Annotated in this window: 39 protein-coding genes and 1 other RNA gene; 14 read left to right on the top strand and 26 right to left on the bottom strand. The window is 64.9% G+C overall.

The genetic code is table 11. The features are described from left to right. Positions 1 to 29: 29 nt before the first annotated feature. Positions 30 to 394, bottom strand: a transfer-messenger RNA (tmRNA) gene (gene ssrA / locus HA052_RS21530). Between the two features lie 612 nt (positions 395 to 1006). On the opposite strand from ssrA, the gene HA052_RS21525 reads away from it, so the two are divergent. After that, positions 1007 to 1450, top strand: coding sequence for a hypothetical protein (locus HA052_RS21525; protein ID WP_141111181.1), 444 nt, complete (start codon positions 1007 to 1009; stop codon positions 1448 to 1450). Between the two features lie 306 nt (positions 1451 to 1756). On the opposite strand, the gene HA052_RS21520 is transcribed toward HA052_RS21525, so the two are convergent. From HA052_RS21520 to HA052_RS21505, 4 genes are all read right to left on the bottom strand, one after another. Continuing rightward, positions 1757 to 2857 carry a response regulator gene (locus HA052_RS21520; RefSeq protein WP_166453522.1) on the bottom strand — a complete coding sequence of 367 codons (1101 nt, stop codon included), beginning with the start codon at positions 2855 to 2857 and terminating at the stop codon, positions 1757 to 1759. Then, positions 2854 to 5952 carry a response regulator gene (locus HA052_RS21515; protein WP_166453521.1) on the bottom strand — a complete coding sequence of 1033 codons (3099 nt, stop codon included), beginning with the start codon at positions 5950 to 5952 and terminating at the stop codon, positions 2854 to 2856. The genes HA052_RS21520 and HA052_RS21515 overlap by 4 nt, the downstream gene beginning before the upstream one ends. Before the next feature lie 240 nt (positions 5953 to 6192). Further along, complete coding sequence (locus tag HA052_RS21510; RefSeq protein ID WP_166453520.1) at positions 6193 to 7506, bottom strand: amidohydrolase family protein; 1314 nt, start codon at positions 7504 to 7506, stop codon at positions 6193 to 6195. A gap of 18 nt (positions 7507 to 7524) precedes the next feature. Further along, positions 7525 to 8313 carry a uracil-DNA glycosylase family protein gene (locus HA052_RS21505; RefSeq protein ID WP_166453519.1) on the bottom strand — a complete coding sequence of 263 codons (789 nt, stop codon included), beginning with the start codon at positions 8311 to 8313 and terminating at the stop codon, positions 7525 to 7527. Positions 8314 to 8508: 195 nt separating this feature from the next. Between HA052_RS21505 and HA052_RS21500 the strand changes: the two genes are divergently transcribed. The 4 genes from HA052_RS21500 (at position 8509) to HA052_RS21485 (ending at position 11442) form a co-directional block, all read left to right on the top strand. After that, a complete protein-coding gene (locus HA052_RS21500; RefSeq protein ID WP_166453518.1) occupies positions 8509 to 10071 on the top strand; it encodes an alkaline phosphatase D family protein in 1563 nt (520 codons plus the stop codon). A gap of 99 nt (positions 10072 to 10170) precedes the next feature. Beyond that, positions 10171 to 10716: a TetR family transcriptional regulator gene (locus HA052_RS21495; RefSeq protein WP_166453517.1), complete on the top strand. Its 546-nt coding sequence runs from the start codon at positions 10171 to 10173 to the stop codon at positions 10714 to 10716. After that, a complete protein-coding gene (locus HA052_RS21490; RefSeq protein ID WP_206118992.1) occupies positions 10701 to 11126 on the top strand; it encodes a DMT family transporter in 426 nt (141 codons plus the stop codon). The genes HA052_RS21495 and HA052_RS21490 overlap by 16 nt, the downstream gene beginning before the upstream one ends. 1 nt (position 11127) lies before the next feature. After that, the gene (locus tag HA052_RS21485; RefSeq protein WP_081548267.1) at positions 11128 to 11442 is read left to right on the top strand and encodes a DMT family transporter; all 315 of its coding nucleotides are present in this window, start codon (positions 11128 to 11130) and stop codon (positions 11440 to 11442) included. Here the strand turns inward: HA052_RS21485 and blaCHC are convergent. Then, complete coding sequence (blaCHC, locus tag HA052_RS21480; protein WP_206118991.1) at positions 11404 to 12615, bottom strand: CHC family extended-spectrum class C beta-lactamase; 1212 nt, start codon at positions 12613 to 12615, stop codon at positions 11404 to 11406. The genes HA052_RS21485 and blaCHC overlap by 39 nt on opposite strands. A 190-nt stretch (positions 12616 to 12805) precedes the next feature. Next, positions 12806 to 13918 carry a D-alanyl-D-alanine-carboxypeptidase/endopeptidase AmpH gene (gene ampH, locus HA052_RS21475; RefSeq protein WP_081548271.1) on the bottom strand — a complete coding sequence of 371 codons (1113 nt, stop codon included), beginning with the start codon at positions 13916 to 13918 and terminating at the stop codon, positions 12806 to 12808. Positions 13919 to 14421: 503 nt separating this feature from the next. On the opposite strand from ampH, the gene HA052_RS21470 reads away from it, so the two are divergent. Next, complete coding sequence (locus tag HA052_RS21470; RefSeq protein ID WP_043631225.1) at positions 14422 to 15123, top strand: hypothetical protein; 702 nt, start codon at positions 14422 to 14424, stop codon at positions 15121 to 15123. A 114-nt stretch (positions 15124 to 15237) separates the two neighbouring features. Here the strand turns inward: HA052_RS21470 and HA052_RS21465 are convergent, their stop codons facing one another. Genes HA052_RS21465 through HA052_RS21450 form a run of 4 tightly spaced genes read right to left on the bottom strand, consistent with a single transcriptional unit; the run spans position 15238 to position 19376 of the window. Then, on the bottom strand, positions 15238 to 16431 hold the full coding sequence (locus tag HA052_RS21465; protein ID WP_166453516.1) for a phenylacetate--CoA ligase family protein: 1194 nt from the start codon (positions 16429 to 16431) through the stop codon (positions 15238 to 15240). Then, entirely contained in the window at positions 16428 to 17354 is a 927-nt protein-coding gene (locus HA052_RS21460; RefSeq protein WP_081548275.1) for a glycosyltransferase family 2 protein, read from the bottom strand. Before HA052_RS21460 ends, HA052_RS21465 begins: the two co-directional genes overlap by 4 nt. Positions 17355 to 17379: 25 nt before the next feature. Further along, positions 17380 to 18564, bottom strand: coding sequence for a hypothetical protein (locus HA052_RS21455; RefSeq protein WP_166453515.1), 1185 nt, complete (start codon positions 18562 to 18564; stop codon positions 17380 to 17382). Beyond that, on the bottom strand, positions 18561 to 19376 hold the full coding sequence (locus tag HA052_RS21450) for a hypothetical protein (protein WP_166453514.1): 816 nt from the start codon (positions 19374 to 19376) through the stop codon (positions 18561 to 18563). The genes HA052_RS21455 and HA052_RS21450 overlap by 4 nt, the downstream gene beginning before the upstream one ends. Here HA052_RS21450 and HA052_RS21445 point away from each other — a divergent pair. Both HA052_RS21445 and HA052_RS21440 read left to right on the top strand, forming a co-directional pair. Further along, complete coding sequence (locus HA052_RS21445) at positions 19359 to 19574, top strand: hypothetical protein (protein WP_166453513.1); 216 nt, start codon at positions 19359 to 19361, stop codon at positions 19572 to 19574. The genes HA052_RS21450 and HA052_RS21445 overlap by 18 nt on opposite strands. Before the next feature lie 31 nt (positions 19575 to 19605). Beyond that, the gene (locus HA052_RS21440) at positions 19606 to 19962 is read left to right on the top strand and encodes a DUF4180 domain-containing protein (RefSeq protein ID WP_166453512.1); all 357 of its coding nucleotides are present in this window, start codon (positions 19606 to 19608) and stop codon (positions 19960 to 19962) included. 83 nt (positions 19963 to 20045) lie between these two features. Here the strand turns inward: HA052_RS21440 and HA052_RS21435 are convergent, their stop codons facing one another. Both HA052_RS21435 and HA052_RS21430 read right to left on the bottom strand, forming a co-directional pair. Then, on the bottom strand, positions 20046 to 20414 hold the full coding sequence (locus HA052_RS21435) for a LecA/PA-IL family lectin (protein ID WP_019100806.1): 369 nt from the start codon (positions 20412 to 20414) through the stop codon (positions 20046 to 20048). A gap of 155 nt (positions 20415 to 20569) precedes the next feature. Next, positions 20570 to 20899: a hypothetical protein gene (locus HA052_RS21430; protein ID WP_166453511.1), complete on the bottom strand. Its 330-nt coding sequence runs from the start codon at positions 20897 to 20899 to the stop codon at positions 20570 to 20572. Positions 20900 to 21061: 162 nt separating this feature from the next. Between HA052_RS21430 and HA052_RS21425 the strand changes: the two genes are divergently transcribed. Together HA052_RS21425 and HA052_RS21420 are read left to right on the top strand one after the other, a co-directional pair. Continuing rightward, a complete protein-coding gene (locus tag HA052_RS21425) occupies positions 21062 to 21433 on the top strand; it encodes a hypothetical protein (protein WP_166453510.1) in 372 nt (123 codons plus the stop codon). Then, entirely contained in the window at positions 21430 to 22050 is a 621-nt protein-coding gene (locus HA052_RS21420) for a CHAP domain-containing protein (protein WP_206118990.1), read from the top strand. The genes HA052_RS21425 and HA052_RS21420 overlap by 4 nt, the downstream gene beginning before the upstream one ends. A 16-nt stretch (positions 22051 to 22066) precedes the next feature. On the opposite strand, the gene HA052_RS21415 is transcribed toward HA052_RS21420, so the two are convergent. From HA052_RS21415 to HA052_RS21405, 3 genes are all read right to left on the bottom strand, one after another. Next, a complete protein-coding gene (locus HA052_RS21415; protein ID WP_240937466.1) occupies positions 22067 to 23152 on the bottom strand; it encodes a chitosanase in 1086 nt (361 codons plus the stop codon). Positions 23153 to 23404: 252 nt separating this feature from the next. Then, positions 23405 to 24616 carry a YopT-type cysteine protease domain-containing protein gene (locus HA052_RS21410; protein WP_166453509.1) on the bottom strand — a complete coding sequence of 404 codons (1212 nt, stop codon included), beginning with the start codon at positions 24614 to 24616 and terminating at the stop codon, positions 23405 to 23407. Between the two features lie 110 nt (positions 24617 to 24726). After that, positions 24727 to 25065: a hypothetical protein gene (locus HA052_RS21405; RefSeq protein WP_166453508.1), complete on the bottom strand. Its 339-nt coding sequence runs from the start codon at positions 25063 to 25065 to the stop codon at positions 24727 to 24729. Here HA052_RS21405 and HA052_RS21400 point away from each other — a divergent pair. Beyond that, complete coding sequence (locus tag HA052_RS21400) at positions 25064 to 25513, top strand: surface-adhesin E family protein (protein WP_166453507.1); 450 nt, start codon at positions 25064 to 25066, stop codon at positions 25511 to 25513. The two genes, HA052_RS21405 and HA052_RS21400, sit on opposite strands and share 2 nt — an antisense overlap. Positions 25514 to 25686: 173 nt before the next feature. Then, positions 25687 to 26784, top strand: coding sequence for an SGNH/GDSL hydrolase family protein (locus HA052_RS21395; RefSeq protein ID WP_240937465.1), 1098 nt, complete (start codon positions 25687 to 25689; stop codon positions 26782 to 26784). Between the two features lie 2 nt (positions 26785 to 26786). Here HA052_RS21395 and HA052_RS21390 read toward each other — a convergent pair whose 3' ends face one another. From HA052_RS21390 to HA052_RS21380, 3 genes are all read right to left on the bottom strand, one after another. Further along, on the bottom strand, positions 26787 to 28208 hold the full coding sequence (locus HA052_RS21390) for a Dyp-type peroxidase (RefSeq protein WP_166453506.1): 1422 nt from the start codon (positions 28206 to 28208) through the stop codon (positions 26787 to 26789). Between the two features lie 59 nt (positions 28209 to 28267). Then, positions 28268 to 28744: a hypothetical protein gene (locus HA052_RS21385; RefSeq protein WP_166453505.1), complete on the bottom strand. Its 477-nt coding sequence runs from the start codon at positions 28742 to 28744 to the stop codon at positions 28268 to 28270. Between the two features lie 161 nt (positions 28745 to 28905). After that, on the bottom strand, positions 28906 to 29847 hold the full coding sequence (locus HA052_RS21380) for a DMT family transporter (protein ID WP_166453504.1): 942 nt from the start codon (positions 29845 to 29847) through the stop codon (positions 28906 to 28908). Between the two features lie 114 nt (positions 29848 to 29961). On the opposite strand from HA052_RS21380, the gene HA052_RS21375 reads away from it, so the two are divergent. Then, positions 29962 to 30870, top strand: a complete 909-nt coding sequence (locus tag HA052_RS21375) for a LysR family transcriptional regulator (RefSeq protein ID WP_166453503.1) — start codon at positions 29962 to 29964, stop codon at positions 30868 to 30870. Positions 30871 to 31046: 176 nt separating this feature from the next. Here HA052_RS21375 and HA052_RS21370 read toward each other — a convergent pair whose 3' ends face one another. The 3 genes from HA052_RS21370 to HA052_RS21360 form a co-directional block, all read right to left on the bottom strand. After that, positions 31047 to 32417 (bottom strand): amidase family protein, encoded by a 1371-nt coding sequence (locus HA052_RS21370; protein WP_166453502.1) that lies wholly within the window; start codon positions 32415 to 32417, stop codon positions 31047 to 31049. Next, positions 32399 to 32614 (bottom strand): hypothetical protein, encoded by a 216-nt coding sequence (locus HA052_RS21365; RefSeq protein WP_166453501.1) that lies wholly within the window; start codon positions 32612 to 32614, stop codon positions 32399 to 32401. Before HA052_RS21365 ends, HA052_RS21370 begins: the two co-directional genes overlap by 19 nt. A 139-nt stretch (positions 32615 to 32753) precedes the next feature. Beyond that, positions 32754 to 33626 (bottom strand): MBL fold metallo-hydrolase, encoded by an 873-nt coding sequence (locus tag HA052_RS21360; protein WP_166453500.1) that lies wholly within the window; start codon positions 33624 to 33626, stop codon positions 32754 to 32756. 140 nt (positions 33627 to 33766) lie between these two features. On the opposite strand from HA052_RS21360, the gene HA052_RS21355 reads away from it, so the two are divergent. After that, positions 33767 to 34654 carry a LysR family transcriptional regulator gene (locus tag HA052_RS21355; RefSeq protein ID WP_166453499.1) on the top strand — a complete coding sequence of 296 codons (888 nt, stop codon included), beginning with the start codon at positions 33767 to 33769 and terminating at the stop codon, positions 34652 to 34654. A gap of 141 nt (positions 34655 to 34795) precedes the next feature. Here HA052_RS21355 and HA052_RS21350 read toward each other — a convergent pair whose 3' ends face one another. The 4 genes from HA052_RS21350 to HA052_RS21335 all read right to left on the bottom strand — a co-directional run. Continuing rightward, complete coding sequence (locus tag HA052_RS21350) at positions 34796 to 37897, bottom strand: non-ribosomal peptide synthetase (RefSeq protein ID WP_166453498.1); 3102 nt, start codon at positions 37895 to 37897, stop codon at positions 34796 to 34798. A gap of 76 nt (positions 37898 to 37973) precedes the next feature. Next, on the bottom strand, positions 37974 to 40706 hold the full coding sequence (locus HA052_RS21345; RefSeq protein WP_166453497.1) for a condensation domain-containing protein: 2733 nt from the start codon (positions 40704 to 40706) through the stop codon (positions 37974 to 37976). 121 nt (positions 40707 to 40827) lie between these two features. Then, positions 40828 to 42432, bottom strand: a complete 1605-nt coding sequence (locus HA052_RS21340) for an MBL fold metallo-hydrolase (protein WP_166453496.1) — start codon at positions 42430 to 42432, stop codon at positions 40828 to 40830. Then, a partial coding sequence (locus HA052_RS21335) for a non-ribosomal peptide synthetase (RefSeq protein WP_166453495.1) occupies positions 42429 to 46541 on the bottom strand: 4113 nt, incomplete at its 5' end. The genes HA052_RS21340 and HA052_RS21335, both read right to left, overlap by 4 nt.

Below are 46541 nucleotides of genomic sequence, written 5' to 3'. Positions count from 1 at the left end.
CGTAAGCAATTGATTTTGCTAAGAATTGGTGGTGGAGGCGGCGGGAATCGAACCCGCGTCCGAAAGTCCTCTACAGTGAGTTCTACATACTTAGTCGTGTCATTTGGATTTAACCGCTGCCACGCCGACGGACAGGCTGGACTTTGGCGAGTTACCTATTGTTTCGCACTATGCCAAGTAACCCGACATAGCACTAGCAGATGTAAAGTGACACTACAGGGTTTTGACGCCCCCGGCCCATCTGCGAACCGTTGTAGTGTCTAGCTAGCCCTTAGGCTGCCAGAGCGTAAGTTTCGTCGTTTGCGACTAAATAAACTCAGTGTTTTACGGGGTGACTGAAATCCCGGTATGCCCTCATCTGCTTCGCAACCCTCGTCGAAACCAGGTCGCCCCCAGATAAGAATTCAGATTATATAGACAATGCGCGCCCAAGGCTAGTTCCGCGGCCTTTTTTGTACGAATTCAACCGCTGTCGGGTCAGGAGCGGACGGCGAGACCGGCGAGAGATGATGCTTGTCATATGACTCTGCTTGAAACAGATTTAGCGTTTTTCTTGAGTAAGCCGGTGCCTTAAGAACGTGTTTACGATCTCGCGAGCAAGAGCGAGACAAGGCGTTGCGGCTGAGAAAGCGGAATGGTCGAGTGGTACATGGGCATTTCGAAGCGGTACTCACCGTGTAACGCTCCACAACGCGCAGCAGATCGTAAACAGGTTCCAAGAGAGGGTGAAGTCAGGCTATCGGAAATCAAGACCGTGGTCTAGATTGGTAGTTTTATTGATGCGCAATGGAGTGGGACGTTCCGGGTTTCTATTATCCTATTTTCATGTATGAAAGGAGCTTTCCGAAAACTTTAGTGTTTAAGCGTTTTCCATCAAGCGCTGAAGACGGGGGGGCAATTTCAAAATAATGGGCTTTTTACGCGTCAATATTTGCAACTTCAGTTGGATTGACTATGTTGACTTCATGACTGGCCGCAAATGCGTACTTCTCAGCGAGGAGGAAATATGATGGATAAAGAGGCGCTCAGGCAGGAAGCCATGAGATGGCGAAACTGGTTTAGCAAAGGTCAGCGGCTTTGGAGCTTCGCCCATCATACGGCCATTTTCGGATCAATTCTTTGCAGCGTGGTGGTGGGGGGCTTGCTGCAGGTGCAAGGCTATGATCTCAAGGGTTATTCCACAGTGCTGACTTCAATCGCCGCCGCCTTGTCCAGCTTGGCTGCCGCCGGGGGCTTTGAGCGAAAGTGGAAAAGCAACCGCTTGAGCCGCAGCCGGGTGGATGGCCTGCTGATCGATATTGAGGCAGGTTCGTACAGCATGTCGGAATTGGCTTGTCAATTGAAGGAAATCATTTCCAAGCACGATCTGGACGTGACTAAAAGAGACAGCATGGAGCCCTTGCTGGTGGAGCATAAAACCAGCAGCACCGTTAAATCCCTGCTTTCCTAAGCGGCGTTCCCGTAAATGAAAAGCGTTGATGGCGGCCATGGCGCTTTGGTTTGAATGCAAAACAGTCCGTGTCGAATAAACGACAAGGACTGTTTTCTTATTGTCGGGCGAATGGCGGTGCGTTTTTGCGAGTTCTTGGAGCCTGTTTACGATCTCGCGAGCTAGAGCTAGAGCTAGAGCTAGAGCTAGAGCGAGACAAGACGAAAACGGCTGAGAAAGCGGAGTGTACACACGGTACATGAGCATTTTGAATGCGGTACTCGTCGTGTAACGTTCCACGACGCGCAGCAGATCGTAAACAGGTTCTTAGTCGGTATAGCGCTCGGCAATGGCGCGGAACGTTTCCGTTATGGTCAGGAAGGCGGCGATGATGTCCGGGTCGAAATGGCTGCCGCAGCCCTCGCGGATGATGGAGACCGCCTGTTCATGGGGGAAGGGAGGCTTGTAGACGCGGCGGGAAATCAAGGCGTCGTATACGTCCGCCACCGCCATTAGGCGGGCGGAGACGGGGATGTCGTCGCCGACAAGGCCCTGAGGGTAGCCGCTGCCGTCCCATTTCTCCTGATGGCTGTAAGCGATCTCCTTGGCGTGACGCAGAAAGCTGCTGGGAGAATTCAACAGTCTCTCCGCCGCGGCGATGGTGTCGCGCCCCAGGGTGGTGTGGGTTTTCATGATTTCGAACTCTTCCGGCGTCAACTTGCCCGGTTTGAGCAGGATATGGTCCGGAATGCCCACCTTGCCGATATCGTGCAAGGGCGCGGATTTGAACAGCTCTTGGATGGTTTCTTCTTCCAGCGCGGCTTGAAAGCGCGGGTGGCCGCGCAATTGAGTGCACAAGGCGAGAACGTAGTTTTGTGTCCGGCGCAGATGGTTGCCCGTTTCATGGTCGCGGGTTTCCGCCAGCGAAGCCAGCGCGAGGATGGTGACGTCCTGGACGACTTGCACTTCGTGGGTGCGGCGTTCCACTTCGCTTTGCAGGAAAGCGGCCTTGTCTTCCAGAAAGTCCGCGGCGGCTTTGAGCCGCAGATGGGTTTTGACCCGGGCCAGCACGATGGGGGGCGAGATGGGTTTGATGATGTAATCCACCGCGCCGGCGTCGAAGCCGGCCTGTTCATTTTCGTTTTCGCCCATCGAGGTGAGAAAGATCACCGGGATCCGCGCGGTGCGCGGATTGGCTTTGACTTGGCGGCAGGTCTCAAAGCCGCCGATGCCGGGCATCATGACATCCAGCAGCAGCAGGTCCGGCAGTGTTTCGCCCTCCAGCAGTTCCAGCGCGCGTTCGCCGCTGTTGGCGATTTGGGTTCGGTAGTGATCTTTGAGCAAACCGTAAAGCAAAGTGAGGTTTTCCGGCGTATCGTCCACGATCAGAACGGTCTGGCGCGGCGAGGCCAGGGCGGAGTCCGTCATCTTATGTCCTCCGGCAAAGGGATGCGCTGGGCGGCCGCGGCGTGGCGCAGCAGCGTCAGAGCGTTGACGAAGTCGAACTGGTTCAGTGCTTTTTCGAAATCGGCGAATTCATTCGGGGCGAGCAGGGCGCGCAGGGCCGGCGCCTGTTGCAGGAAGAGCTCCAGGGCGTCGCCGTCGCTGGCGGCCAGAAGGGCCGCCAACCGCCGCAGCAGCGCCGGATCGGCCGGGGCATCCCCATTCGGCGCGCCGGTGCCGGATAAACGATCCTCCGCCTCCAGGCCGGCGCGTAGCGCCGTCATCACCTGCTCCAACGCTTGTTCCAGCGGGGCCAGACGGACGGCGCCGCGCGCGCGCAAATCCCGCTCCAGCGCGGCGGCGGCATCCTGAAGTTGCACGCAACCCACATTGCCGCTGACGCCTTTTAGCGTATGCACGGTGCGTTCGGCCTGGACGTAGTCGCCGATTTCCAGCGCAGCGGACAGCCGCGCGGCGGCGTCGGCCTCTTCCGCGACGAATTGGCGCAGCAGGTGCAGGTATAGTTCGCGTTTTCCCGCCACGCGTTTCAAGCCGGCCTGTTGATCCAGGCCGGGGATGTCCGGCAGCGCCAGCGCGGACGAGACGGCGTGCCGGAGCTCCGCGCCCGGCGGTATCGGTTTGACCCAGCGCAGCAGGGTTTGGAACATCGCATGCGGGTCAATCGGCTTGGCGATGTAGTCGTCCATGCCGGCGTTCATGCAGTCTTCCCGCTCTTCCGACAGCGCGTCTGCCGTCATTGCCAGCACAGGCAAGGAGGAAAATCGCGGATCGGCCTTGATTTGCCGGGTAGCGGATATGCCGTCCAGCACCGGCATTTGCACATCCATCAGCACTGCGTCGAAGCCCTGCGGCCCCATCGCGGCCAGACGGGCCAGCGCTTCGCCGCCGTGATTGGCCAAAGTCACCAGCGCGCCCGCGTCGCCCAGCAGCTCCACGGCGATTTGTTGATTCACCAGGTTGTCTTCCACCAGCAGCAGGCGTACGCCGTCCAAGCGCGGCAATTCCTCGGTGAGCGCCACCATGCCGTGGTCTCGCTGCGGTCCGAACATCGCCAGTACTACGTCGTATAGAGAAGACAGGCTGACGGGCTTGATCAGGACCGCGTCGCAGCCGCTCAGCTCGCCTTGGGCGCGAACGTCGTCGCGGCCAAAGGCGGTGGCCAGGACCACCTTGATGCTGCGGCTGATGCTGCGAATCTGAGAGATGGTTTCCACCCCGTTCATGCCCGGCATCATCCAGTCCACGAAAACCGCGTCGAAAGGCCGATCCAGATTGGCCTGGGCGATCGCGGCCACGGCCTCCGGCCCGGAGGCGCAGACGTGAGCGAAAAAACCCAGCGACCGCAGTTGGTCGGACAGGATGTCCCGCGCCGACGCGTTGTCGTCCACCACCAGCACGCGCAAGCCCTTGATCTCTCTGGGCAAGCCCTGGCGGCGGGTGTCCACGGCGGAGGACACGCCCAGCCAGGCGTTGAACATGAACAGGCTGCCCCAGCCGGGCGCGGACTCTACTCGGATCGCCCCCCCCATCAGTTCCACCAGCCGCTTGGCGATGGTCAGGCCCAGGCCGGTGCCGCCAAAGCGGCGCGTGGTGGAGCCGTCCGCCTGGCTGAACGGCTGGAATAGCCGCGCAGCTTGTTCCTCGCTCATGCCGATGCCGGTGTCGTGCACGCAAAAACGCAGATGGACCTTGTCGCCCACTTGTTCCAGTCTGCTGATGATGATGGCCACTTGGCCCTTTTCCGTGAACTTGATCGCGTTGTTGCTCAAATTGATCAGCACTTGGCTGAGCCGCAAGGCGTCGCCCACCAGGCCTTTGGGCACGTCCGAGCTCACTTCGAACAGTAATTCCAGAGATTTGTCGGTCGCTTTTTGCGCCACCAGCGAGGATACCGCCTCCAACACATCGTCCAGCCAGAACGGTTCGGCTTCCATTTCCAGCTTGCCGGCTTCCACTTTGGAAAAATCCAGAATGTCGTTGATGATGCCCAGCAGAGAGGTGCCGGCGTTGTGGATTTTGCTGACGTAGTCGCGCTGCTGCCCGGTCAGCTTGGTTTTCAGCGCCAGATAGGACATGCCGATAATGGCGTTCATCGGCGTGCGGATTTCATGGCTCATATTGGCCAGGAACATCGACTTGGCTTGGGTGGCGTCCTCAGCCTGTTGCTTGGCCACGCGCAATTGCCCGGCGGTGTCCGCCAGGCGCGCGTAGAGCAGGCCGTTTTCCAGCAGCAGGATGATCAGCACAAAGCTGGCGGACAGCAGGCCGTAGCCGCGGCCGGCGTAAAAGCCCAGGTCGAAGCGGCTGGCGTTGAGCATGGCGGATAAGGCGATGTCGCACAGCCAGGCTGTCATCACGACCGCCAGCCAGACGTCCAGCAAGGTGCGCTTCCAGCGCCGCAGCAAGAGCAGCAAAGCCAGCGCGCTGAAGCCCCAAACGGCGGACACCACGCCGAACATGATGGGCGTGTAGCGGCTGCCCTGCATGATGGGGGGAAACCAAGGGTGGCCCAGCGTGGCCAGCGCGGTCAGCGCCAGCATCAGCGCCAGCGAGCCCGCGACGCAACCCAGCACCGCAGGCAGCGCGCTGGCAAAGCGCTTTGGGCCGTCGTTGCTTTGAGCCAGCAGTGAGTAAGCCAGCACCATCAGCGGAAAGCCGCCATGCCAGAACATATACATCCAGGCCGTGGTTTGCGGCCCGGCGCCCAGCAGGCCGCCCGGAGCGAACACGCCGGGAAAGGTCAGCGAATGCGCCATCGCCATCAGCGCGGTGAACAAATAGCCCGTCGCCAAGGCCAATAAGGCGCGAGCGCGCAAGATCGCGTATTGGCCGAACAACAGGGCCGCAGTGACCAGATCGCACACCGCCATCGCCGCCTGATACGCGGGAATGAAGGCGGGCACCTTGGGCAGGGGCAGTTTGGCGAAAGGCAGCGCGCAGACGAACACCAGCATAGACACCACGATGGCGGCCAGCGCCATCCGGCGCTGAGCGCGGCTGGGCGGCAGCGTGGATAGAAATTCGAATGCGTCGTTGCCGGAGGCGGGCGTTTGCTGCATGCGTCGAAGCTCCATCAATCAACGGATTTCGTGTTTATGAAGGAATCATATTTTGCTGTTTTATAGCATATGGACTCGCAAGAAGGGATGGAATGTCCGTTGCCTGGCTTCGGGTTTCCAAGCGTCGGATAATAAATCGAAGGAGGCTGCGGAGAGGGATGCGGACGCGTCTCCGAACCGACGTTGCCACGAAGCGCGGAGGGCTTGAACGGCGGATGAGGCAGGGCGCGGCGTGGACGCTCACGGCGCTAGCGGCGCTACGCCGGCGTATACCTTGAGCAGAGCGGCGCGAATGTCGCCCAGCCCTTGCTCGCCCTTGGGCGTCTTGGGGGTTCGTGCACAGAGCCGCTTGGGCGCGCCGTCCACGGTCAGAGCGTCGCAATCGGCGAGGCCGGCCGCCGTCATCGCGTCGTTGTCGCCGTATAGCAACTGGCCGCCCACCAGCACCGCGGCCACGTCGCGCAGCCTGGCGTCCAGCAGCGACTGGCCGGAGGTGGCGGCGCGGCTGGACAGGATGACGACATCGGCCTTCAGGCCGGCGCGCAGCTCGCCGATGTAGTCGTCCAAGGCCAAGGCCTGAGCCGGGTGGCTGGTGATCATGGCCACCCAGTCCCGTTCCCGGATCGCGCCCTGGAACTGCTGCTGATTGACGCGTTCCGCCACGCGCAGTTCGTCGAACAGATTATCGCTGCCGGTGGGGTTCCAATCCACGCCCAGAGAAACCGGCACGCCGTGGCGCAGGGCGAGGTCGACGCGGGTGGTGCGGCCGTACAAGGCCAGATTGCTTTGTGGGGACCAGATCAGCTTACTGCCCGCCATGCCCATCTGACGGAACTCCTCGTCGCCGAAGGCGGTGCCGTGGATGACGGCGGTGCCGGGGGCGAGCAGGCCCTTGGCTTTGAGCGTGGCGAATTCCGCCAGCGCGTCGGCGTCCACGCCTTCGGCGATGTGGATCAGGAAGGTGCTGGTCGCGTTCCAGTCGATTTTGGGCGCGCCGCCGACGTCCAGGATGAAGGTGCGGACGTGCGCGGAGGAGACGGGCAAGCCGGATTGAGGGTTCTCCGCGTTGCGAACCAATCCTTGCAGGCAGCGGCCGGCGGGCGATCCCTGGATGGTGGTGACGCCGCTGATCAGGGCCTTGGCCTCGCCGTATTTCACCATTTCGCAGATCAGGCCGCTTTTCTTCAGTTGATCGTAGGGCCGTTTGAACGCTTTGTAAGAGGCGGCGCGCTGCCATTGCCCGCGGTTTTGGTAGAGCTTGGGCGGCGCCCATTTGGGCAGGGCGTTGTAGGCCACGTGATTGTGGGCGTCGATGAAGCCGGGAAAGACGTAGCCCTCGCTCACTTCCAGCACCGTGGCCCCGGCGGGTTCGACGCAGTCCGCGCCGGCGCAGACGATGCGATCGCCGGCCAGTACCAGCCGGCCGTCGCTCTCTTGTTCCGCCAGCACCAGGCGGCCGCGGATCACCAGGTGTTCGCCGTCGCCCGGCGTCACCGTCACCCCGGCATAGGCCGGAAACAGCGCGGCGCACAGCAGCCATCCCAAGCTTTTCATTCTGTTCTTCCTTCGGCTTCAGCCCAGGTCCGCCTGTGCCGTCCACAGGATGGAGGCGTTGGCGGCCGGGGCTTTCAGTTTGGCCTGACCTTTGATCACCCGCGTGGCCATGTCGCCCTGGCCCAGCCAGGCCGGCATGCCGAAGGGCAGATCCGAGGGTGGAATCCGCGCCAGATCCTGATCGCGAAAGCCCGTGAGCTCGTAAGGCGAGGGGTCCGGCGCGACGCCGGGGTCCGGGCTCAGCAGCGGTGCCAGCGCGGCCAGTGTTTGGTTCCAGGATTTGAGCAGCGCGCTTGGCGCGCGCGCGGTGGGGTGCTGCGGCTGAAACAGCCGCTGCGCGGCTTTGAAGGAGGCGGCGCCGGGCCAATCGTCCAGCACCTTGGCCGCCGCCTTGCCAAAGCCGATCACCGCCTGCAGGCCGGGATGTTTGAGTTGGTCCAGCAGCTGATTGCGCCAGGCCCGCACCGCGGCCTGGTCCATGAAGCCGGCCATCTCCGAGTCGAACTGGCCGTAGATGCTGTACAGGCTGGCGTTGACGATCACGTAGGAGCGGTCCAGGCCCAGCTTGCGCAGAAAACCCTGTACCCGTTGGCCGGCGGTGCCGACCATGGCGCGACGCGCCAGGTTTTCGTCGGCGGACGGGTCCTGTCCCACGATCAGCACCTTGGCGCTGCCGTCCAGGCGGCCTCTGTAGTAGATGGGTCCCCATTCTAAGCGGAATTTGGCCGGGAGAGCCTGGTAGCTGGCCAGCGGAGCGCTCTCGAACAAGGTGGAGAAAGGCGGGGGCGGCCCGGGGTCCCAGAGCATGTGCTTTCCTTTGAACCAGCTGGCGGAGCCCTTGACTATAGGCCGGCTGGGAGGGCCTCGGGGCGGGGTGTTTGAGGTATATGCGATCAAGCGCGTGAATGAAATACGTAATATCCGTTAGCGGGACATTTTGGCGTCATCTTGTCGCGGCAAAATCAGCCTTTCGATCGTTATTGATAAAGCCGGAGAATGTTTATGGATCGCCGCCGTTTTTTGAAAACCTCGCTTGCCGGCGGAGGCTTGTTGTTGGCTGGGCCGGCGCTGGCCGCGCCGGCCGTGGTCACCTCGGACCGGCTGCGCCCGCTGATGAGCTCCGGCATCCAGATCGGCGACGCGGGCGCGGACCGCGCCATCGTCTGGGCGCGTTCGGACCGGACCGCGCGGCTGGTGGTGGAATGGGACCGCAGCGAGCGCTTCACCAGCCCGCGCGAGGTGCGCGGTCCATGGGCGACCGAGGCCGGCGATTTCACCGCGCGGGTGGATCTGAGCGGTTTGCCGGCCGGCGAGCAGTTGTATGTGAGGGCGCGCTTTGAAGACGCGGTCCATCCACGGGCCTGGTCCGAACCGGTGACGGGCCGCTTCCGCACCGTGGCGGAAACAGCGCGCGATCTGCGTTTCGTCTGGTCCGGCGACACCGCCGGACAGGGCTACGGCATCAATCCGGACTGGGGCGGCATGCGCATCTATGAAACCATGCGCAGGCAGCAGCCGGATTTTTTCGTGCATTGCGGCGACACCATCTACGCCGACGGCCCGATGGCGGCGGAAACCGTGGTGGAGGGGGGCAAAATCTGGCGCAATCTGTTGACGCCGGAGGTGAGTAAGGTGGCGGAGACCCTGGATGAATACCGCGGACGCTATCGCTATAACCTGATGGACGCCAATGTGCGGCGTTTTGCCGCCGAGGTGCCGCAAATCTGGCAATGGGACGACCACGAGGTGGTCAACAACTGGTCCGACGGCAAGGATTTGTCCGCCGATCCGCGCTACCGCGAGAAGAATATTGGCGTGCTGCAGGCGCGGGCCACTCGCGCCTTTCTGGAGTACGCGCCGTTGCGGTTTCACGGCAACGGCGAGGACGAGCGGGTGTATCGCCATCTGCCGCAAGGGCCGCTGCTGGATGTCTTCGTGCTGGACATGCGCAGCTATCGCGACGCCAACGGCGCCAATCTGCAGCGGGAGGGAGAGCCGGGCGCGAACTTCATGGGCCGGGCGCAGCTGCAATGGCTGTTGGAAGGCTTGCAGGCTTCCAAGGGCGTTTGGAAGGCGGTGATGGCGGACATGCCGCTGGGCCTGCAGGTGGCCGACGGCAAGAACGCGGACGGCAGCGCGCGCTGGGAGGCGATGGCCAACGGCGACCACGGCCGGCCGCTGGGGCGCGAACTGGAACTGGCCTGGTTGCTGCGCGAGATCAAGCGCCGCGATATCCGCAACGTGGTGTGGTTCACCGCCGACGTGCATTACACCGCCGCCCACCACTATCACCCGGCGCGCGCCGCCTTCGCGGATTTCGATCCGTTCTGGGAGTTTGTTTCCGGCCCGTTGAACGCTGGCACCTTCGGTCCCAATTCGCTGGACATGACCTTCGGCCCCAAGGTGGTGTACCAGAAGGCGCCGGAGACGCAGAACTTGTCGCCCTTGGCAGGCATGCAGTTTTTTGGGCAGGTGGACATAGACGCCCGCAGCCGCGCGATGACGGTAAGGCTGAAGGACGTGGCAGGCCAAACGCTGTTCACCCAAGAGCTGGCGCCGGCTTGAGCGCCTGCGTGAACGCGCGGCCTTGCCCGCCGCGCGATTGACGCCGTTTGTTCGAATTAATAAAATACATACGTATGTATTCAATTGAGGAGAGAACGAGTGGGCAAACCCAGATCGATCGATCGCGATCAAGTGCTGGACGCCGCGGAAGACATCATCGAACGCAGCGGGGCGGCCGCCCTCACCATCGATGCTGTGGCCAAGGCCGTGGGTATTAGCAAGGGCGGCGTCCAATCCTGTTTTGGCGCAAAGCACAATCTGGTCAATGCCATGTTGGAGCGTTGGGGCAAGCACTATGACGCGTGCTTCGAGAAAACGGCGGGCGTCGCTGCCGAACAGCTGTCCAGCGTCGAGCAAGTTAAAACCCATGTCCGCATCACCGCGACGGAAGAGGCCTTGATCGCCCGCGCCGCCTGCCATCTGAGCGCCATGCTGGAGTCCAAGGACCAGAAGGATTGGGTGCGGGCCTGGCATGCCGAACGCCTGGGCAAGCTGGACGTCTCCACCGAGGAGGGCCGCCGCGCGCGTATGGCCTATCTGGCTGTGGAAGGGGCTTTCATGCTGCGTTATTTCGGCCTGGCGGATATGAGCGAGCAGGAGTGGCAAGACGCGTTCCATGACATTGAGCAATGGGCGGGGAGCTGAGCGCTTGCTCGCAGTCTCGCCCTGTTTGCGAGATTTTAGACACGCGCCGAGACGGTTTGCGGAGTTTCACGGTTGAAATGGTGAAGGGCGGTTTAAAGATGCTTAGTTGGGTGTTGTTGTTGCTTGCCAGCGGACTTGAGGTGTTGTGGGCCGCGGGCTTGAAGCGTTCGGACAGCGTATTGGAGTGGTTGGCGACCATCGTCTGCATCGTCGGCAGCTTTGCCCTCCTGGTGCTGGCCACCAAAAGAATGGGCGCGTCGACCGCTTATGTGTTTTTCGTGATCTTTGGCACCGTGGGCACTTATTTGCTGGATGTCGCCCTGTTCGGCAAGCCGCTTAGCCTGGCCGCGATGCTGGCGATCGCGGCGATCTTGTTCTCAGTGGTGCAGCTCAAGCAGGTGAAAGATTGATATGGATGGGTTTTATCTGTTGGCGGCGGGCGTGCTTGAAATCCTGGTGGTGGTGGGTATCCGGGACATTGCGTTGAAGCGCTATGCCAGGGGCTGCGCGCTGTATGCGCTGGGCTTGAGCAGCTCCCTGTTTCTTCTCTATCTGGCGATGAAAACCATAGATATGTCGATTGCCTATGCCGCGTATACCGGGATTGGCGTGGTGGGCACGGTGGTGACCGGCATCTTGTTTTGGGGCGACAAAAAGAGCTACAAGAAGCTTGCCTATCTGTCGCTGCTAGTCGCGTCCATCGTCGTGCTCAAGACCGCCGGCTAGCGCACGCTCATGGTTGGGGCCCGGCGTCAGCCCGTCGTCCAGACGAGCCAGAATGCGGTAGGCTGCGCTCACTCGTTCGGCCAGCGGATAGGACTTGTTTGCCAATAGCACGATGCCCAGCCTCTTTTCCGGGATATAGGCGACGTAAGCCGAAAAGCCGTTGGTGGACCCGGTCTTGTTGATGAAGGCCCGCGCTTGCGGCGGCAGCGGCGGATCCAGGCGCTGCGCCGGCATGCCTTGATAGATGTAGGCGGGGGAATTGCCGCTCAGCAACCGGGGCAGGGCCACCGGATACGGGTATTGTTCCCAGATCAGGCTTTGGGTCAATTCCCCGGCGCGGTAGTAGCCGATATGAGTGTCCTCGAGCGCGGCCTGCAACTTGGGCGCCATGGGCAACAGGCCCATATTGGCGTTGAGGAAGCGGGCCAGGTCTGCCGCGCTGGACTTGACGCCGTAGGCTTCGTCCGCCAACACGGCCGGAGTCAGCCGCGCGGGCCGGTCGTTCTTGTCGTAGCCCTGAGCGTAGTCGCGCATTCTCTGGGAGGGAACGTTGACGAAGCTGCTGTCCATGCCCAGCTTGGCGAAAAGCCTGCCTTCCACCGCCGCCGCGTAGGGCATGCGCATGCTGGCGGCGGCGATCTGGCCCAGGACCCCGATGCCGATATTGGAATAGACCCGCTGGCTGCCCACCGGCTGTTTGGGACGCCAGCGCCGCAGGAATCGCCGCAACTGGCCGGCGTTGTCGACGTCGTCCGGCACGAACAAGGGCAGGCCGGAGGTCTGTGTGCCCAAGTTCAGTAGCGTGACGCGCTCCAGGCCGCCGCCGGCCAGCGCCGGCAGGTGCTGGGTCACGGGGTCGGCCAGCGAGAGCCTGCCTTCGGTCTGGGCGTAGCTGGCCAGCGCGGCGGTGAAGGTTTTGCTGAGCGAGCCGATCTCGAACAGTGTGGCGCGCGTCACCGGCCTATGGCCGACTTTGGATGCGACGCCGTAGTTGTAGACCTGGACGCCGCCGTCGACGGCGAGGCCCACCGCCATGCCGGGTATGCCGTTTTTATGCATCAGCGCGGGGATCTCCGCGTCCACGGCGGCCCGGGGCGAAGGCGCGGCGGCCAGAGCGTGGGCGGATAGCGCGGCGCAGAGCAGCGGCAGGACGCGGCGATTCATTAAGGGCATGGCGATGCCTCCTTGTCGATGAGGATGTGGAAGAGAAAGGGCGGCGCGCCGGGCGCGGCGGAGGTCGGGCTGCTGTCGCCGCCTCTACCGTTCCTGCTCGCCTGGACTGGGGCGTGGAGTTTGTTTACGCGCTAGCGAGCAAGGGCGAGATAAGGCGTTCGCCGACGCGCGGCGGATCGTAAACCGCTTATTAGGAGCGGTTCAGCGCCAGCAGCAATTGATTGACGCCGTCGCTCATGGCCTGGTAGCGCGTCTGTTTGCCGCGGGTCAGCGCCACCCATACCGCCGTCTGCCGTTGTGGATCGATGGCGACATAGCTGAAAAAACCGCCGCCGCCGGCGGTTTTTTGCAGGAAGGGTTGGGCCTTAGGCTGTTCGCGCAAGGCCACCCAGCCCAGGCCCAACGCGTCGGCTTTGCCGGGCACGTCCATGCCGGTAAGGCTGCGCAGATCGGCGCGCTGATAGCGCATCTGGAAGGTTTGCTGATACAGGCGTTTGCGTTGCTCGTTCTGGGGCCGCATCAGGTCTTGCAGCCAGCGTTGCATGTCGGCGGCGGTGGAGTAGACGCCGCCGCTGCCTATGGCCGCGCTGGTATTGACGCAGGGGCTGGTTTCCACGCCGCGCAGCAGACGCGCGCACTGCGCGGGGCTGGGGCTGAAGGTGGTGTCGCGCATGGCCAGCGGCCCGGTGACGGTGTCGCGCAGCAAGGTCGGATAGGGTTTGCCGGCGGCGACTGCCAGCGCGTCGGCTAGATAATCGTAAGCCAGGTTGGAGTATTGGGCGCTCTGCCCCGGCGCAAATCGGCTCTTGGTCTTGGCCAGCCAGCGCCAGCGCTGTTGTTGATTGGGCCAGGCGAACACCGGCGTGTCGCGCGGTTTGACGCCCGGCAGCTCGCGAGGAAAGCCGCTGGTGTGGGTGGCCAGGTGCAGCAAGGTGATGGGCTGGCCGCCCAAGGCCTTGGCCGGCCGGGCGCCGGCCGGGGCGAACTTTTGCAGTGGATCGTCCAGCTTGAGCCGCTGATCCAGCACCATGGCCGCCAGCACTTCGCTGGTCATCAGTTTGCTGAGGCTGGCGATGCGCAGCAGGGAGTTGGCATCCGGCGTCTGACGGCTGCCGGGGCGGGTTTCTCCGTAAAAACGTTGCAGGCTGCCTTGTTTGTCTATCACCACCATCACCATGCCCACCGCCTGGCTGTCTTTGAAGATGCGCTCGGCGTGCTGATTAAGTTGGGCGATGGGCATAGCGGCCTGGCTCGCGGCCGGCAGGGCGGCCAGGGCCAGGCTGAGGAATCCCTTTGTTCTCATTGATAATGCTTCCCTTGGGTGAGGCTGCGCATCGTCGGCGCTGTCGATGGCATGCATTCTATGGGCGGCGGAGGCCGCCGGCATAGCGCGCAATCTGTAACGGCTGTAACTGATTAAGCCGGCCTAGTCCCAAAGTACAGGCGTGTTCGGTTTTTGAGGTGCTATCAATGGCTAGTTGAAGTCCCTATCGCCGCCATTATCGGCCCCGCCTCGTCCGCGCCAAGGCGCCCGCCCCTGATTGACGACTTAGTGGCTGTTTGTTCATCCGCTTCGCCCGCGCCGCTGCGCGGGGGAGGAGAGATTCATGCGCCGTCACGCGACCATCATGTTGAACAAGGGGTAGAACCGCTGGCAAAACCCGCTTGAACGTCCAAGCCTGCAGCCCCGCTGCGGCGCGGAGCGTTGTCGTTTGCGCAGGTTTTGCCAGCTGCTGTTGCCGTATGGAAGACGCCGGCTTCGCGTCGGCGTTGGGGCAGCTGACTTACCTTTCGGAGGAAAGCGTCATGCCATCAGTCAATCAGTTTGCTTATGTGCCCAATACCAGCACCTACAAATTCGCCTATGGCGGGTCCATTCCCAATATGGCGATCGCCAATATGCCCAACGACACCAATTGGGCGCGTTGGACCATGCTCAACGACGGCGAGTACTACCGGATGTATTTCTTCAAGGGCAGCAGCGCGGATACCCTGTATCAGGCCGCGTTCAATCCGGCCACGTCCAAGTACGAGTTCGGCTTCCACTCCATCCCGGAGTTGAAGATCACCGGCGCACCGCCGGACGCGGACGCCAGCAGCGTATCCATGCTCTACGACGGCAGCACCAGCACGTATCGGCTGTATTTGCGGCGTTTGGGCGCGCCCACGGTGCTGTACCAGTTTGGCTTCAACCGTTCCACCAACCACTATGAGTACGGTTACAACTCCATTCCCACCTTGAACGTCACCGGTGCGCCCGGGGATACGGATTTCCACCGTTGGTCGATGTTGTTCGACGGCAGCACCTATCGCTTGTACGCCTTCAAGGTGGGCAGCGTGGACACCTTCTACCAGTTCGGCTACAACCCGCAGACCCAGGCGTATCAATACGGTCACGATTCCATTCCCATCCTGACCCTGGTGGGCACGCCGGCCAACAGCAATCTGACCAGCATGTCGATGTTGTTCGGCCAGGGCGATTACCGCTTCTATTTCCAGACCTTGTGAGCGGAGCGGGCAAGGGCGGCGGACGGCCGGGATGGCGGTCCGCCGGGGGGCCAACTTGTTCGAAGCCCGTGGATGTTGAACAGGTTCTTAGCTCGCGAGATCGTAAACACGTTCTCAGGCTCGCAGGTCCACGATGGGCGGCGTTTTGCTGGTGATGGGGTCCAGCCGCCATTGCTCCCGCGCCGCCGGTCTGAGCGCGAAGGAGCAGGAGTCCGTCGCCAGGCCCAGCAAGGCCGTCAGGCGCGAGCGCAAGGTGGCCTCCGCTGCGGCGTCCAGCGGTGCGGCCAGCAGCAGGGTCAGCCGCTCGCGGCCGGCTGGGTCGCGGTCCAGTTGGATCTGGAAGCCTTCCTCCGCGCCGGCCAGCCTCGCGAAATCGTCCAGTTCGTAAGTGGTTTCATTGAGGCGGAAGGAGCGGCCGTCGCGACCGCGCAATTCCAGCCAGCGTTCTCCGTCGCGCTCCACCCAGCGGCCGATGTCGCCCACGCAGTAGCGAAACACCGGAAAGCGCCGTCGCCAGGCGTTGCTGACCGCAATGCGGCCGTAACCGGCGGCGTCCGGCTGCAGGATCTCCGCCGCCACCCGCGGCAGCACCCGAAACAGGCCGGGGCGACGGCTGGCGTCGCTCCAGGCCCAGATGCCGGTTTCCGCGCCGCCGTACAGAGACCAGACCTGGCCCGCACCCAAGGCGGCGCGCAGCCGCGCCATAGTGGAGGCGTGCAGGGTTTCGCCGGCGTACAGCAGTTGCGGAATCTCCAAGCGCTGGCCCGCGGCCTCCAGATGGGCGGCGAACAGCGCCAGCCGCGACGGGGTGCCCAATACATGGCTGGGGCGGAACTGCCGCGCCGCGGCCAGGATGTCGGCGTCGGCGGCGTGGGCGCTCATCGGCAGGGTGGTGGCCTGGCAGCGCTCCAGCACATCGTCGACAATGGCGGCGGTGCGGTAGAGGTTGGCGTAGCCAAACAGGTTCAGGGCGATGCTGGCGGGGCCGAACACCCCGTCGGCGCGCAACCGGTCCGCCAGCGCCTGCCGCTGGGCCAGGTTTTCCGCGATATCCACCGGGAAGGTCAGCGCCGCCTGGGTGCTGCCGCCGGAGCGCACCAGATAGAGCCCGGAAGCCTCCCGTTCCGGCGCAAACGACGCCAACGCGGCTTGCAGAGCCGCTTTTTCCAGCGGCTGCGCGGCGTCGACGCAGTCTACGCCGCGGTAAAGCGCTTGGTAGAAGGGGTGGGCGCGGGCCAGCTCGAAACACTCTCGCAACAAGGCTTGCTGACGAGCCGACGCGGAAGGCTGGGTTAGCGGCGCGTTCATGCCGGCAACCTCGCCGCATCCGTTTGCGCTAGCCCCAGCTGGATCAGCAGCGGGCGATGGCGGGCCAGGAAGGCGCGCCGCTGCGCCGCGTCCGGCAGCGATTCCTGCGCATAATCCAGCCAGCGCTGCGCCAGCATGCGAGCCAGGCGCAGCTCGTCCGCGTCCTGGCTGCCGGCATAACGCAGCACGGTGGGTGGGGTGGCCAGCAGCCGCCAATCCCGGCACGGCCGGTGGGACAGGCTGTCCGCCAGAATGCGGAAGCGAATCAGCGGAGCGGACAGCACCCCGGCGCGTCCGCCGTGCGCGACGATCTCCTTCAGCACCCGATACCAGAAATCGATGCCCTCGTTCAAGCGCGCGCCGGCCACGTAGCGCTGCGTCAGCAGCCACTGCCGCCGCGCGGCCACATTGCTGGCCCGGCCCATGAAGAAATCAGGGTGGCCGGCGGTGCGCAGCGGGCGCGGAAGCAGGAAGACTTCGTCCTCCAGGGGCTCCCACTCGGCGCGCAGCGCGTCCGCTTGCGGGAAGCGCTCTTCCTGCGGCGAGCTGTCATAGCCCAGCACCGCCAGGTCCAGCCGGTGCTCGTTCATTTTTTGCTCCAGCAAGCGCAGGCAATCCGGACGGTAGCAGTCGTCGGCGTCCAGAAAGCTCACTAGTTCGCCGCCGGCCCGCGCCAGCCCGGCGTTGCGCGCCGCGCCGGGGCCGCTGTTGCGCGGCAGCCGCAGCAGCACGCTGCGGGTATGAGATAAATCCTGAGCGTGGTGGCGCAAGGCCTGCTCCGCCGCCTCCATGCCGTTGTCGGTGCTGGCGTCGTCGACGATGATGATCTCGTCCGGTGCTTTCTCCTGCGCCGCCAGCGAGGCGATGGTTTCGCCGATATAGGCGCGTTTGTTGTACAGCGGAATAATGACGGAATGCCGCATGAAGCCCCCTGTGCGCGAAACCGGTTCAGGCCGCCGCGGCGGCGGAGTACAGCTTGCCGCGACGTTGGTGCAGATTGATGATCAACTCGTCCGAGCCGCGAAACACTCCGGGGCCGTAGCTTTCCGCATCGCGGCACAGCTGCATGCCCACCAGCCGGATGAGCTGCCGGCTTTCCGGGTCTTCGAACTCGCTTTGTTCAATGTAGTTTTGAAACATGTACTGTGGCCATTGCCCCAGCACCAGTTCGCGCCAGGCGGCTTCGCCGCAGGCGGAGCGCACCATCGAGCCCAGACCGCGGCCGCCGCTGCTGGGCTTGGCGATGAAGTCGCCGGGGAGCGCCAACAGGGCTTCGGCCTCTTCCCGCGAAGCCGGCGCGAAGGAGGGAATCAGAAAGGGGCGAAGGGCGGCGTAATCGTCGGCGTCCAGGCAGTCCCGCATGATGTCCTCGCGGTTCAGGACCGCCAGAGAGCGCTTGTCGTGCACCAGGATCAGCGTGCGGATGTCGTTGAAATAAGCGCCGCCGTCCAGCAACTGGTCCAGCACCGCGTCCGGCAACAGCGGCAGTTCGCTACGGTCCATTTCCAGAATGCAGCGGTCCACTGCGCGGCCGTCCAGCCACAGCTTGCCGTTGCGGACGCTGAGCGCTTCCGGCCGGGCGGACAGAAAGTGAACGCCGTCGCGCCGCAGCGTTTCCGCCAGCAGAAAAATCTCGGTGCCGGGCTCGCGGGCGTGTACAAGGGCTACCACGCAGCCGGGCGGGTGCCATTGACGCAGCGTTTGCAAGAAGGCGTCGTCTCCGGCCGCCTGGCCCAGCCAGTGGCTGATCATCCAACCGTTCATTGGATAACGCGCGCCCACCTCGCAGATGCGCGGCAGGCCGCGGCGGTCGTAAATGAAGTCCGGGCGGTAAAAACCCACGCGGTAAGGCCGGCCGTGAGCGTGCAGCAGCAGCGTCTCCATTGCTTTGGGCAACTGATAAAGCGCCCGGATGCGCGGGTCCAGGAAATAGCGGCCGACGATGGCCCGGAACGCGGCGTCCAGCAGCGCGCTCAGACGGCGCAGGCGGCTCAGATAGCCGGCGGACACCTCCACGCGGGCGCGCGCCAGCTGCTCCGGGGCGAACAGCGGCGGCGTGTCCGGCGGCCAGGAGGGCGGCGCGGCGTCGGCCTGGTCCGCCAGCCGCAAGAGCGGCGGTTCGCTTCCGCTCACAACACTTCCGCCGGGACGTCCTGCGCCACCGTTTCCAGTACTGCCGCCTTTTGTTCCAGGTAAGCGCCGACGATGCCGTCCAGGCTGTAGCGTTCCAAGTCCAGCGCCATGGCCCGCGAATAGTGGCGGATAGCGTTCATGGCGTGAAAGAAGTGGTTTTTCTCGGTGGGGCCGCAGTGCACGCTGATCCAGCCCAAGGTGCGGGTGGCGTCGCGCTCGGCGAAGCCCAGGGTTTGCGTCAGCCAGCGGCGGAACAAAGGCAGGATGAACTCCACTTCGCCGTGAGTGTAGATCTCATGCGTCAGCGTGGTCAGCAGCGCAATGGCCAGGTCCGGCTCGCGCAGCGACTGATGGTCCTTCCAGCTCTTGAAGGTCTTGGCGCTGGGGTGGAGGTAGGCATGGGACAGCCACTGGTCATCTCCGACAATGCCCGTGGCCATGTTGTAGTACATCTGGGCGTGCAGAATCTTGTGCGTGACCGCCAAATCCTCGTCCACGATGCGGTTCAAGCAGACCATGGCGGCAAATAAAGCTTCGCGGTCCGCCACCGGTCGGTCGGTGTGAATCAGCAGGGTCATCCGGTTGCTGATGCCGGCCACCGTCATCGCGCTATTGTTGGTCTGGCTCCAGCTTTGAAAAAAACGGCTCAAGGTTTCGGTGCTCTGTCGCCGCGCGGTCAGGCGCGCAAAGCCGGCTTCGATTGTTTCAAAGTGGCGGCCGTGTCGTTCAAAGGCTTGCAGCAGTTCGCGTTTGAGGTGGGAGGCGGGCAAATCCCGCAATACCGGCATGATGATATGGCTGAGATGATTCATGAGCAGGACCCCTTGCTTGCATTGAGTGCGCGCCACGACGGGCCGGGCGGGGAGGCCGCCGGCCCGTTCCTTTTTTCGGTCGGGCAGAAATCAATATGGTTTAAGGATCAGACTGCCGCTATAGGTACTACCACGATATTGAAAATCCGCATGAATGAGCTAACGGTTCTTGTCGCACGAGTCATTGATTTGGCATGATTTATCTTTTCCCGCAAGCGAGGCAGCGAAAATGCAAACTCAAGTGATGACTGTCAAACAGGCAAGGTTGATTGAATGCTGCGCCGGCGTGGAAAGCCTGGATCAGGCCTTGGAACTGGTGGCGCTGTGCGCGGAGCACGACGCGCCGTGCGTGTTGCTGGCGGAGGAAGCTTTGCCGCCGGCCTTTTTTGACTTGAGCAGCCGTTTTGCCGGGGAGTTCATCCAGAAGCTGATCAACTACCGCCTAGCCGTGGCCGGCGTGTTCGCGGACAGCGCCGCCTATGGCGAGAGATTTCGCGAATACCTGAACGAAGCGCGCCGAGGCCTGCAGTTTCGCGTGTTCGATGATAGGGAGGCGGCTCTGGTCTGGCTGGCGGCGCAGTATTGAGAGCGTAGCGGCTCGGACAGTGAAGACGGGGAAGGGACGCGGAGCAGCCCCTTGCGGGGCTGCTTGCGAGCGGAAGAGCGGGATCAGACCGCGTCTTTGCCGATGCTTACCTGGAAGGAACCGGAGTTGTTGCCGTAGGTGTTGGGCACATCGTTGTAGTACAGCGTGATCTGGCCTTGGGCGTTGGCCGGCGCTTTCCAGCGGAACAGGCCGGTGTTCACCGGGATGAAGCCGCTGGCGCCGATCTTCATCACCAGCGCGCCGCAGTAGGCGTCGCCGCAGATCAGGCCCTGATTGGGGTGGCTCTTGTCGCCCTGAGGGCCCCAGTTGGGCTGCGGGCCGTAGCCTGCCCAACCCGACGCGACAATGGTGATCACATCGCCGGGATTGTAAGTGATGGTGGTGGGTTCCCCGTTGGGATTGTTCGCAGCGACAGTACCGGTCCAAGCCATGATGAATCTCCAAAATGAAAGTGAGAGAAAGCAGATTCGACGTCGCGCCGACGGCGCGAGGAATATGCTTATTTCATTAAAGTTGGCGATGGGGGTTTTAGCCGCTGATCTTTCGGCGAGGCCGGCGCTGGGAACTTCTGATAGCTTGCCGGAGCTCAGCGGCCTTTATCCAGTTCGCAGGCCAGGCCGGTGCCGGCGAAGCCGCCGTAAAGTTTCATTTGGTCAGGCTGTTTGCGGGTGATGAAGAAGCTGTCCGGCAGCGGCAAGCCGGTCTTGCCCCGTGGCCAGGTCAGTAGTCCGCGCTCATCCATATAGCCCTGGAAGCGCTGTCCGCCGCGGATCAACTCCACCGTTTGGCTCTGGCGGCTGAAGTGAAAGCGGGTGGCGTCTGCGCAGTGGTAGCTGGCCTGCATCGCTTGCGGCTTGCAGCCGGCCGTCAGGGCCAGCGCCAAGCTGGCGAAGAGGAAACGGGCAGGGAGGGTCATGGGCGGCGTTTGGGCTTAGGTCGGAAGGCCGCCAATATAGCAAGAGCGGCCGGCGACGGCTAGCCGCGCTCCAGGTGAGGCTGGTCCATTCGCGAGGCAACTGTTAACATGCCGATCGATTTTTTGGCCGTCGATCCCGATGGCGGCCGCAAGGAGGCAAGCATGTTTTCGCGAAAGTTGATGCTGACGGTTTTGGGCGCGTTGACGCCGTTTGCCGCGATGGCGGCGGATATCTATATCGGCATGTTGAGCATGAACGAGGGAGCCATGCGCTTGACTCGCTGCAGCATCGGCAAGCCGACCTATCTGCTGCTGAGCCCGGAAGGCCGGCCGTTGGTGGAATGGCCGGGGGTGTCGCCGCAGGCATTGGATGAAAAGGCCAGAACCTCGGCCCGGATCTTGGGCGAGTTTGAGGAGCGGGACGGCAAGCCGGCTTTGCGGGTGGAGGGAATCGATGCGATCCGCTCCGGCGAGTCCTGCCATCTTGACGATTGGCTGGACGAGCAAGCCGCGCCAGAGGCGGAGCCGCGGTGAAACTGAGCAAGGGCAAGGCGGCGCTGACGCTGTTGGCGTTGCTGGGCGGCGTTTACTGGGCGGTCACTCATCTGAATAGCAACTGGGGCCGCGTAGTGGGCGAGCCGGTGGATGCGTTCAACGGCGTCGCTGTGTATTACAACGGCGGCGTGCAGAACGTGGAAGGGCGCAACCTGACGCCGGACGGCTACAACCTGGGCTTGCGCTATCAGTGCGTGGAGTTCGTCAAACGCTATTACTATCAGCGCTTTGGCCACAAAATGCCGGTGGACAAAGGCCATGCCCAGGATTTCTTCCTGTCCCGGCTGGACAACGGCGCGCTTAATCCCGAACGCGGCCTGCTGCAGTACCGCAACGGCGGCGGCGACGCGCCGAGGGAAGAGGATCTTATCGTGTTCGCGCCCTGGGTTTTCAATCGTTATGGGCATGTCGCCATCGTCAGCCGGATCGGGCCGGATTTCATCGAGATTGTGCAGCAGAATCCCGGCCCGTTCGGCGATGCGCGCGAGCGGCTGCCCTTGCTCATGGAGCAGGGCGCGCCGCGGGTGGACCATACGCGGGTGCTGGGCTGGCTGCGCCGCGCGCCGGAGACTTCAGCGCCAGCGGACGAGGCCTGAGGCGCGCGGCAGCCGGCTACTTCATTTTCCAGTTGGTGGCTTTCAATACCGCGACGTCTGCGTCTTTCAGGTCGGTTTCTCCCTGGCTCAGCAGGCCGCTCCACTGTTTGACCCGGTTCTTGCCGTTGGGCGGCTGATTGTATTCATTGGTGTCCACCACCTTGCTGCGCTCGGCGTGGAAACGGGTCATGAAGGTTTTCTCGTCGCCGCCGCCGGAGCGGGACAGCAGCCCCTGCAGCGTGTCGGAGCCGCCGCTGGCGCCCTGGTTCAGCGCGGTGTCCACGAAGGATCCTATCGTCAGCGCGCTGCCGAAGCCGCGCTGGCGCGCCTGTTGCACGCTGTACTGGATGTAGACCTTGTAAAAGGTTTGCCACATCGCTTCGCGCCAGGCCGCGTTGTTTTGCAGCGCGGCTATCTTGCCGCAGAACACCTTCTCGCTGTCGCTGATCTTGAGCACCGGCCCTTGCATGCCGCCGCGCACCCCGGCGCGCGCCAGCCCGCCGGCGATGGAGGGGTTGCCGGCGCCGCTGGCGGCGTCGAACTCCTTGAACAGCGTCGGGCCGTCCGGCCCCTGGTCGCGGGGGCCGCCGGTGGTAGCGCCGAAAATGCCGATGGTGAAGCCGCGCTCGTCGTCGATGTCCTCGCAATAGCCGTAAAACTTGGGCCAGTCCAGAGAGTCCTGCTCCGGCTTGTTCACCAGTTTCATGATGTTGTTCCACTGCTCTCCGTCCAAGCCGGTGTTGGCTTTCAGGAACTTCAGCGTGCTGGGGGAGAAGTTGGCGTCCGGATTGGCCGCCTTGCTCCTGCCTGCCGGCGCGCAACGCGCTCCTACGGTCCAGGGCTGGCCGATTTCCGCCGCGCCGCTGCTGGCGTCCGGCGTATTGCCCTGGGTCCAATAAACCGCGGTGAAGTTGACGCCGTGATGACTGGCCATGCTGCCGGCCGGGTAAGGCGTGGCGGCCTTCCACGGCGCGGCGCAGACCGCAAGCCGCGCCGCCAACCGGGGGGCGCTGCCGGCGGGCGAGGCCTGCGCCCAGGAGGCGCCGGCGCAGGCCAGCCAGCCGGCGCCGGCCAGTGCCAGTATCGAGAGTGTGCGTTTCAAAGCGGTCTCCAGTAGACAGGGAAAGAAGCGGCGATAGTCGGGAAAACGGACAAAATGCCATAGGGATTTTATTGGCGAAAGAGGCGGATACTGGCAAATGGGACTGTCGGTGTGGACGTGTGTAAGTAGATGGGCTTCCTGTCGGTGTTTCCGGCGAATAGTGTGGCGCCGCGCGCAACAAGCCGCCTAAGCCGAGTCACTTTATGCGGCTCTGAGCGCGGGAAATTCAGGTTCTTAGGTTAGGAGCGGCCGCTAGGCCAGCCGCATCACACTGCTGTCCTTGTCCAGCGAGGGATAGGCCAGCGCCAGATAGTCTTGCGCAAAGCCGGCCAGCGCCTCGGCGGACGGCAGCGCGTATTCCCCGCTATTGGGATCGAAAAACCGGAATGTCCGCGCGGCATGGTCAACCCTGGCCGCCACGGCGTGGCCGACGCCTTGGGCTGGCTGGATGCCGATGTTGTACAGGCCGTCGCGCTCCAGCGCGAACTTGAAACCCGGGCTTTCGCTGTGGCTGCGAGGAATCAAACCATAGACGGCGAAGTAATCCGCGACGGCGTCGGCGTTTTGCCACACATAGCTGTTGACCGCCAGTTCCATCACCTCCTCCCGTCCGCCGGCGGTTTCGATGTCGCGGAAAAAGGCTTCGGCATCGCCGGGCCAACTGCGCTGGCTGGCCAGCCACTTCACGGCCAGCGGGAAGCACACGCCTTGCTCGCCTATCGTTGACCCCTGGATGAACTCCGCCTGCCGGAAGGCGCGTGCTTGCGCGCCGCCGTGAGCCCGCGCGCACTGGGCCCAGGCGTCGTTCGATTGGCGCGCCAGCGCGGCAAGCAGGCTTTTGACCTTGCCGGGCTTGGGCGGGGCGGCCAGATCGGTCTTGCGCAGCTTTCTTTCTGCGACGGTGATCTGTTCGGGCCGGCCGGAGGCTTGAATGCCGGACAGCAATTCGGCGTAGTTGGCTGGCGGGCGCTCGAAAACCACTCCCACCATATTGAAGCGGCGCAACAGCGCTGGTGGCATCGTTTGAGGGAAGGGGGCATCTGTCTTGACCTCGGGCGGCTGAGCGATGCCTTGTTTGGCTCGAGTCACCAGGCCTGCGTTTTGCAGCATGCTCAGCTCTTCCCGAATCACGAGGTTTTGCTGCCGCAGCAGGCTGCGCAGCAGCAAACAGGAGGCCCTGTCGCCGGCCGGCGGCGGTGAGACGAATGGTGAGGGGGCTGGCTGGCGCAGGCGCAACAGCGTGGACAAGGTGAGCGGGCGCGAGGCGGGGAGTGCTCCCCGGTCGCGGAGAAAGTCCCTGGCGCGGCGGGTCTGGTCCGGGTGCAGCAGATAGCTGCGGCCGGTGTATAGCACCAGCATGCCGTCCTTGCGCATGCCGATGCGGGTGGGTTCGTTGATATTCTGGAGGCTGGAGAGGTCGTACTGCGGCGCCCGCAACTGGATAGCGGTTTGAATGGTGCTCATGACGTTTTTCTTCCGGCGAGGTGCTGGTTTAGCGCGGCGGCGACTCGGCGCGCAATCGGAAAGGGATGGCGCCGGCCGCCCTGGGGAGCGAACCCAGGTTTGCCGCATGGTTATTTTGGTGGGCGCAGTGTGAAGGCTGAGCTGCGGGAAAGGCTTTCAGAAAACGATTCCGGCACGGGCCGATGGACGGCTGGCTCAAGTGTAAGAAAACGCCCTTGGTCCGCGACCCATTTACCAGCCTTGGCCCAGCGCGGCACCGATTCGCCTTGTCTTGTTTCGACTCCGCGCGCTTGATTCAGAGCGCGAGGGCGCGCGCCCGGCCATTCACACGAAAAAACCAGGGCTGTTATCATGCCCGCCGTCGCTGCATTGCGCGTATTGATTGGAAAAATATTGGGAATCAGAATGTTGAAAGTCATCGTCTGCGTTTTTGTCTTGTGTTCCGCCATGGCCAGCGCCTCCAGCTGGGATTTCACTTATTTCAACCCCAGCGAGGGCGGGCTGTTGATCGATACCGACAGCATCGCGCAATCGCCTCACGGCACCACCAAGTTCTGGACACTGTGCGCGCCCAGATTCGAGGCGGACAAACCGATGGCGGGCTATGCCTACAGCCAGTCTTTGTACGAGATTCATTGTCGGCAGCGCCTGATCGTGATGCCGATGACCGTGGTTTTCGATGTGAAGGGCGAACCGCGCGAAACCGAGTTTGAGCATGCCAAGATGGAGGACATCCAGCCGGACACGCAGGAGGATTTTCTGTGGACCTATATCTGCAAACCGGAAAAACGGCCGGACATGGCGGTGGCGATGCGGCAGGGCATTCAGGGGTTCTTGAGGGAGCAGCGGCGTTACGCCAGCGAACATCTGGCGTTCCAACGGGATAAGAGTCGCTGAGCGGGCCGGGAACGGTTCGAGCCCAGAAATAGCCCTGCGACGTCAGGGCTTTTTTGCGCGCGCGACCGGCGGCGTGATCATTTTAAGCAAGCTTGCGTTCTTGCGTTTAGGCATGCTGCGGCTCATTGAAAACCAATCGATCGCGCCACGGATCACGCACAGGAGCTCACGCCATGCCGATGACTTGCAAACTGGTACCCGGAAAACTGCTAGTGCCCAGGCACTGCGTCCAGCGCGAGGAGGCCCGTCTGGCGGAGGCATCCAGGTTGATCATGAGGTTGCGGCAGTTGCGGCATGATCCCGCCACCTTGTCGCGGGCGGGCTCCGTGGATTCGCTTAGCTTCGACAAGAAGGCGCTGTTCGCGCTGGCGCTGAAAAACCAGGCGGTGCAGGCCAAGACGCCGGCCGCGTCAGCCGGGGAGGGTAAGAGCCTGAACCATATCCAGCGCCTGGTGGTGATAGGCGACAGCCTGTCGGATTCCGAAGGACGCATGCTCAGCAAGAGCCTGGGGGTGATGCCGTCCTCTCGTCAGTACTACGAAGGGCGTTTCACCAATGGCTTCGCCTGGCCGGACTTCCTGGCGTCCAAGGCTTTTCTGGGCAAGCAGGTGGTCAATTACGCCGAGGGCGGCGCGGTGGCCGGCAAGTACTCCAAGTGGAACCCGGCCTTCATGTTCATCTCCCATATGGAGCGCCAGATCAATAAGCACCACTTCCAGTCGGGCGATATGGCGGTGCTGGCCCTGGGCTCCAACGACTACATGACTTTCGGCAAGACCGACGTGGACAAGGTGATCCGGACCTATGAACGGCAGATCGACAAGCTGGTGGCCAAGGGGGTGAAGGACATTCTGGTGGCCGGCGCGCCGGATTTGTCGAAAACCGTGAACGCGCGCAAGCAGCCGCCGGAGGAGGCCGCCAAGCTGAAAGACTTGTCGCAGCGGCATAACCGGCAGTTGAGCCAGGCGGTGGAGGCGCTGCAAGCCCGCTACCGCGACGCCGGGGTGACCATCCGTTTCTTCGATATCGGCGCCAAGCTGGACTATCTGATGTCGCTGGCGGAAACAGTGGATTACGACACCATGCACAATAAGCACGAGGGCTATATCGACCTGCCGCGCGTGTTCGGCTTCGCCGGCGACACGCGGCCGCTGGACAGTTCGCACCGCCACCTGTTCCACGACGAGGTGCACCCCAGCCAGGAGGTGCACCAGATCCTGGCCGCGCACATGACGGACTTTATCCGCGAGCAATACGGCAGGCCGGCCTAGCCTTAAGGCGCGGCCAGGTCCGCCAAGTAGCGCAGGCCGCCGATGCCAGGGAAGAAGCAATACGCGCCGCCGCGGGTGGTGATCATCCGCGAGAAGCCCTTCAGCACGGTGTTGTTCTTGCCCATGCGGCCGGGCGCGGCCAGCGTGAAGCTGCTGTCCGCGGCGTTGTTGACGCCTAGGAACACGTCTTCCCCGCTGATGTTGAACACGGCGTTGCCGGCGTCCGGGTTGCCCGGTTCGGTTGCGGATTTGACGAAGTCGCTGAGCAAACTCCACTGGCCGCTGAGAAATTCGAACTGATTCCTCAGGCTGGCGTTGATGAAATAGCCGATCAGCCCGCGCGCCGCCTGGGTGGGGCGGAGCGGGTCGTAAGCCGGGCCGTAAGGCATGGCCCGACGCACGATGCGGTGATGCGCGCTGTCGGTGCCCACCACCGCGCCGTTGCGCGGATTGTTGCGGCGGATATGCGAGCCTATCGGGCATTTCAGGCCCAGGGTGTCATCCTGGGACGGTTGGCTGTTGACGTAGTTGAAGTCGTTTAATTGATCGGCGGGCAAGGTGGCGCCGGCCTCATCCGGCCGCAGCGTCAGCGGGTTGCCGTTGCGCCAGCGTCCGCAGACCTTGGCCGCCAGCAGCTCGGGGTCTATGCCCGCCTTGGCCGCGTACTCGTTCAGAAACGCGTCGAAGCCGGCCACGTCCTGTTCCAGGATGCGGAAGGCGGCGTAGCTGCCGTTGCGGCTGAGCTGTTCGGGCTTGACCGTGTACACGCCGCCGCTTTGGTTGAGGTAGCCCAGCAGAAACTCCCCGGTGGCGACGACTTCCTGATCATCCGGCGCTTGGCGTTTGCGCGCCGGCGCGCCGGCGATGGTGGGCTGGGCGATGCTGTCGCGATAACCGAAGTGAACCTGGTTGTCCGGCAGCGCTTGCGCGTCGTGGGCGGACAGCTCGCTGAAACCGTCGGCGAAGCCCTGGCGCAGGCGCGCGCTGAGGCTTTCCAGCAGCGCCGGGTCCTTGGCCACCCACAGACTTAGCAAAACGTGCACCCGGCCGCCGTCGGCCAGGCCTCCTATCCACTGTGCCGGCGAGCTGTCGCCCACGTCGCCGACGGCGCTGGCGGAGGCCGCATTGGTGGCGCCCAACTGGAAGGCAGGATCGAAGCTGGCCAGCTGTTCCGCGCCGACGCCCAGCGCGGCCAGCCCGGGACAGGTGAAGCCGATGTTCAGAAAGCCGCTGGGTTTTTTCAGCCAGCGTTCCGCGGTGGTGACGCGCGGCAGGCCGTCTTGTCCGGTCACGAGTTTGCGGATGAAGCGGCCGGCGGAGGCCGGATCGCGGATGCTCAGGACGAAGTGCCGGGCCAGGTCCACGCGGTAGCCGCGCAAAATCGTGCCTTGGATATCGTCGTATTGGAGAACGGGGCTGTTCATGGTGGGCCTTTCAGCAAGGGCGGGCGTGGACCGGGCCGCCCGCGCCTGGCGAAGGTGGGTTATCCGAGCGCGGCGAGTATGGTCTGCACGGTGTACGGGTAGGCCTGGTACAAACCGTTGTCGTTCTGAGTGCCGTCGCCGTTGTTGGGCGGTTGCTGGGAGGCGTCGTTCTTGGTGACGAAGGCCTGGAAGGCCGCCACATTGTTGGCCACCGGAGTCAGCGCCTTGCCGCCCACCACGAATTGCAGCAAGGCGTCGAAGACGGTGCCCACCTGAGCGACGAAGTCGTTGATGTAGGCGTTGAAGCTGCCGTCGTATTCGGTGATCACCGCGATGACGTAGTTATCGCCGGCTTGGCCGGTGGGCTGCAAATTGGCGGCGGAGCGGTCCAGCAGCAGAGTGCGTGCGTAATGGACTGTGCCGATGGAGGTCAGCGCCTCATGCAGTTTCGGCTGGTATTCCGCCAAGGTGGCGGCGATGGCTTGCAAGCTGGTGCCGGGGACGACCGGCATCAGCAGGGTGAGCGGGCTGGCCATGAAGCTTCTCCCTAAGGGGTTTGGGAATTGAAGCCTAGCAGCGCGACTTTGACTGTCAATACGATTTTATTCGTTTTGCAAATCAAATGCCTTGATTTAGGTATTCGTACTAAGGGTTTGCCCGATGGCCGCGTCCGGCGTGGACGGAGGCGGCCGGATGCTCATTTCCGGTTGGTCAAGGACACGCCCGCCGCCGCCAGCGCGCCGCCCGCCAGCATGGACGCCAAGATGGGCTCCCCCAGCAGCCCCGCGGACAAGATCACGCCGAAGGCGGGCACCAGATTGGTGAACACGGCGGCGCGCGACGGGCCGATTTCCCGGATGCCCTGGTAATACCAGATGAAACCCACCACGGTGCCTATGGCTCCCATGTAGAGCAGGGACAGCCAGATCCGCCAGCCAAAGGAGGCCCACGGAACCGAGCCGATCTCGCCGGCCGCGCCCAGAGACAGGAAGGCCAGCCCCCATAGGGTGGCGTAGGTGGTGGCCGCTATCGGGCTCAGGGTTTCCATCGCTTTGCGAGAGCCCAGCGTATAGGCCGCCCAGCTCAGCACCGCCAGGCTCATCAGGGCTTCTCCGGCGCCGAAGGACTGGCTGAAATCGTGGACTGTGCCGGCAAGATCGCCGCGGGTGACGACCACCATGGCGCCTAGCAAGGCCACGCCGATGCCGGCCCAGCGGCGCAGGCCCAAACTCTCCCGGAAAATCAGGCTGGCGGCCAGCGCGGTCATGATGGGGTTGAGGCTGACGAACAAGGCGGTGCGGCCGGCGGGTAGGCGCGCCAGCGCGCCGAAGAAACAGACGTTGTAGAGAAAGATGCCGGTGAAGCCCAGAAACGCGGTGACGGCGATCTGCGAGCGGTTCAGCCGCGGCAGCCCGCCTTCCAGCCGACAGGCCACCAGCACCAGCAGCAGAGCGGCCACCAGAAAGCGTCCGAAGGCGGCGGTCATCAAGGGCATGGACTGCGCCAGCACTCTGCCGGCGATGAAGGTCCCGCCCCAGAACAGCGCGGTCAGCGTCAGTTTGAAAGTCAGGGCCGGCCTGAGGGCGGCGTGCGCGCGCGCCGGCTGCGCGGCGATGGCGATGGAGCTTGGGTGAGTCATGGTGGGCGCCGGGCAAGAGGTCCGGCCTCCTGATGCTGTGTGGGTGGGCATATACTATTGATTGTTTGAATTCATGTGAAAATGAGCTTTTGCTCATGGGTGGGCGAGGCGGTCATGACCTTTACGCAGTTGGAAATTTTTGCGCTGGTGGCGGAGCTGGGCGGCTTCACCGCGGCGGCGGACAAATTGGGCATTAGCCAATCCGCGGTGTCGCACGCGATCAGGCAATTGGAGAAGGAGTGGGGGCTGACGCTGCTGACGCGCGGCCAGGCCGGCATAGAAGCCACCGAAGCCGGAAACAGCCTGTTGTTGCGCGTGCGCGAGCTGCTGGGCGTGGCCGAGGCGATCCGCCAGGAGGCGTCGGCGGCGCGCGGCTTGAACCGCGGCGTGCTGCGCATCGGCTCCTTCGGTACGACGTCGTCGCTGCTGCTGTTGCCGCGCATTCTCGAACAGTTCCGCGCCGCTTATCCGGAAATCGACGTGTTCGTGGAAGAGGGCGAGGACGACGAAGTGGCGCAGTGGGTCAGCGAGCGCCGAGTGGATGTGGGCTTTGTGGTGCTGCCGGACGAGCGCTTCGACACCTTGCCGCTGGTGGAGGATCAGTTCGTGGCCCTGATTCCGGCCGGCCATCCGCTGGCCGGCCAGCCGGCGGTGGAACTGGCGGATTTGTGCGACATGCCTTTCATCATGACTTTGGCGGGCAACACCACGCTGATTGAGAGACTGTTTGAAAACGCCGGCCTGCGGCCCAGGGTCAAGCACCGCTACGCCCAGATCCTCACCATCGTCAAAATGGTGGAAAACGGGGCCGGGGTGTCCATCGTCGCCGATCTCGCGGTGCCGGCGCCCTTGCTGGCCTTGTGTCCCGGAGTGGTGAAAAAGCCGCTGGCGCCGATGGTAAGGCGCGCGGTGGGACTGGCGGTGCCCAGCCGGAAGCACGTCAGCCCGGCGGTGGCGGCTTTTCTGCATACCTCTAAAACCATGGCCAAGAGCCTGCGCGACGGTTCGCTGGGCGGTTTGTGAGCTGGTGAGAGGTAGAGCGAGAACAGGCTTTTAGAGCGTGTTTACGATCTCTCGAGCTAAGGCGAGACAAGGCGAAAACAGCTGAGAAAGCGGAGCGTGCATACGGTACATGAGCATTTCGAAGTTGCACTCGCCGAGCCACGTTTCACGACGCGCGGCAGATCGTAAACAGGTTATTAGGCCCGCGGCAGGTCAAAGCGGATGTGGCAGCGGTCCTCCAACACCTGGCCGGCGCGCAGCACGGTGCGTTCGTCAAATGGCCGGCCTATCAGTTGCGCGCCAAACGGCAGCCCGGCCCGGTCCAGCCCCACCGGCACCGTCAGCGCCGGCAGGCCCAGCACATTGGCGGGCGTGCTCAGCCGGATATAGGCGGAAACCACGCTTTCCTCGACGCCGTCCGGCCAGACGAAGCTGTCCTGTCCGTGCAGCGGCGCGGTGTGCGGCACCGTGGGAGCCAGCAGCAGGTCGATGTCGGCGAACATTCGCCGCCAAGCGGTCTGCAGCGCGATCCGTGCGTGCCGGGCCTGGACGTAATCGCCGTCCGGCACCAGCGAGCAGGCTTCCAGCAGCGTCCTCACCTCCTCGCCGTACAGCTGCGGCGCGCGGCGTAGCGCGTCCCGGTGATAGGCGGCGGCTTCCGGCGCTATCAGGCCCCATTGGGTGGGCAGGATGAGCTCGGCCAGCGGGATGTCGACATCCACCAGCACCGCGCCGGCCGCAAGCAACTCGGCCTGCTGCTCCCGCAGCGAGGCTTGGATCTCCGGCGCGATGCGATCGTAGAAATAATTGCCGGGCACGCCGACGCGCAGGCCGTCCACCCCTTGGTCCAGACCCTGGCGGTAACTGTCGGTCGACGCGGGCTGCCGGGTGGCGATGGCGTCCAAAAGCGCCGCGGCGTCCGCCACGGTGCGGGCGATGGGGCCGACATGGTCCAGCGATCCGGACAGCGGCACCACGCCTTGGCGGGGCACCAGATCGTAAGTGGGTTTGAGGCCCACCAGTCCGCACAGCGCGGCCGGCACCCGGATCGAGCCGCCGGTGTCGGTGCCCAGCGCCGCCAGCGCGCCGCCGTAGGCGACCGCGGAGGCGGAACCGCCGCTGGAGCCGCCCGGGGAGCGCTCCGGCGCCCAGGGGTTGTTGCTTTGCGGCGTGGTCAGGCCAAACGCGAACTCATGGGTGTGCGTCTTGCCGGTCAAAATCATGCCGGCTTGCCTGAGCCGGGCCGCCACCGCGCTGTCGGCGGCGGCGAGGTGATGCCGGCGCACGCGCGAACTGGCGGTGGTGGGCAGGCCGGCCGCGTCTATCAAGTCTTTCAGCGTATAGGGGATGCCGTGCAAAACGCCGCGATAGTCGCCGCGGCGTATCTCCAGCTCGGCCTGCCGCGCGTCGGCCATGGCCTGGTCCGCGGCGAGCGCGACATAGGCGGACAGTTGGTCTTCTTTCTCTTGCGCCCGTTCCAGCACCGAACGGGTCAGCTCCACCGGCGACAACTGGCCGCTCTCAATCAGCCGGGCGGCGTCCATGATGTTCAATTGATAAGCTTGCACGGCGTTGACCTCCAGTCAGGATCGAAGGGTTGGGCAAAGCGCGCGTCGGCCAGGCCGGGCTGGTCCAGCTTGGCGATTTCCGCGCGGATGAAGGCCAGGGTGGCGGCAACGGCCTCCAGGCGCTCGGGGTCAAGGCTGAGGCCGGCGGCCTGGGCCTGGGCGGCGACGGCCTCCGGCGCGAGGGTGGGAAGGGCCATGAGGAGCTCCTAGGTTGGGGGCCTGTGCAAGGCCTGGCGCAAGGCATTGAGATTAAGGATTAGAGCAGCTTGTCGTCAGCGTTTCAAAGCCGCGTGGACGGGGACGCCCCACGGAGGCGGCGGATCGTTAAGCGGCGCCTCAGAGGAAGGTCCAGCCGAAGCCGCCGTCCCGGCGCGTCACCCGGCCGGCGGAGCTGTCGGCGAAGTGGGCGCTGAACACCAGGGTGCGGCGCTCGGCGGCGAAGTTCAGCAGCCAGCGCCTCGATTTCCGCGCCTCGTCCTGCTCCCGGCAGAAGACGGAATTCCACTCCGGACGGTAGACCTGCATCGGCGTGTGCATCACATCGCCGCAGAACAGCGCCGTCTCGCCGCGGGAACTCAGCGAAATGGACATATGTCCGGCGCAATGGCCGGGCGTGGGGTGGAAGCGGAAACCGTCCTGGTAGTCGCCGCCGTCCCGGCCGATGACGCGGGCCTGACCGGAGGCGATCACCGGCGCCACGCTGTCGTCGAACACCATGCGCCGGCTGTCCGCTTCCGGCGTGGCGAAGAAATCCAGATCGCCCTGCGGCAAAGCATAGAGGGCCTTGGGAAAGGTGGGCGTCCATTGGCCCTTGATCAGCCGCGTGTTCCAGCCCACATGGTCCGCGTGCAAATGGGTCAGCAACACGTGGTCGACGTCCGCGGGCTGGATGCCCGCGTGGGCCAGGCGTTCCAGAAAGGGCGTTTGCCGCCGGTGGAACAGCGGGTTGAACGCGCGCTCCTTGTCATTGCCGATGCCGGTGTCGATCAGGAAAACCTGGCCGGCCCATTCCACCACCCAGCTGTGCACGCTCAGGGTGAGGCGTGCGCCGTCGGCGTCCAGCAGGCCGCGCAAGCCCGGCTTTTGCGCCAGCAGCGTCTCGTCCCAATCGCGGTAGAGGAAGGACGGGGCCAGGCCGTGCAGCAGGGTGTCCGTCACGCGGGTGATCTTGGCGTCGCCAAGTTGATAAGTGGGGCTGATGGTGTCCATTTGGGTCTCTGCGGCTAGGGGGGGCGCGTCGGCGTCGCCGGCTGCTTGACCGTCACTATCGCGGAAATTATCCATGCTTTCCAATGCCGAATTATTAATTCGTGATAACTTAAAGGCATAGTCAAGCCGAAAGACCCCGCATGGAATTGCGTCATCTTCGTTACTTCGTCGCCGTGGCCGAGCACCAAAGCGTGCGCCTGGCCTCAGAGCGCCTGCACATCACTCAGCCGGCGGTGTCGCGGCAGATCCAGGACCTGGAACAAGAATTGGGCTTGCCCTTGTTTGAACGTTCGTCGCGCGGCCTCAAGCTGACCGCCGCCGGCGCAAGTTATCTGCGCGAGGTGCGCAAAGCGATGGCCGCGCTGGACGACGCGGCCGAGGGCGCGCGGCGCGTGGCCGCCGGGCTGTTGGGCCGGCTGCGGCTGGGCTGCGTGGAGAACGCCGGCTGGGACGGACTGGTGCCCCAGGCGTTCAGCCGCTTCCAGGCGGAGGCGCCGGAGGTGGCGCTGGAACTGAGCGTGTTGAACACGCCGCAGCAATTGGGCGCCTTGGCGGAGGGCGCGCTGGACGGCGGCTTCATCTACCAATACGAGCCCTTGCCGGAAGGCGTCGCCGGCATCCCCTTGCTGGAGCACGACGTGGTGTTGGCGCTGCCGCGTTGCTGGGACACCGGCCACGACGAACACCTCCCCGTTGCGCTGAGCAGCCTGGCGGACCGGCCCTTCGTCACGCTGCCGCGAGAAGCGTATCCCGGCTATTACGATCGCTTGATCGGCGCGTGCCAGCAACAAGGCGTGCATCTCAAGGTGGCGCAGGAGGCGGGCACCGAGACGGCGATCCTGTCCTTGGTCTGCGCCGGCATCGGCGCCGCCATCGTCAACTCGGCCAATCTGGGCCGGCCGCCGGCTCAGGCGCGCTTCTTCCGGCTGCGGGACCTGTCCTTGCCGATGCCGCTGACCTTCGTCAGCCGCCGGGACGCGGTCAATCCGGCGCTGACGCGCTTTCTGACCGCGCTTCAAGGTGTTTGAGGCGGCCAGCTTCGATAGTGCTGAGGCCGGGGAGCGCCGGCGGCTGCCCCGCCTCGCGCTTGACCGCGCTTTCAAGGGCACGGCGTGGACCGCTTGCCGTCTCGCCATGGGGAGAGACGGCGTTCGGCATGCCCGGTCGCGTCATGCGCCTATGTCGGCCAGCGCCCCGACGGCGACGCCCAGCGCTTCTTCGAAAGCCTGGAACAGCACTTCCGCCGCGGCCTCGCCGCAATAGGCGGGGTCGCAGCTTAGCCGAAATTCGGCGATGTCCGAGCCGTCGTCCAGATGGACGGCGATATTGACGGGGTAGTGGAAGCGATCCACGCCGTCCCAGTCCCGCAAATCCGCTTCTTTCGAATCCCGCGCCCGGAAATTCGTGAAGTTGAAGGTGTAATAAAACTCCCGGCCAGGGCTGCGCGCATCGAAAATCGTGCTGTGCGGGTAGAGCGCGTATTTTTCCTGCAGCAGCACACGCTGGTGGATCGCGTCAGCTGTCTCCAGAGGGCACTCCAGGGTCTGAAACGACAGCGGCTGCAAATTCCAGAACAGGCCCACCGCCTCCAGAGGATCGCTCAGTTCCGGCACCCGGCCGTTGACCACCATTCCGATCAAGACCTGAGGGTCCTGGGTCGCGTGCGCGATCGCCTGCCCGGCGGCGGCCAAATACAAGGATCGCGTTTGGATGCGCCGCGCGCGCGCGCAATGGCCGACGCAGGCCACCAGCCGGGGCGCGATGCGTTTTTTGTGTTCCATCATCCCGATTGGAGGCGCTCTCCTTCGCTCAACCGTCTGTTTTCCGGCAAACGGCGCTCGCCGCCAGTATTCAATCGCCGCCGGGTCCATGGTCATTTGCTGCTGGAGGGCGACATATTCGGAAAACACATCCGCGCAGGCCATCGGCGCGACGGCGTCATGGCGCCGATAGCGCTGGAATACCGCATCGAAAAAGCGTTGCTGGCCCCAGCCGTCGTCTATCGCGTGGTGGATGCTCAGGAAAACGACGCAGCGGCTGTCCGTGGTTTGGAAGAAACGCAGCCGCGCCATTTCGCTAGCCGCTTCGAACGGCTTGAATGGCGCATGCAGGTCGGCGCGCGCGTACTCGGCAATCCGCGCCTGCCGCCGCGATGGGGCGTCGTGTCGGATGTCGACGGCGTCCAGACGCACCCGTTCCCTCCCCGCGTCGATGCGGAGAATCGCGTCGCCGTCGCGGACGAAGAGGGTGCGGAAGACGGGATGCCGGGAGAACTCCAAGCGGAAGGCTTCCATGAGCCGCGCGATGTCGAGCGTCCGGTCTTCGCAGTCAAACCACTGCTGCACATGATAGACGCCAAGTCCTGCGGGGGCCGCCTGATACTGCTCCAGCATGACGCGCTGCATATCGGACACGGCGTTTGCCCGTTTCGCCGGCGTCGGCGGCACACTGGTTTCGCCCCGCAGGCTGCGGTCGTTCAGATCCCGGACATTCGGCGAATGAAACACGTCTTCCACCGTGGCGGCCCAGCCGGCGCGATTCAGCGCCATGATCAGTTCCACGGCGCGGATCGAGTCCCCGCCCAAGGCGAAGAAGTCATCTTGAGGACCAAGACGCTCCACGCCGAGCACCCGGCGCCAGATCGCCGTCATGTCGGCTTCATCGGCCGAGGCCGGCGCGTCCGGCGGGCGTTCGTCGCTCAGGGCCCGCGCCATTTGCGGCAACCGGCTACGGTCGATCTTGCCGTGAGCGGTCAGCGGTAGGCTGTCGATGCAATGAAAGTGGTGCGGCATCATGAAACCGGGCAGTTTTTCCGCCAGCGCCTGGCGGAGTTCCCGCAAGCTCAGCGGCGCGGACGCGAAGCGGAGATAGGCCGACAGCAGATCGCGCCCGTCCTCGGACGAGGCCTGGACCACCGCGTTGGCGACGCCGTCCAGCTCGCAGAGCGCGGATTCGATCTCCGCCAGCGAAACCCGGAAACCGCGGATCTTCAGGTAGCCGCCCTTGCGCGCTTCGTAAACCAGCTCGCCGTGCGGATCGATCTTCGCCAGGTCCTGGGTTTTGTACATTCGCGCGCCTTCGTGGCCGGGGAAGGGGCAGGGAATGAAGGCCTCGGCGGTGAGGCCGGGCCGACCGTGATAGCCGCGCGCCAGCCCTGGGCCGGCGACATACAGCTCGCCGACATCGCCGGCCGCCACCGGCTTCAAGTCCTCGTCGAGAAGGAACAGCGACAAGTCCGGCAAGGCCGAGCCGATGCCGGCGGACTTCCGGTGTTTCGCCTCGTCGGCGTCGACCACGTGCAAGGTGACGTGCACGGTGGTTTCGGTAATGCCGTACATATTGACCAGCACCGGGCCCTCGTCGCCCATGGTTTTGAACCAGGGTTTGAGCTGGGTCAGGTCCAGCCGCTCGCCGCCAAACACCACGAAGGCCAGCGACGCCAGGGCCTCGCGCTGTTCCGGATGTTCGCTCAAATACAAGGCCAGCTGATAGAAGAAGGACGGCGTCTGATTGAGCACCGTGGCGCCATGCCGCCGCAAATACGCCAGCAGCGCGGAGGGGTCTCGAATGATGGCCAGGTCCGGGACCAGCAAGGTTCCGCCATGCAAGAGCGCGCCGAAAATTTCCCAGACCGAAAAATCGAAGGCGTAGGAATGCAGCAAGGGCCAGACGTCCTCCGGCCCAAAGTCGTAATAGGGCTGGGACTCGGTAAACAGCCGCAGCACATTGCGGTGGGTGATCAGGCTGCCTTTCGGGCCTCCGGTCGAGCCCGAGGTATAGATGACGTAAGCCAGCTTGTCGCGATTCGGCGCGCCGTCTGCGGGCGTCTCTGTGTGATCGTCGCGCGATGGGGCAAAGGCGTCCAGATCAAGCCGGGGGATGCCCTTGGCGGACGCGGCGGCGGCCAGCCTTTTCCGCGATGCCTCATCCACGACGATGAGCTTGGGCCGGGCGTCGTCGATGAGATAGTCCAGCCGCTCGGCCGGATACTCCGGGTCCAGCGGAAGGTAGGCGCCGCCGGCTTTCAGGATGGCCAGCATGGCGACGATCAGATTGGACGATCTGCACACGGACAAGCCCACCAGGGTTTCGGCGCCCACGCCCATGGCGCGGAGGCGGCGGGCCAGGGCGTCCGCCCGTTGGTCCAGTTGCCGGTAGCTGAGCGAAGCCGCCGCGCATTGCACGGCGATGCGGTCGGGAAAGCGCTGGACCGAGCGGGAGAAGGCTTCGGCAAGCGTTTGGCAGGCGCTTGGTTCTATTGGATGAGTCATCGGTTTTTCATGTCCTGTCGGCAAGGGCGCTTTGCACCCTCCGGCGGTTGGTCTGTTGTCGGCGCTTGACATGGGGTCAAGTCGCGTCCGCCGCCAAGCCGGCGTTCCCGGCGCCGGCCGGCTTGGGTTTTCTCAGCAGCTTGGGCGCGGCGCGCGGCACTTCCCCGGCGGCCGTCGCGCCGGCGGCTTGCCGCAGCGGCGCGTCGAAGCCCCGCACGCATTGGGACAGCAAGGCCGATAGTTCCGCGCCCATGGTTTCAATCGACGCTGGATCGAACATATCGGTCGCATACTCTATGCGGACGCAACTGCGGGCGAGGTTGAAGCCGAAGGCCAGGTCGAACTTGGCGATAGGGTTGCTGCCCGGCAGCAAGGTCACGGACAGGCCGTCTTGCGTCCAGCCGTCGAAGTCTTGATCGGCGGTGACCACCACCTGGAAGACCGGGTGTTGGCCGGGAACGCGCTCCACGCCAAGCTGATCGACAAGGGAGGAGAACGGCACCCGATAGCCGGCGTAACTCGCCTGGGCGGTTTGGCGGATTTTTTCGATGATGTTGCGCGGGGTGTCGGCTGTCTCTATCCGCACCGGCATGGCCAGCAAATTGACGAAATTGCCTATGGTTCCTTCAATCGCGCCTTCGCCGCGTCCGCCATGGGGGAAGCCCATGCAGACGTCGGCCTGATGGCCGCGCGCGGACAGATAGGCGGCGAGCAGGGCGGCGACGGCCATGAACGGTGAGGCGCCAAGCTGGGCGGCGCGCTGGATGTGCTCGCCCAGCAGCGCCTGGGGCAAGGCGCACTCCAAGGAGGCCCCGGCGTAGTCGCGTCTCAGCGGGCGCGGGCGGTCCGGCCTGAGATTGAGCGGGGTCGCGGTTCCCGCCAGGCGGTCTAGCCAGCGGCTCAATTCCTTTTGATAGTCGCGGCTGCGCTGCCAGGCCCGCTCCTCGGCGGCGGCCTCCCTCACCGTCATCGCGGGCCCGACGGCGGGCAAGGCGCCGCCTCGCAGCAGGGTCCGCAGATCGCGCAGCCATATCTGCGCGGAATGGCCGTCAAACGCCATGTGGTGAAACACCATCAACAATACCCAGTGTTCGCGGTCGCGGCGCACTAGGCAAAAGCGGAAGAGCCGGCCGGCGGCGAGGTCGAAGGCGGTGGAGCTGAAATCCCGTTCCAGGCTGGCGAAGCCGGCGTCGCGGCTATCCTGCGGCTGTTGGCTGAGATCCGCGGTGTCGAGCACGCGGGAGGGCTGCGCGCCGATGTCCTGACGCAGGCCGGACGGCGTTTCCACAAAGCGCGTGCACAGGGCTTCATGACGCTTCAGCAACTGCTCCAGCGCCGCCTCCAGGCGGGCGGGGTCCAGTTGGCCACGCATCTCCAGATGCAGCGGGACATTGTACAAGGCGCGGTCCGGGGCCAGTTTCTCGAAGAAATACAGGCTTTGCTGATTGCTGGACAGCAGGCCGAGCCGGTCGTCGGCCTGGGGCCGCGCCAATGCCGCGGACGCGCCGGTGTCCCGCTCTTGCCCGCTGCTGGAGAGTTCTTGCCCATCAGCCGCCGACAAGGCGTCCAGCCGGCGGGAAGGATCAGCCAGGCAATGCGCGGCGAAGCGGACCAGCCCGTTCAAGAGCCGCTGGGCGGCCGAGGCTTCGAACAAGGCGCCGGCGTACTCGAGCGCCAGCCAGAGGCCGTCGTCGCGTTCGTCCAGGACAAAGCTCAAATTGTGCTTCGCGCCTCCGGCATGCGCCGCCTGCTCGGCCAGCCGCAGGCCGGAGAGACGCCAGCGCGGGCGTTTTTGCACCCGCGCGGCGACTTGAAACCCTGGCGGCTCCAAGGCGGCGGAGGATTCAAGCGCCATGTCCCGGTTCTCGAGTCCTTGCACGGCCAGCGAGCGGACCTGGTCCAGCATTTCCCGCAGATTAGGCTTGGCGTCCAGCCTCAAGCGCAGCGGGAGCGGGGTTTCGAACAGGCCGATGATGTCATTGGTTTCCGCGTGGCGTCGTCCCGGAACGGACGCGCCGATGAGGACTTCATCCCGGCCGCTTTCCGCGCCCAGGAAAAGACCGAGCAAGGATGAGAAAACGACCAGCAAGGCGTCTCCCGTTTCTTGCTGAAGCCGGCGCAGCTGCTGTTCCTGCGTGGCGGGGAGCTTGAGCGTCAACTCCGCGCCGTCCATCGATATCTTGGCCGGAAACGGGCCGCCCGCGCTCAATAGCGAAGGCCGGGGCGCGCCGGCGCGCCATTGCTCGTGCTGCCAATGGGCGAAGTCCGCGTAATCGAGCGCATTGGGCGCGAGCTCGACGTCGCCGCCGTTCAAGGCCGCGGCATAAGCCGTTTCCAGGTCCGTCGCCAGAATGCCGGCCGACCAGGCGTCAAAAACAGCCTGATGGAACGCCATGACCAGACGCGCGTCTTCATCCGCCGGCTGAAAGAGAACAAAGCGGAATAAAGGCCCCGTTGCCAGATCGAAGGGGCGGCGGATGATTTCCCGGACGGCAGCGGCCAGGCCGGCGCTGTCTCCACTCGCCGCTTCCAGGGGCTTCAGCTGGAGCAAGGGGCCGGGCCAGGCGTGCCGCGTCGAGCAACGCAGCTCGTCGCCGTCGAAGGCCATTGTCGTGCGCAATGCCTCGTGTTTGGCCACGACCGCGGCCAGGGCCGTCTCCAATGCCGCGGCGTCCAGCGCGCCGCTTATCCGCAGCACGATGGGAATGGAACATGAGGCGGTGTCCGGCGCCAACTGGTCAAGGTAGAAAAGCTGTTCCTGATGCGAGGACGCAAGCCAGCCGTAGCCGGCATCGAGTGAAAATTTCATAAGCGAATACCTTGGGTCGGCAATCTGTCGACAAGAGAAAGCCTTTATTCAGCCCCGAGCCCCAAGCCGGCGACGGCTTCCTGGCAGCTTTTACGGCGCGCGGCAGAGATTGAACAGGCTCTCAGCAACTGAAGCTGCTGCAGCCGTACAGCCGTTCCGCGCTCAGGCCCGCGGCGCGGCAGCGCTCGAGAAACTTGTTCGACTCGACGATCTGCTTGCTGTCGGCCGAATACTCCAGGCCGGTGACGAAGCGCATCCAGGGTTCTTGCCCCATCGCGTAGACGTAGATCTTCTTACAGTCGAACTCCTCGACGATGCTCCAGGCGTGTTCGCAGTCCGAGCCGGACAAGGTGCGGGATTCGTCGTCGCGCCGGCTGAGCGGGCTGCCGGTGTACGGGCCGTACAGCCAGCTGAGCGGCGCGCCGTCGCACTCCATGCCGATGAACAGCGTGTCCGCCTTGCCCAGGCGCTCCACGATGCGGCGGTACAGGGCGCGGTCCTTGCAGTCCGAGTCCGCCAGGAACAGGAAGCGGCGGTTTTTCAGCCGCAGGAACATGCCATGCTTGCTTTCGATGTCCAGGTCGGCGTGCTCGCCGTAAAACGGCAGGCTGACGATTTCGCCGTCGTCGAAGCGCACGCTTTCCATCGGCTCGAGTTCGGACACGTTGCGGAAGCCGAGCGCGCGCAGCGTGAGCTTCATCGACGGATCGGCCAGGCTGCGGCTGTTGTGGCGCGGCACCAGGAGGCGGCCGATGCGGCCACGCAATTGCAGCAGCAGTTCCGGGCTGAAGTGGTCCTGATGGTTATGGGTGATGAACACGTAGTCGATATGGTCGGGCAGATCGTCGAAGGTCAGCCGCTGCGGTTCTCCGTCCCGGTCCCAGGTGACGAAGGGGTCGATCAGGACCGAGGTGGACGCCGTTTGCAGCAAGACGCAAGCGTGGCCGAAGTAACGGATGCGGACATCGCCGCCGTGATACTCGGGCTGGTCGCGCTGCGGCGCTTCGGTGTCGAAGAAGCCGCGGAAGCGGGCTTCCTGTTCCTCAGGCACCTTCAGCGCCTGCTTCAGCTCCGCGTAAGGGACGGCGCGTATCCGGCTGGCGGCGAGCGCTTCGTGATGAGGCGCGGCGAAGGGCAGCGGGAGCACCAGCCTGGCGTCGCCGTCCAGCCGGGGCGTGTTCAGAAAGAAATGGCGCTGTTCGTCGCGTTCGGTGCTGAAAGCCAGCGCCTGCCGGTCCGCGTCCGCGGTGTCCGGATAGCTCAGCAATGGGTCCAGCACGCGGAGGCCGGGGTGATGGTTGAGGTCGTAGCTGACTTCGACCAGGCCGGCCAGCGTGGGCGGCAACTCGGCGTAGACCGCGTCCAGGCTGTGGCCGCTGGCGGTTTGCTGCAGCTGGCGGTTGAGCTTTTGCAGATCTTCGGCGAAGCGGAGCAGCGGCGCCGCGTCCTTCAGCGTGTCCTGCAGCAGGCGGCGCACCGCGGGCAGATCGCTGGCCGGCAGTTCCAGGAAGGGGCCGCCCAGCATCTGGGGGTTCTTGGAGGCGGCGATGTGCACATTGGGGTTGGCGATGAAGGAGCGCAGCAGCGGAATCTGGCGGAAGGCCAGATTGATCGCCTGCTGGACCGGCGACACCAGATGACTCCAGGCGTACCAGCGGTGGAACAGCGGTTCCAGTTTGACGCCGCTTTTCAGGTAGACGGCCGCGTCGGGATGGGGAGTGTTCATGCTTGCTCCAATGTCGTGGAAGAGGGGGTGGAATGGCGCGAAGCCGGCGTGTCGGACGGGGCCGTCGCCTGGCTGAGTTCTGCGCGCGATGCGGCGTAGTCCGCGTAGTCGGCGTATGGCCGCGGCAGCGGCGTCCAATCGGGGGCGCCGCCGTCGGCGCGAGCGGCGTAAGCCTGGGCCAGCTCCCGCAGCAGCGGCGCGATCGGCGCGCCGGCGCCGCTGTCCGCGGCCTGGCGCAGCGCGGCGGGCAAGGCCTGGCCGTTGGCGGTGTTGATCGTTGCCCCTGTTTCGGCCGGCGCGTTCAGGGCGGCGTGACGGCGGCCCAGCTCGCGCAAGGCCTGGCGCAAGGCCGGCAGCTCCAGCTCCCCGTCGCAGCGCAGCGAGACCGGCGCGCCGTCTTGCTGGCTGACGGTCAGCCAGAACGAGCGGCCGCCGGCCGCCGACGAGGATTCGTCCGGGCGGCCAAACGCCGGGCGTCGCGCCAATTCGGCGACGCTGGGGGCGAGGAAGAGCTGTTCCATCGACAGCCTGACGCCCAGCTTGCCGCGGATGCGGGCGGCCAGCCGCATTGCCAGCAAGGAGTCGCCGCCCAGTTCGAAGAAGCCGGCGTCCAGATCCACGGCCGGCAAGCGCAGCGTTTCCGCGAACAGCTCCGCCAGCGTCTGTTCAAGCGGCGTGGCCGGCAAGCGCTGCGGCGCGGCCGCGAAGACCGGCGCCGGCAGCGCGCCGCGGTCCAGCTTGCCGTGGGCGTTCAAAGGCAGCGCGGGCAAGACCGTCACCGCGGCGGGCACCATGTAGTCGGGCAGGCCGGCGGCCAGCTCGGCGCGCAGCCGCGCGCCGTCCAGGCTGGCGCCGGCGCGCGGGACGGCATAGGCGACCAGGCGCTTGCGGCCGTCGTCGTCGACAGGCAAGACCACGGCCTGGGCCACGCCGGTTTGCGCGAGCAGCGCGGCCTCGATCTCGCCCGGCTCGATGCGATAGCCGCGAAGCTTGATCTGCTGATCGAGGCGGCCGAGGAATTCCAGCTGGCCGTCGGCCAGGCGGCGCGCCTTGTCGCCGCTGCGGTACAAGCGGCTGCCGGGCGGGCCGTAGGGATTGGCGACGAAGCGCTCGGCGCTGAGCGCGGGGCGGTTAAGATAGCCGCGCGCCAGGCCGGCGCCGGCCACGTACAGCTCGCCGGCGACGCCGACGGGCACCACTTGCAAGGCCTCGTCCAGCAGATAGACCTGGCTGTTGAGCACTGGCCGGCCTATGGGGGGCGCGCCGTTGGTCAGGTGGTCGCTCAAGGTGGCGCAGATAGTGGATTCGGTGGGGCCGTAGGCGTTGATCATTCGGCGGCCGCGCGCCCATTTGGCCACTACCTCGGCGGGGCAGGCGTCGGCGCCGACCAGCAGCGCGCCGGGCAGCAGGTCCGGCGCCGGTTCCAGCATGGCCAGCAGCGCCGGCGGCAGCAGCGCGTGGCTGACGCGGGCGGCGCGCAACGTGCCCACCAGGCTGTCGGCGTCCAGCTGTCTGGCGTTGGCGGGCACCAGGCAGGCGCCGCCGGCGAAGGCCATCAGCATTTCCAGCACCGAGGCGTCGAAGCCCGGCGAGGAGAACTGCAGCACGCGCGCGGACGCGTCCAGCGCGCAGCGCTCTTTCAGGTCCTGCGCCAGGCTGGCCAGTCCGGCGTGGCCGACCGCGACGCCTTTGGGCCGGCCGGTGGAGCCGGAGGTGTAGATCACGTAGGCCAGATCGTCCGCCGTCAGCGGCCGCAGCCTTTCTTGCTGGGCGATGTCGCCGTCCGCGAACAGCTCGTCGTCGGCCTCCGGCGCCAGCATCGGCCCGGCGGTTTGCGGCAGGCGGGCGGCGGAGCCCGCGTCGCTCAGCACCAGGGCGGGGCGGGCGTCGTCCAGCATCAGCGCCAGCCGCTCTGCCGGGTAGTTGAGGTCCAGCGGCAGATAGGCGGCGCCGGCTTTCAGCGCCGCCAATTGCGCGACGAGCAGCGCCGCCGATTTGGGCAGCGCGACCGCCACCAGCCGGCCGGGTCCGACGCCCGCGGCGATCAGCCGCCGGCCCAGCCGGTTGGCCCGGCGGTTGAGCTCGGCGTAGCTCAAGGTTTCGCCGTCGCAGTCCAGCGCCGGCGCGTCCGGCGCGCGGCGGACTTGCCGCTCGAACAGCTCGCACAGCGGCAGCGGTGCGATGTCGCGGGCGCTGGCCCGGCCATCCAGCAGCAGGCGGCGCTCGTCCTCGTCCAGCAGGTTCAGGCGGCGTACTGGGCCGTCGGGATCTCCGGCCAGCTGCGCGAGCACGGCGGCGTAGCAGCGGGCGTAGCGCCGCAACGCGTCGGCGTCGTGGGCGTCGCGGTGGGCGGTCAGGCTGCCGGCGATGCGCGCGCCGTCGGGGCGGAAATTGATCTGCAGCGCGAAGCTGTTGTCCATTGCACTATCCTGCTGGCGCCAGTCGGCCAGCGCTTCCAGCGCCTGGAAATGCGTGTAATTGAAGATGGCCTCGCCAGCGTCGCGCAGGCCGGCGTCGCGCAACATGGTGGCCAGCGGATAGCGCCGGTGCGGCAGCAACGCCCGTTCCGCGTCTATCACGCGGCCTATCAGCCGGGTCCAGGATTCGCGCTGGATGTCCATGCGCAGCGGCACCGAGTTCAGGAACAGGCCCACCATATGCTCCGCGTCCGCGATTTCCGGCCGGCCGTTGGTGACCAGCGCGGTGCAGGCGCCGCCCTTGCCGGTCAGCATGGCCAACGCCGCCAGGTGGGCGGCCAGCAGCACCGATTTCAGCGGCGCGTTCAAGCGGCGCGCCAGCGCGGTCAGCGCCGTCGAAACTGGCTCGTCTATGGCGATGTCGGCGTGGATCTGCAGCGGGCCGTCGGCCGCCACGGCGGTGTTTTCCTCCCGCGCGAGCAGCGCGGGGGCGGCTTCGTAACCGCGCAGCTGTTCCCGCCAGAAATCCCGGCTGGCCGGCGAGGCCATTGCCTGGCGCTCCAGCGCGATGTAGTCGCGGTAGCGGCTGGACAGCGCGGGCAGCCGGCAGGGCTGGTCGGCCAATTCGGCCTGGTAGAGCTGGGCCAGTTCGACGATGAAGACCGAGTCGCTCCAGCCGTCGAGGATGGCGTGGTGGATGCGCAGTGTCAGATGGAAGCGCCGCTCGTCCAGCCGGTGGGCGTGGGCGTGCAGCAGCGGCGCGGCGCCGGGATCGAAAGCTTGTTTCGACCAGGCGGCGATGAAGGCGGCAAGGGTGTCTTGCTGGGCGGCGGGCGGCAAGTGGCCGAGATCATCTTCTCCCAGTGGAATGGCGGCCGTCGCCAATACCAGTTGCAAGGGTTCGAGATAGCCATCCAGCGCGAAGCGGGTGCGCAGCAACTCGTGCCGCCGGCACAGCGCGTCCAGCGCGCGGCGCAGCGCGGCGGCGTCGTAAGGCTGGGACACCGCCAGTCCGACGATGTTGTGATACAGCGTCGAGCCGTCGCGGAAGGCGCTGTGGAACAGCATGCCCTGCTGCAATTGGCTGAGCGGGTAGGCGTCCACCGCTTCCGGCGGTAGCCGCCGGCGGTCGGCGGGGTCCAGCAGGGAGAAGGGTTCGGCCGGCGCGGCGGCGGCGGCCGCCTGTTCGGCATGGGCGGCCAGCAAGGCCACGCTGTGGTGCTCGAACAGGCTGGCCAGCTCGAAGGAGACGCCGGCTTTGAGCGCCAGGCCCTTCAGCCGCAGCGCCAGCAGCGAATCGCCGCCGAGGTTGAAGAAGCTGTCGTCCAGGCCGACGCGCTCCAGGCCCAGGGTCTGGGCGAAGGCCTCGGCCAGCAGCTTTTCTTTCTCGGTGATCGGCTCGCGGTGTTCGGCCAGCGTCAGCTCCGGCGCCGGCAAGGCGCGACGGTCCAGCTTGCCGTTGGGGGTGAGCGGCAGCGCATCCAGCACCACCCAGGCGGCGGGCACCATGTAGTCGGGCAGGCGGGTGGCCAGCGCGTCGCGCCAGCGCGCGACGTCGGCCTGGACGCCGGCGGCGGGCACCGCGTAGGCGACCAGCCGGCGCTGCCCGGGCGCGTCCTCGCGGATCAGCACCACGGCCTGGGCGACGCCGGGCTGGTCCAGCAGCGCGGCTTCGATCTCGCCCAGCTCGAT

The organism is Chromobacterium fluminis, assembly GCF_011602385.1.
Lineage (GTDB): Bacteria > Pseudomonadota > Gammaproteobacteria > Burkholderiales > Chromobacteriaceae > Chromobacterium > Chromobacterium fluminis.
This window is presented reverse-complemented; position numbering and strand designations above follow the sequence as displayed.

Excerpts from the sequence above, each read along its gene's own strand:
- HA052_RS21525 (WP_141111181.1), top strand. The coding sequence starts at position 1,007 with ATGATGGATAAAGAGGCGCTCAGGCAGGAAGCCATGAGATGGCGAAAC.
- HA052_RS21520 (WP_166453522.1), bottom strand. The coding sequence starts at position 2,857 with ATGACGGACTCCGCCCTGGCCTCGCCGCGCCAGACCGTTCTGATCGTG.
- HA052_RS21515 (WP_166453521.1), bottom strand. The coding sequence starts at position 5,952 with ATGCAGCAAACGCCCGCCTCCGGCAACGACGCATTCGAATTTCTATCC.
- HA052_RS21510 (WP_166453520.1), bottom strand. The coding sequence starts at position 7,506 with ATGAAAAGCTTGGGATGGCTGCTGTGCGCCGCGCTGTTTCCGGCCTAT.
- HA052_RS21505 (WP_166453519.1), bottom strand. The coding sequence starts at position 8,313 with ATGCTCTGGGACCCCGGGCCGCCCCCGCCTTTCTCCACCTTGTTCGAG.
- HA052_RS21500 (WP_166453518.1), top strand. The coding sequence starts at position 8,509 with ATGGATCGCCGCCGTTTTTTGAAAACCTCGCTTGCCGGCGGAGGCTTG.
- HA052_RS21490 (WP_206118992.1), top strand. The coding sequence starts at position 10,701 with ATGGGCGGGGAGCTGAGCGCTTGCTCGCAGTCTCGCCCTGTTTGCGAG.
- HA052_RS21485 (WP_081548267.1), top strand. The coding sequence starts at position 11,128 with ATGGATGGGTTTTATCTGTTGGCGGCGGGCGTGCTTGAAATCCTGGTG.
- blaCHC (WP_206118991.1), bottom strand. The coding sequence starts at position 12,615 with ATGCCCTTAATGAATCGCCGCGTCCTGCCGCTGCTCTGCGCCGCGCTA.
- ampH (WP_081548271.1), bottom strand. The coding sequence starts at position 13,918 with ATGAGAACAAAGGGATTCCTCAGCCTGGCCCTGGCCGCCCTGCCGGCC.
- HA052_RS21470 (WP_043631225.1), top strand. The coding sequence starts at position 14,422 with ATGCCATCAGTCAATCAGTTTGCTTATGTGCCCAATACCAGCACCTAC.
- HA052_RS21465 (WP_166453516.1), bottom strand. The coding sequence starts at position 16,431 with ATGAACGCGCCGCTAACCCAGCCTTCCGCGTCGGCTCGTCAGCAAGCC.
- HA052_RS21460 (WP_081548275.1), bottom strand. The coding sequence starts at position 17,354 with ATGCGGCATTCCGTCATTATTCCGCTGTACAACAAACGCGCCTATATC.
- HA052_RS21445 (WP_166453513.1), top strand. The coding sequence starts at position 19,359 with ATGGCTGAGATGATTCATGAGCAGGACCCCTTGCTTGCATTGAGTGCG.
- HA052_RS21450 (WP_166453514.1), bottom strand. The coding sequence starts at position 19,376 with ATGAATCATCTCAGCCATATCATCATGCCGGTATTGCGGGATTTGCCC.
- HA052_RS21440 (WP_166453512.1), top strand. The coding sequence starts at position 19,606 with ATGCAAACTCAAGTGATGACTGTCAAACAGGCAAGGTTGATTGAATGC.
- HA052_RS21435 (WP_019100806.1), bottom strand. The coding sequence starts at position 20,414 with ATGGCTTGGACCGGTACTGTCGCTGCGAACAATCCCAACGGGGAACCC.
- HA052_RS21430 (WP_166453511.1), bottom strand. The coding sequence starts at position 20,899 with ATGACCCTCCCTGCCCGTTTCCTCTTCGCCAGCTTGGCGCTGGCCCTG.
- HA052_RS21425 (WP_166453510.1), top strand. The coding sequence starts at position 21,062 with ATGTTTTCGCGAAAGTTGATGCTGACGGTTTTGGGCGCGTTGACGCCG.
- HA052_RS21410 (WP_166453509.1), bottom strand. The coding sequence starts at position 24,616 with ATGAGCACCATTCAAACCGCTATCCAGTTGCGGGCGCCGCAGTACGAC.
- HA052_RS21400 (WP_166453507.1), top strand. The coding sequence starts at position 25,064 with ATGGCCAGCGCCTCCAGCTGGGATTTCACTTATTTCAACCCCAGCGAG.
- HA052_RS21405 (WP_166453508.1), bottom strand. The coding sequence starts at position 25,065 with ATGGCGGAACACAAGACAAAAACGCAGACGATGACTTTCAACATTCTG.
- HA052_RS21395 (WP_240937465.1), top strand. The coding sequence starts at position 25,687 with ATGCCGATGACTTGCAAACTGGTACCCGGAAAACTGCTAGTGCCCAGG.
- HA052_RS21390 (WP_166453506.1), bottom strand. The coding sequence starts at position 28,208 with ATGAACAGCCCCGTTCTCCAATACGACGATATCCAAGGCACGATTTTG.
- HA052_RS21385 (WP_166453505.1), bottom strand. The coding sequence starts at position 28,744 with ATGGCCAGCCCGCTCACCCTGCTGATGCCGGTCGTCCCCGGCACCAGC.
- HA052_RS21380 (WP_166453504.1), bottom strand. The coding sequence starts at position 29,847 with ATGACTCACCCAAGCTCCATCGCCATCGCCGCGCAGCCGGCGCGCGCG.
- HA052_RS21375 (WP_166453503.1), top strand. The coding sequence starts at position 29,962 with ATGACCTTTACGCAGTTGGAAATTTTTGCGCTGGTGGCGGAGCTGGGC.
- HA052_RS21365 (WP_166453501.1), bottom strand. The coding sequence starts at position 32,614 with ATGGCCCTTCCCACCCTCGCGCCGGAGGCCGTCGCCGCCCAGGCCCAG.
- HA052_RS21360 (WP_166453500.1), bottom strand. The coding sequence starts at position 33,626 with ATGGACACCATCAGCCCCACTTATCAACTTGGCGACGCCAAGATCACC.
- HA052_RS21355 (WP_166453499.1), top strand. The coding sequence starts at position 33,767 with ATGGAATTGCGTCATCTTCGTTACTTCGTCGCCGTGGCCGAGCACCAA.
- HA052_RS21350 (WP_166453498.1), bottom strand. The coding sequence starts at position 37,897 with ATGACTCATCCAATAGAACCAAGCGCCTGCCAAACGCTTGCCGAAGCC.
- HA052_RS21345 (WP_166453497.1), bottom strand. The coding sequence starts at position 40,706 with ATGAAATTTTCACTCGATGCCGGCTACGGCTGGCTTGCGTCCTCGCAT.
- HA052_RS21340 (WP_166453496.1), bottom strand. The coding sequence starts at position 42,432 with ATGAACACTCCCCATCCCGACGCGGCCGTCTACCTGAAAAGCGGCGTC.